General features: G+C 59.7%; 59 protein-coding genes, 2 tRNA genes and 1 riboswitch (2 of these 62 running past the window's edge). Of the genes, 24 read left to right on the top strand and 37 right to left on the bottom strand.

Annotated elements, in window-relative coordinates; all coding sequences use genetic code 11:
• The 4 genes from AAEO81_RS04880 to AAEO81_RS04895 form a co-directional block, all read right to left on the bottom strand.
• Window positions 1-600 carry the start of an anti-phage dCTP deaminase gene (locus AAEO81_RS04880; protein ID WP_341962019.1) on the bottom strand. 1,158 nt of this gene lie to the left of the window's left edge, so only the first 600 of its 1,758 coding nucleotides appear in the window; the start codon lies at window positions 598-600; its stop codon lies beyond the left edge, outside the window.
• A 198-nt stretch (window positions 601-798) separates the two neighbouring features.
• Complete coding sequence (locus AAEO81_RS04885; RefSeq protein WP_341962020.1) at window positions 799-1,503, bottom strand: hypothetical protein; 705 nt, start codon at window positions 1,501-1,503, stop codon at window positions 799-801.
• Between the two features lie 71 nt (window positions 1,504-1,574).
• The gene (locus tag AAEO81_RS04890) at window positions 1,575-1,919 is read right to left on the bottom strand and encodes a bacteriocin (protein ID WP_341962022.1); all 345 of its coding nucleotides are present in this window, start codon (window positions 1,917-1,919) and stop codon (window positions 1,575-1,577) included.
• A gap of 134 nt (window positions 1,920-2,053) precedes the next feature.
• Window positions 2,054-2,130, bottom strand: a tRNA-Met gene (locus AAEO81_RS04895).
• 443 nt (window positions 2,131-2,573) lie between these two features.
• Between AAEO81_RS04895 and AAEO81_RS04900 the strand changes: the two genes are divergently transcribed.
• The 3 genes from AAEO81_RS04900 (at window position 2,574) to AAEO81_RS04910 (ending at window position 6,307) form a co-directional block, all read left to right on the top strand.
• Window positions 2,574-4,631, top strand: a complete 2,058-nt coding sequence (locus AAEO81_RS04900) for a methyl-accepting chemotaxis protein (RefSeq protein WP_166597272.1) — start codon at window positions 2,574-2,576, stop codon at window positions 4,629-4,631.
• Window positions 4,632-4,745: 114 nt separating this feature from the next.
• Window positions 4,746-5,402 (top strand): class I SAM-dependent methyltransferase, encoded by a 657-nt coding sequence (locus tag AAEO81_RS04905; RefSeq protein ID WP_341962025.1) that lies wholly within the window; start codon window positions 4,746-4,748, stop codon window positions 5,400-5,402.
• Window positions 5,403-5,686: 284 nt separating this feature from the next.
• Entirely contained in the window at window positions 5,687-6,307 is a 621-nt protein-coding gene (locus AAEO81_RS04910) for a methylenetetrahydrofolate reductase (RefSeq protein WP_341962027.1), read from the top strand.
• Window positions 6,308-6,316: 9 nt separating this feature from the next.
• Here AAEO81_RS04910 and AAEO81_RS04915 read toward each other — a convergent pair whose 3' ends face one another.
• Complete coding sequence (locus AAEO81_RS04915) at window positions 6,317-7,027, bottom strand: glutathione binding-like protein (RefSeq protein ID WP_341962029.1); 711 nt, start codon at window positions 7,025-7,027, stop codon at window positions 6,317-6,319.
• On the bottom strand, window positions 7,024-7,632 hold the full coding sequence (locus AAEO81_RS04920; protein ID WP_341962030.1) for a TetR/AcrR family transcriptional regulator: 609 nt from the start codon (window positions 7,630-7,632) through the stop codon (window positions 7,024-7,026). The genes AAEO81_RS04915 and AAEO81_RS04920 overlap by 4 nt, the downstream gene beginning before the upstream one ends.
• 158 nt (window positions 7,633-7,790) lie before the next feature.
• Between AAEO81_RS04920 and AAEO81_RS04925 the strand changes: the two genes are divergently transcribed.
• Complete coding sequence (locus AAEO81_RS04925; RefSeq protein WP_341962031.1) at window positions 7,791-8,492, top strand: glutathione S-transferase C-terminal domain-containing protein; 702 nt, start codon at window positions 7,791-7,793, stop codon at window positions 8,490-8,492.
• 89 nt (window positions 8,493-8,581) lie between these two features.
• Here the strand turns inward: AAEO81_RS04925 and ychF are convergent, their stop codons facing one another.
• From ychF to AAEO81_RS04965, 8 genes are all read right to left on the bottom strand, one after another.
• On the bottom strand, window positions 8,582-9,682 hold the full coding sequence (ychF, locus tag AAEO81_RS04930; protein ID WP_166597266.1) for a redox-regulated ATPase YchF: 1,101 nt from the start codon (window positions 9,680-9,682) through the stop codon (window positions 8,582-8,584).
• A gap of 20 nt (window positions 9,683-9,702) precedes the next feature.
• Entirely contained in the window at window positions 9,703-10,287 is a 585-nt protein-coding gene (pth, locus tag AAEO81_RS04935; protein ID WP_166597265.1) for an aminoacyl-tRNA hydrolase, read from the bottom strand.
• A gap of 75 nt (window positions 10,288-10,362) precedes the next feature.
• Entirely contained in the window at window positions 10,363-10,968 is a 606-nt protein-coding gene (locus AAEO81_RS04940; RefSeq protein ID WP_166597264.1) for a 50S ribosomal protein L25/general stress protein Ctc, read from the bottom strand.
• Window positions 10,969-11,107: 139 nt separating this feature from the next.
• Window positions 11,108-12,049, bottom strand: coding sequence for a ribose-phosphate pyrophosphokinase (locus AAEO81_RS04945; RefSeq protein WP_037018241.1), 942 nt, complete (start codon window positions 12,047-12,049; stop codon window positions 11,108-11,110).
• A gap of 47 nt (window positions 12,050-12,096) precedes the next feature.
• Window positions 12,097-12,171, bottom strand: a tRNA-Gln gene (locus AAEO81_RS04950).
• 35 nt (window positions 12,172-12,206) lie between these two features.
• The gene (gene ispE / locus AAEO81_RS04955) at window positions 12,207-13,058 is read right to left on the bottom strand and encodes a 4-(cytidine 5'-diphospho)-2-C-methyl-D-erythritol kinase (RefSeq protein ID WP_341962036.1); all 852 of its coding nucleotides are present in this window, start codon (window positions 13,056-13,058) and stop codon (window positions 12,207-12,209) included.
• A gap of 2 nt (window positions 13,059-13,060) precedes the next feature.
• Window positions 13,061-13,678, bottom strand: coding sequence for a lipoprotein insertase outer membrane protein LolB (lolB, locus tag AAEO81_RS04960; RefSeq protein ID WP_341962038.1), 618 nt, complete (start codon window positions 13,676-13,678; stop codon window positions 13,061-13,063).
• Window positions 13,679-13,681: 3 nt separating this feature from the next.
• Window positions 13,682-15,409, bottom strand: coding sequence for a tetratricopeptide repeat protein (locus AAEO81_RS04965; protein WP_166597261.1), 1,728 nt, complete (start codon window positions 15,407-15,409; stop codon window positions 13,682-13,684).
• Between the two features lie 257 nt (window positions 15,410-15,666).
• Here AAEO81_RS04965 and hemA point away from each other — a divergent pair, with 257 nt between their 5' ends.
• The 6 genes from hemA to AAEO81_RS04995 all read left to right on the top strand — a co-directional run bounded on the left by hemA (window position 15,667) and on the right by AAEO81_RS04995 (window position 21,051).
• On the top strand, window positions 15,667-16,944 hold the full coding sequence (gene hemA / locus AAEO81_RS04970) for a glutamyl-tRNA reductase (protein ID WP_166597260.1): 1,278 nt from the start codon (window positions 15,667-15,669) through the stop codon (window positions 16,942-16,944).
• Complete coding sequence (gene prfA / locus AAEO81_RS04975) at window positions 16,941-18,023, top strand: peptide chain release factor 1 (RefSeq protein ID WP_341962040.1); 1,083 nt, start codon at window positions 16,941-16,943, stop codon at window positions 18,021-18,023. The genes hemA and prfA overlap by 4 nt, the downstream gene beginning before the upstream one ends.
• Window positions 18,024-18,857, top strand: coding sequence for a peptide chain release factor N(5)-glutamine methyltransferase (prmC, locus tag AAEO81_RS04980; RefSeq protein ID WP_341962041.1), 834 nt, complete (start codon window positions 18,024-18,026; stop codon window positions 18,855-18,857).
• The gene (locus AAEO81_RS04985; protein WP_341962043.1) at window positions 18,851-19,606 is read left to right on the top strand and encodes a molybdopterin-synthase adenylyltransferase MoeB; all 756 of its coding nucleotides are present in this window, start codon (window positions 18,851-18,853) and stop codon (window positions 19,604-19,606) included. Before prmC ends, AAEO81_RS04985 begins: the two co-directional genes overlap by 7 nt.
• A gap of 11 nt (window positions 19,607-19,617) precedes the next feature.
• Entirely contained in the window at window positions 19,618-20,418 is an 801-nt protein-coding gene (gene murI / locus AAEO81_RS04990) for a glutamate racemase (RefSeq protein WP_341962044.1), read from the top strand.
• Window positions 20,419-20,532: 114 nt separating this feature from the next.
• Window positions 20,533-21,051 carry an acyloxyacyl hydrolase gene (locus AAEO81_RS04995; RefSeq protein ID WP_341962045.1) on the top strand — a complete coding sequence of 173 codons (519 nt, stop codon included), beginning with the start codon at window positions 20,533-20,535 and terminating at the stop codon, window positions 21,049-21,051.
• 120 nt (window positions 21,052-21,171) lie between these two features.
• On the opposite strand, the gene AAEO81_RS05000 is transcribed toward AAEO81_RS04995, so the two are convergent.
• From AAEO81_RS05000 to AAEO81_RS05055, 12 genes are all read right to left on the bottom strand, one after another.
• Complete coding sequence (locus AAEO81_RS05000; protein ID WP_341962047.1) at window positions 21,172-21,489, bottom strand: YkgJ family cysteine cluster protein; 318 nt, start codon at window positions 21,487-21,489, stop codon at window positions 21,172-21,174.
• 58 nt (window positions 21,490-21,547) lie between these two features.
• Window positions 21,548-22,063, bottom strand: coding sequence for a DUF2878 domain-containing protein (locus tag AAEO81_RS05005; protein WP_341962049.1), 516 nt, complete (start codon window positions 22,061-22,063; stop codon window positions 21,548-21,550).
• Window positions 22,056-23,318 (bottom strand): cyclopropane-fatty-acyl-phospholipid synthase family protein, encoded by a 1,263-nt coding sequence (locus AAEO81_RS05010; RefSeq protein ID WP_341962051.1) that lies wholly within the window; start codon window positions 23,316-23,318, stop codon window positions 22,056-22,058. The genes AAEO81_RS05005 and AAEO81_RS05010 overlap by 8 nt, the downstream gene beginning before the upstream one ends.
• Window positions 23,305-24,108, bottom strand: a complete 804-nt coding sequence (locus AAEO81_RS05015) for a DUF1365 domain-containing protein (RefSeq protein ID WP_341962052.1) — start codon at window positions 24,106-24,108, stop codon at window positions 23,305-23,307. Before AAEO81_RS05015 ends, AAEO81_RS05010 begins: the two co-directional genes overlap by 14 nt.
• Window positions 24,109-24,119: 11 nt before the next feature.
• Entirely contained in the window at window positions 24,120-25,367 is a 1,248-nt protein-coding gene (locus tag AAEO81_RS05020; RefSeq protein ID WP_341962053.1) for an FAD-dependent oxidoreductase, read from the bottom strand.
• Window positions 25,364-26,152 carry an SDR family NAD(P)-dependent oxidoreductase gene (locus tag AAEO81_RS05025; protein ID WP_341962054.1) on the bottom strand — a complete coding sequence of 263 codons (789 nt, stop codon included), beginning with the start codon at window positions 26,150-26,152 and terminating at the stop codon, window positions 25,364-25,366. Before AAEO81_RS05025 ends, AAEO81_RS05020 begins: the two co-directional genes overlap by 4 nt.
• On the bottom strand, window positions 26,149-26,574 hold the full coding sequence (locus AAEO81_RS05030; RefSeq protein ID WP_341962056.1) for a nuclear transport factor 2 family protein: 426 nt from the start codon (window positions 26,572-26,574) through the stop codon (window positions 26,149-26,151). The genes AAEO81_RS05025 and AAEO81_RS05030 overlap by 4 nt, the downstream gene beginning before the upstream one ends.
• Entirely contained in the window at window positions 26,567-28,012 is a 1,446-nt protein-coding gene (gene phrB / locus AAEO81_RS05035; protein ID WP_341962057.1) for a deoxyribodipyrimidine photo-lyase, read from the bottom strand. The genes AAEO81_RS05030 and phrB overlap by 8 nt, the downstream gene beginning before the upstream one ends.
• 12 nt (window positions 28,013-28,024) lie before the next feature.
• A complete protein-coding gene (locus AAEO81_RS05040) occupies window positions 28,025-28,954 on the bottom strand; it encodes a MerR family transcriptional regulator (RefSeq protein WP_341962058.1) in 930 nt (309 codons plus the stop codon).
• Window positions 28,955-28,957: 3 nt separating this feature from the next.
• Window positions 28,958-29,938 (bottom strand): DUF523 and DUF1722 domain-containing protein, encoded by a 981-nt coding sequence (locus AAEO81_RS05045; RefSeq protein WP_341962060.1) that lies wholly within the window; start codon window positions 29,936-29,938, stop codon window positions 28,958-28,960.
• A gap of 216 nt (window positions 29,939-30,154) precedes the next feature.
• Window positions 30,155-30,370 carry a TIGR02450 family Trp-rich protein gene (locus tag AAEO81_RS05050; protein ID WP_341962062.1) on the bottom strand — a complete coding sequence of 72 codons (216 nt, stop codon included), beginning with the start codon at window positions 30,368-30,370 and terminating at the stop codon, window positions 30,155-30,157.
• Window positions 30,367-31,353 (bottom strand): NAD(P)/FAD-dependent oxidoreductase, encoded by a 987-nt coding sequence (locus tag AAEO81_RS05055; protein WP_341962064.1) that lies wholly within the window; start codon window positions 31,351-31,353, stop codon window positions 30,367-30,369. The genes AAEO81_RS05050 and AAEO81_RS05055 overlap by 4 nt, the downstream gene beginning before the upstream one ends.
• Before the next feature lie 301 nt (window positions 31,354-31,654).
• On the opposite strand from AAEO81_RS05055, the gene AAEO81_RS05060 reads away from it, so the two are divergent.
• Entirely contained in the window at window positions 31,655-32,557 is a 903-nt protein-coding gene (locus AAEO81_RS05060; protein ID WP_341962066.1) for a TIGR01777 family oxidoreductase, read from the top strand.
• 14 nt (window positions 32,558-32,571) lie between these two features.
• The gene (gene hemH, locus AAEO81_RS05065) at window positions 32,572-33,597 is read left to right on the top strand and encodes a ferrochelatase (RefSeq protein ID WP_341962068.1); all 1,026 of its coding nucleotides are present in this window, start codon (window positions 32,572-32,574) and stop codon (window positions 33,595-33,597) included.
• A 166-nt stretch (window positions 33,598-33,763) separates the two neighbouring features.
• Here the strand turns inward: hemH and AAEO81_RS05070 are convergent, their stop codons facing one another.
• Both AAEO81_RS05070 and upp read right to left on the bottom strand, forming a co-directional pair.
• Window positions 33,764-35,044 (bottom strand): uracil-xanthine permease family protein, encoded by a 1,281-nt coding sequence (locus AAEO81_RS05070; RefSeq protein ID WP_341962069.1) that lies wholly within the window; start codon window positions 35,042-35,044, stop codon window positions 33,764-33,766.
• On the bottom strand, window positions 35,044-35,682 hold the full coding sequence (upp, locus tag AAEO81_RS05075; RefSeq protein ID WP_166597240.1) for a uracil phosphoribosyltransferase: 639 nt from the start codon (window positions 35,680-35,682) through the stop codon (window positions 35,044-35,046). The genes AAEO81_RS05070 and upp overlap by 1 nt, the downstream gene beginning before the upstream one ends.
• A gap of 371 nt (window positions 35,683-36,053) precedes the next feature.
• Between upp and AAEO81_RS05080 the strand changes: the two genes are divergently transcribed.
• The 3 genes from AAEO81_RS05080 (at window position 36,054) to AAEO81_RS05090 (ending at window position 37,635) form a co-directional block, all read left to right on the top strand.
• Window positions 36,054-36,611, top strand: coding sequence for a hypoxanthine-guanine phosphoribosyltransferase (locus AAEO81_RS05080; RefSeq protein ID WP_166597239.1), 558 nt, complete (start codon window positions 36,054-36,056; stop codon window positions 36,609-36,611).
• Between the two features lie 179 nt (window positions 36,612-36,790).
• Window positions 36,791-37,279 carry a hypothetical protein gene (locus AAEO81_RS05085; protein WP_341962071.1) on the top strand — a complete coding sequence of 163 codons (489 nt, stop codon included), beginning with the start codon at window positions 36,791-36,793 and terminating at the stop codon, window positions 37,277-37,279.
• Window positions 37,280-37,347: 68 nt separating this feature from the next.
• Window positions 37,348-37,635 carry a PA4642 family protein gene (locus AAEO81_RS05090; RefSeq protein WP_166597237.1) on the top strand — a complete coding sequence of 96 codons (288 nt, stop codon included), beginning with the start codon at window positions 37,348-37,350 and terminating at the stop codon, window positions 37,633-37,635.
• A 127-nt stretch (window positions 37,636-37,762) separates the two neighbouring features.
• Here the strand turns inward: AAEO81_RS05090 and mqo are convergent, their stop codons facing one another.
• Complete coding sequence (gene mqo / locus AAEO81_RS05095) at window positions 37,763-39,271, bottom strand: malate dehydrogenase (quinone) (protein ID WP_341962073.1); 1,509 nt, start codon at window positions 39,269-39,271, stop codon at window positions 37,763-37,765.
• A gap of 730 nt (window positions 39,272-40,001) precedes the next feature.
• The gene (locus AAEO81_RS05100) at window positions 40,002-40,235 is read right to left on the bottom strand and encodes a hypothetical protein (RefSeq protein WP_341962074.1); all 234 of its coding nucleotides are present in this window, start codon (window positions 40,233-40,235) and stop codon (window positions 40,002-40,004) included.
• A 227-nt stretch (window positions 40,236-40,462) separates the two neighbouring features.
• On the opposite strand from AAEO81_RS05100, the gene AAEO81_RS05105 reads away from it, so the two are divergent.
• The gene (locus AAEO81_RS05105) at window positions 40,463-41,044 is read left to right on the top strand and encodes a YajG family lipoprotein (RefSeq protein WP_166597233.1); all 582 of its coding nucleotides are present in this window, start codon (window positions 40,463-40,465) and stop codon (window positions 41,042-41,044) included.
• Window positions 41,045-41,183: 139 nt separating this feature from the next.
• Here the strand turns inward: AAEO81_RS05105 and AAEO81_RS05110 are convergent, their stop codons facing one another.
• Complete coding sequence (locus tag AAEO81_RS05110) at window positions 41,184-41,387, bottom strand: hypothetical protein (protein WP_341962076.1); 204 nt, start codon at window positions 41,385-41,387, stop codon at window positions 41,184-41,186.
• A 142-nt stretch (window positions 41,388-41,529) separates the two neighbouring features.
• Between AAEO81_RS05110 and AAEO81_RS05115 the strand changes: the two genes are divergently transcribed.
• Window positions 41,530-41,799, top strand: a complete 270-nt coding sequence (locus tag AAEO81_RS05115; RefSeq protein ID WP_341962078.1) for a hypothetical protein — start codon at window positions 41,530-41,532, stop codon at window positions 41,797-41,799.
• A 205-nt stretch (window positions 41,800-42,004) separates the two neighbouring features.
• Here the strand turns inward: AAEO81_RS05115 and AAEO81_RS05120 are convergent, their stop codons facing one another.
• Window positions 42,005-43,168 carry a 1-acyl-sn-glycerol-3-phosphate acyltransferase gene (locus AAEO81_RS05120; protein WP_341962079.1) on the bottom strand — a complete coding sequence of 388 codons (1,164 nt, stop codon included), beginning with the start codon at window positions 43,166-43,168 and terminating at the stop codon, window positions 42,005-42,007.
• 116 nt (window positions 43,169-43,284) lie between these two features.
• Between AAEO81_RS05120 and AAEO81_RS05125 the strand changes: the two genes are divergently transcribed.
• Genes AAEO81_RS05125 through AAEO81_RS05135 form a run of 3 tightly spaced genes read left to right on the top strand, consistent with a single transcriptional unit; the run spans window position 43,285 to window position 44,417 of the window.
• Window positions 43,285-43,476 carry a CPXCG motif-containing cysteine-rich protein gene (locus AAEO81_RS05125; protein ID WP_341962080.1) on the top strand — a complete coding sequence of 64 codons (192 nt, stop codon included), beginning with the start codon at window positions 43,285-43,287 and terminating at the stop codon, window positions 43,474-43,476.
• On the top strand, window positions 43,476-43,736 hold the full coding sequence (locus AAEO81_RS05130; RefSeq protein ID WP_166597228.1) for a DUF2007 domain-containing protein: 261 nt from the start codon (window positions 43,476-43,478) through the stop codon (window positions 43,734-43,736). The genes AAEO81_RS05125 and AAEO81_RS05130 overlap by 1 nt, the downstream gene beginning before the upstream one ends.
• A 51-nt stretch (window positions 43,737-43,787) precedes the next feature.
• Entirely contained in the window at window positions 43,788-44,417 is a 630-nt protein-coding gene (locus tag AAEO81_RS05135; RefSeq protein ID WP_341962081.1) for an SOS response-associated peptidase, read from the top strand.
• Window positions 44,418-44,581: 164 nt separating this feature from the next.
• Here the strand turns inward: AAEO81_RS05135 and AAEO81_RS05140 are convergent, their stop codons facing one another.
• The gene (locus tag AAEO81_RS05140) at window positions 44,582-46,723 is read right to left on the bottom strand and encodes a methyl-accepting chemotaxis protein (RefSeq protein ID WP_341962082.1); all 2,142 of its coding nucleotides are present in this window, start codon (window positions 46,721-46,723) and stop codon (window positions 44,582-44,584) included.
• Window positions 46,724-47,028: 305 nt separating this feature from the next.
• Between AAEO81_RS05140 and AAEO81_RS05145 the strand changes: the two genes are divergently transcribed.
• A complete protein-coding gene (locus tag AAEO81_RS05145; protein WP_341962083.1) occupies window positions 47,029-47,847 on the top strand; it encodes a M48 family metallopeptidase in 819 nt (272 codons plus the stop codon).
• A gap of 248 nt (window positions 47,848-48,095) precedes the next feature.
• On the opposite strand, the gene AAEO81_RS05150 is transcribed toward AAEO81_RS05145, so the two are convergent.
• The 3 genes from AAEO81_RS05150 to AAEO81_RS05160 all read right to left on the bottom strand — a co-directional run bounded on the left by AAEO81_RS05150 (window position 48,096) and on the right by AAEO81_RS05160 (window position 51,102).
• Window positions 48,096-48,680: a TMEM165/GDT1 family protein gene (locus AAEO81_RS05150; RefSeq protein ID WP_341962085.1), complete on the bottom strand. Its 585-nt coding sequence runs from the start codon at window positions 48,678-48,680 to the stop codon at window positions 48,096-48,098.
• A 24-nt stretch (window positions 48,681-48,704) separates the two neighbouring features.
• Window positions 48,705-48,891, bottom strand: a riboswitch (yybP-ykoY riboswitch).
• 39 nt (window positions 48,892-48,930) lie between these two features.
• A complete protein-coding gene (locus AAEO81_RS05155) occupies window positions 48,931-49,929 on the bottom strand; it encodes a class I SAM-dependent methyltransferase (protein WP_341962086.1) in 999 nt (332 codons plus the stop codon).
• A 207-nt stretch (window positions 49,930-50,136) separates the two neighbouring features.
• Window positions 50,137-51,102 (bottom strand): 2-hydroxyacid dehydrogenase, encoded by a 966-nt coding sequence (locus AAEO81_RS05160; RefSeq protein ID WP_341962088.1) that lies wholly within the window; start codon window positions 51,100-51,102, stop codon window positions 50,137-50,139.
• 90 nt (window positions 51,103-51,192) lie between these two features.
• Here AAEO81_RS05160 and AAEO81_RS05165 point away from each other — a divergent pair, with 90 nt between their 5' ends.
• Window positions 51,193-51,822, top strand: coding sequence for a LysE family transporter (locus AAEO81_RS05165; protein ID WP_166597221.1), 630 nt, complete (start codon window positions 51,193-51,195; stop codon window positions 51,820-51,822).
• A 130-nt stretch (window positions 51,823-51,952) separates the two neighbouring features.
• On the opposite strand, the gene AAEO81_RS05170 is transcribed toward AAEO81_RS05165, so the two are convergent.
• Window positions 51,953-52,720, bottom strand: a complete 768-nt coding sequence (locus AAEO81_RS05170) for a helix-turn-helix transcriptional regulator (protein ID WP_341962090.1) — start codon at window positions 52,718-52,720, stop codon at window positions 51,953-51,955.
• A 92-nt stretch (window positions 52,721-52,812) separates the two neighbouring features.
• Between AAEO81_RS05170 and AAEO81_RS05175 the strand changes: the two genes are divergently transcribed.
• Together AAEO81_RS05175 and AAEO81_RS05180 are read left to right on the top strand one after the other, a co-directional pair.
• A complete protein-coding gene (locus AAEO81_RS05175; RefSeq protein WP_341962092.1) occupies window positions 52,813-54,015 on the top strand; it encodes an MFS transporter in 1,203 nt (400 codons plus the stop codon).
• Window positions 54,016-54,157: 142 nt separating this feature from the next.
• A protein-coding gene (locus AAEO81_RS05180) for a fatty acid--CoA ligase (RefSeq protein WP_341962093.1) crosses the window boundary here: on the top strand, window positions 54,158-54,553 show its start. It continues 1,281 nt past the right edge of the window; the window shows 396 of its 1,677 coding nt (coding positions 1-396); its start codon is at window positions 54,158-54,160; its stop codon lies off the right edge, out of view.

Here is a 54,553-nt window from a genome sequence, read left to right on the forward strand (position 1 = left end):
TATTTTTGCGGCAGCACCCAAGGCCAGTACCGAGTGGTCTCCGGTCTTTTCGCGTAGCTCATTTCCTGCAGCCATGAACGCATATATTCTGTCGTACTCGCTCGGGAATTCGCTAAAGGTTGACAGTGTGGCAATTATGTCTGTCGAGATTTTTATCGGTTGTGATGAGTATTTGAAAAGTTTTAGCCGTTCGCTGATGATTCTAGAAACTTCATCAAGATCTGTTCCTATCGCTCCAACTAATCCGATTACAATCTCTGAGTCGGAATAAGAGTTGTCTAGGAAGTAAGTGTTTTCTGTGGTGTCGGTTTTCGCAAGTATTGCGACTGTTTCAGTTGGTTCGTAATGGTTGTCGGATTTTCCGGGATTAGAGATAGTATCGGTAGATGATAAAAGTTTTTCAACTAATGGCTTCAATAATTCTATGCTGGCAGATTTTCCTTGAAAATTTATATTTCCCGTTGAGGGGTACCAGTTTAAAATCGCACCATTGTTCGTTCGGAATTGATGTTGGTTTGGGTTTGTTTCCTTCCACTCCCCAGCTTCAATCAGTTCTTTTAACTTAATTTTTAATTCTATTAAATTTCCGTTGAACCGCATAACTCACCCTGAGCGGATATCTACCTGTACGCTAGAATCTAGCACAGCTAACCCGCGCCAGCGCAAACCCTATACGTTACTGGATTACACCTGAAAATACGGAGGCGGGTTTGATGCGGAGAACCCACATTAGGCATGGAAACGGCTGCTTGCAGACTGGGCAACCGCTTGCATGGGGGCACGATAACTCAGGACCTATTACTGCTGAACCGCGCTAAACCCTTCGAACGCCGTCTGCTGCTGAATCGCACTGACGATGTTCTTGCGCGTGGCAGGCTGCTCGTTGCCGTCTTTGTCGACGAACATTTCGCTCTGCAATTCGGCTTCGTCGCCTTCACCGACGAACGAGAAACCGAGGAACTCGAACGCTTCGCGGTCGGCGTTAGCCTTGGAGCGTGGGGTGCGCAGGGGCAGGGTGACGCTGGCGCCGTCCTTGCTGATGATGAACACTTCGGCTTCTTTTTTGACCCGCGCGGCCTTGCTCTTGCCGCCGCTCGGGTTGCTGACAGCCTGATGCGTCTGGTTCAGGACTTTCAGCGCCAGGCTGTAGACCAACTCTTGAAAGCTCGGGTCATCCTTGTAACTGGACAGAATCCGGCTGATCGGGAATTTCGTGCTCAGGTCTTCCAGAGCGGCCATGTCGGCGGCTTCAGCGTCTTTCAACTGTTTCAGCTGACCCATCAATTCGTAGGCCTGATCGTCATCGAAACGGTCGTGGGCCTGACGGATGGCGGCGCGCAATTCACGAATCTGATCGCTTTCCTTGGCGCTATGAAAGGCGTCGAGGACCATTTCGCTGATGGTTTTCGCCTGCGGCACATGCTGTGAAAGATTGATGGCGTCTTCGTAAGCCTGCTTGGAGGAGAGTGCAGGCGCTGCTACGTCGGTGTGGGAATCAGACATTGAACATCCATTGCTTCATTAACGGGGTTGATCGCGAAACGCGCATCCGGCGTTTCGCGAAGGAGGGTAAATTATTTACCGCCCAGAGCACCACCCGCTGCGCCACCCAAACCTGCGCCGATGGTCCCGCCCGTGCTGCCGCCCAACTTGTTGCCAATGACTGAACCGGCCGCGCCGCCCAGGCCGCCGCCGATGGCTGCGCGAGTCTTGTGGCCTTTTTTCGCGCCGACGGCACTGCCCGCCGCGCCTGCCAGACCCGCACCGACGACCGCGCCATTGCTGCCGCCCATCTTTTGACCGACGACGTTCCCCAGCGCACCGCCCAGACCGCCACCAATCGCGGTGTTGGTGCTGCCTGCCATCGCGGCTTGGGAAATCAGAAGACCTAGAACCAGTGCAGGAAGTGTGAAGCGCATGAATTCGACCTCGGAAGAGACAGGGTGATGGGCTGATTGGACCAGAGATGTCTGGAACGACAGGGCCATGAGCAGCACGTGTCGGACACCCAGAAACAACAAAGCCCGCACGAGGCGGGCTTTGTTGAGGTACTTGGTGGCTACACAGGGACTTGAACCCCGGACCCCAGCATTATGAATGCTATGCTCTAACCAACTGAGCTATGTAGCCAAGTGGCGCGCATTATTCGCTCAGATTGAAGATGTGTCAAGCGTCTCTCCAAAAAATTTATGCGTGTGATCAAGCGGTTAGGGTTTTCAGTCCGAATCCTCTGCGCATAACGCTCAGCGGCCGTCACCGGGTGACATCTTTACAGCGCAGCTTGTGTGTTTTTGCCCCACTTTTGTGCATGTGAAGTGCACTGTCTTTGTTCGTGCGCCCATTTAGATGGCGTCTTGCTATCGGTCCGTTTCTTGCTTATGCCTGACCTATGGCTAGCCCCGCTGCGGGGCGTTGGCGCATTGATTTGACACCGCCAATCGATCCCCGGCATAGGGGACGGGCGGTTGTCGTTTTTGAAACAAAGACATGGCATTTTGCCGGTAAGAATGTGAGGCAGCAGCTGTAGTGGTCACAAGCCGCGACAGCGGGTTGTCCGTGAGGAGTCGTCGGACATGCAAAGTCTTTTGTCGCCAGGAATCCGCCTGCTCGGACGTTTCGGGTTTGCACGCAAGTTTCAGGTGCTTTTCTTCCTGTTCATGCTGCCGCTGGCTGGCAGCTTATGGATGATTGGACAGGATTACCGCAGCAAACTGGCGGTCATTTCCGGCGAGCAATCCGGGGTGCGTCAATTGCTGGCGCTGGATGCACTGGATGCGCAACTGACGTCTCAGCGCAATCTCGCCGCCCGCTGGAAGGCGGCCGACATCCTCCACGATCCAACCCCGGCAGCCAAAGCCGCCATGGCGGCGCTGGATGCGGGCAACCCGGTCCTGATGCAAACGCTTGCCAAAGTGGGCGATGAGCTCAATGCACGTAAGGCTGGCCCGGACACGCTGGCGCGCTTTCAGGCGTTGCAGGCGCTGGTGAAGGGGATGGATTCCGAATCTCTGCGGACCATCGGCTGGTGGCCGGACGGTTATGACCGCTTCACTTCCGCGTTGACAGGGTTGCAGAGCCTGCGTGAGCAGATCGCCATGGACAACGGCCTGATTCTTGATCCATGGCTCGAAACCTACCTGCTGATGCAAGTCTCCACGCAACAGGCGCCTGATTTGATCGAGCGTATCGGTCGCATGGCCAGTATCGGTCAGTCCTCCATCGCGTCGGGTCAGTTCACCCTGCAAAGCCGTTTGCAGATGCGCGATCTACGCGGGCGCATCACCGATGCTCGCGACCAACTGGTCAAGGCCGCTGCGTCGCTCCAGGCGAAAGCTTACCCCGGCATGGAGCCGTGGACCCGGGCCTACAACGACAGCCTCCAGCGCCTCGACACCGAGCTGAAAGTGCTCGATGACGGCGTCTTCGGCGGGAGCATCAAGCTCGACACCGCAGGGTTCGAGCGCAGTGTTGATAGTGTCCTCGAAGCCCTCTCGACGTTGCGCAATCAGTCGTTGAACGCCCTCGACAGTCGTCTGGATTACTACCACGACCGGGCGATCAAGCAGTTCATCCCGGTCGCGGCAATCTTCAGTGTCCTGGCGCTGGCCGCGTTGTATCTGTTCATGTGTTTGCAGGCGTCGATTCGTCGCAGCGCCAAAGGCATCACCACCCTGGCGGAGTCTCTGCGTGACGGCAACCTGTGTGTCGAAGTCGCTGTTGAGGGCCGTGACGAGCTCGCGGCCATTAGCACGGCGTTGAACGTGGCGGTGGTGCAGCTGCGCTCTAGCCTGCTGGGCGTCAACCACGAAACGCAGCAGTTGGGGTCGGCGGTGGTCACGCTCAACTCACAGGCGGGCAGCACGTTGAACGAAGTCGAAGATCAACAACAACAGATCAGCCAGATCGCCGCTGCCGCCACTCAACTCGCGGCGACTTCTCTGGGTGTCGCCAAGAGCTGTGAGGAAGCGTCTGGCAGTGCTCAGCAGACTCGCCGCATTGCCGAAGACAGCAGCCGTGACAGCGTGCGCACCACCGCCAGCATCCAGCAACTCAATCAGCGCCTGACCGATACCGCCAACGCGCTGGGCAAAGTCAGTGAGCAAGGTCAGCAAATTCAGTCAGTGGTCGACACCATTCGCGGCATCGCCGAACAGACCAACCTGCTGGCACTGAATGCTGCCATCGAAGCGGCCCGGGCGGGCGAGCAGGGCCGTGGTTTTGCGGTCGTCGCCGATGAAGTGCGCAGCCTGTCGCAACGCACGCAGGCCTCCACCGCGCAGATCGCCGGGACGGTCGACAGTCTGCGCGCCACGGTGAGCCAGGCGGTGAGTCTGATGGAAGCCGCCTGTGGCCAGGCGATTACCGACGCGCAATCGGTCACCGGTCTTGGCGAGCGTCTGGGCGAGATTGCCAGTGCGGTGCAGATCGTCACCGACACGCTGGCGCAGATCGCCACCGCCGTGGAGGAGCAAGCTGCCACGGCCGATGAAGTCAGCGGCAATATCCAGCAGGTGGACCAGGCCGCCGGGCGTCTGCTCGATGGCGCGCGGGCGGTGAATCACGCCGCTGACACCCTGAGCAAAGGCAGTCGGGCGTTGAGCGATAACACGTCGAGGTTTCAGTTGGGATGACCCGTCCAGTGTCCGGCCGACGCGACACGGCGAGGCTGAAATACAAAAAGTCTTGACGATGGGGGTGAGTCATCGGTTTTATCGCCGCTGACTCATTCATTCAAGGCTCCCCTCATGACTGACAGTAGTGCCGCCGGCGCAGCGGTGTATTCGCCGCTGACGTTGGCTCTGTATGACGCATGGGTGCTCGGAATTTCCAATCGCTATGCATGGCGTTGTCCGACCCAAACTGTGTTGCTGCCGTTCTTTCGCGCCAACGTGCGCCCGCGTCATTTGGACATCGGTGTGGGCACGGGCTACTACCTGGCAAAGACGCAACTCTCCTCGCAAACCCAGATCACCCTGCTCGACCTTAACCCCAGCAGCCTTGAAGCCGCCAAACGGCGCATCGCTCGACCGGGGACGCGCACGATCCAGCACGACGTCTTCAAGCCCATCCCGGGCGACGAGCGTTTCGATTCGATTTCCCTTTTCTACTTGCTGCATTGTCTGCCGGGGCCGCTGGATGCCAAGGCGGCGATCTTCGGCCACCTCAAGCACAATTTGCAGCCGGACGGCGTGCTGTTCGGCGCGACGATTCTGGGGGATGAGGCCGGGCACAATGCCTTTGGCCGCAAGCTCATGGCCGTCTACAACAAAAAGGGCATTTTTGGTAATCGGCACGACACCGAAGCTGGGTTCGAGGGCCGTCTGCGCGAACACTTCCGTGACGTGACCCTCAAGCGTGAAGGATGTGTATTGCTGTTTCGCGCAGCGCAACCGATTGTCTGAGCCATTCAATGGTGATGTCTCAAGAGCACAATAAAAAAATGAATGCTGTTACGATTCCGTCGATCCGGACCACCCTATTTCAGGGCTTTTCACTGGAGACGACCGCTAAAGACGCTGTGCAGATGAGCCGGGCCATGGCGGCTCTACCCCCTGGAACACCCGTCAATATCGCTTTCTTAGGGAGCGAGAATTTCGAGCAACGGCTGGCCGCTGTTCAGGCGTTGACCGCAGGCCGTGTCAGCCCAAGACCGATCATTTCTTCTCGACGAATTACATCGCATTCCGTGCTTCAGTCATTTCTGGAGCAGGCGATGGCCAGTGCGCCGTTAACGGGGATATTTCTGGTGGGGGGTGATCCGCAGGTGCCGCAAGGGCCGTTCAGTGACTCGCTGGAGCTGATTGGCAGCGGGCTCCTGGACGGGCTCGACGTGCAGACGGTCGGCGTGCCTGGCTATCCGGAAGGCCACCCGCATATCCGGGATGAGGTCTTGTGGGATTACCTGACGCGGAAAATCGCTGCGCTGCGCGAGAGAGGCTTCGACGTCGAAATCACCACCCAGCTGTCATTCGACAGCGAAGCAGTCGTCACGTGGATCGAAAAAGTCCGACAGGCTGGTCTGAATGTTCCGATTCGCGTCGGCATTCCCAGCCCATCGTCGCTGACTGGCATCTTGCGGTTCGCCAAACAATGCCGGGTCGGAACGTCAGCCCAGTTGCTCCAGCGCTATGGCTGGCACGTCACATCGCTGTTGGGCACCGAAGGGCCTGAACGCTTTCTGACTGAACTGATGCAAGCGCTGGAGCAGCGAAATCTCGGAGAGGTTCGCTTGCACTTGTATCCACTGGGCGATGTGCCCAAGGCCGTCGAATGGCTGCAAACGTTTGAGCGTCAGGCCTTGGGCTGAGCGACGCTGTCAGTCAGGTTTCGGCGCGTTCGTGGCAGTCTGGCCGAACAGAATCTTCTTGCCCTCTTCGGTGACGGAGGCGCGGTTTTTCGACAGGGCCTCCCCCTGTGCGTAGGCGCGAGCCGTGGCGGGGCGTGCCTGAATCGTCTGGAACCAGCGTTTCAGGTTCGGGGAATCATCCAGATTCTGTTGCTGGCGCTGCCATGGCACCACCCACGGGTATGCCGCCATGTCCGCGATGGAATACGCTTCCCCGCCAATGAACGCCCGGCCTTCGAGACGGCGGTTCAAAACGCCATACAAGCGGTTGGTCTCATTGACGTAACGGGTGATCGCATAGGGCAGCTTTTCCGGGGCATACACACCAAAGTGATGATTCTGACCCGCCATGGGCCCCAGCCCGCCCATCTGCCACATCAGCCATTCGGTGACGGTTTTCTTGCCGCGCACATCGGTAGGCAGGAATCGTCCGGTCTTTTCTGCCAGGTACAGCAGAATGGCGCCCGATTCGAAAACCGTAATCGGCTCGCCACCGTCGGCAGGGGCCGTGTCGATGATCGCGGGCATCCGGTTGTTCGGCGAGAACGCCAGAAAGTCGGGTTTGAACTGATCCCCGGCGCTGATATCGACGGGATGAATGCGGTATTCCAGCCCGACCTCTTCGAGAAATAGAGTGATTTTGTGACCGTTGGGGGTTGGCCAGTAGTAAAGCTCGATCATCGCTGAGATTCCGTGGCAAACGAGGGAAGGGGAGTTGCGTGTGTGTGGGATGTGTCTGCGTCGAGCAAAGCAAGCACGGGCCTTACGACGCTTTCCAGCAAGGGGCGCTGTGGCCGGGCGCGGGCCAGGACGCGGATGCCGAGCAATACGGCGAGCAACAGACCGCTGACATCCATAGCCGAAAGCGACCGGGAAATACTGCCGTCAGCCTGGCCCGCTGCCACGCAACGGTAGAAAAAAGCCTCGGCCCGCGTCAGGAAGTCATCGATGATTTCCTGTGCATCAGGCGCGTCTGGTACGGCTTCAAGGGCCGAGTTCACCATCATGCAGCCGCGGTGATGAACATCACTCATCGAGCGGTCGATGATTTCGACGAAGAAGGTTTCAATCGCCAGGCGCGGAGCAAGCGTGTTTTCCAGCCGCACCACCCGTTCACCAAAACTGCTTTCCAGGTAGTGCGCCAATGCCCTGCGGTAAAGGCCGCGTTTGTCACCGAATGCGTTGTAGACGCTGGCGCCGGTGATCCCCATGCATTCGATCAGGTCACGCATGGACGTCGCTTCGAAACCCTTTGTCCAAAAGCACTGGATCGCGGCGTCGAGCACAGCCTGTTCATCGAATTCTCTTGGTCTTGCCATCGCTGGTGTCCTCTCAGGCGCAAACGCAGGCGTTGCGCCTTGCTCCGTAGTTCGCCTAATCTAAAACAGTCGTTCTAAAACTAAAACCTGTTTTTTCCCACCTCGACTTTTCAGAGATGACCGCCATGATTCGTTTCTATTTTCACCCGACCCCCAATCCAGCCAAAGTTGCGTTGTTCCTGGAGGAGTCAGGTCTGGCCTATGAGGTGGTGCCGGTGGACACCAGCAAGGGCGAGCAGCATCTGCCCGAATTTCGCGCCGTAAACCCCAATGGCAAAGTCCCGGCGATCATCGACACCGACGGCCTGGGCGGCAAAGAAGTGCGCGTGTTCGATTCCAGCGCGATTCTGCTGTACCTGGGCGAAAAGACGGGTCAGTTCATGGGCGCTCCTGAAGACAAGCCCGAACTGCTGTCCTGGCTGTTCTTCATCGCGTCGGGCTTGGGGCCGTTTTCCGGGCAGGCGGTGCACTTTCAATACGCAGCCCCCGAGGGCAACGACTACGCCATAAATCGCTATCGCCGAGAAATAGAGCGTCACTACGAAGTGCTTGATACGCACCTGGCAGAGCGCGAATACATCGTCGGCAACGATTACACCCTCGCCGACATTTCCACGTGGGGTTGGCTGATCAGGGCGCCTCGTGTGATGAAAGGCTCGGAAGATGCGCTCGCTGATTTCCCGCATCTCAAACGCTGGTTCCAGCGCATCGACGCCCGCCCTGCTGCCCAGCGCGCGCGGAATGTGGGGAAAGAGTTGGCGTTCAAGAAAGACATGGACGAACAAGCGAAGCGCGCGCTGTTTCCGTCGAATTATCCGAAGGCGTGATGGGCGGGTAGAGACGTAAGGAAACGAGCAACAAAAAGCCCCCAGGCGGGGGCTTTCAAAGGCGTGCTAATCGGGCAGGAAGCCTCGGATCAAACGTTGAACCGGAAGTGCAGCACGTCGCCGTCCTTGACGATGTAGTCTTTGCCTTCCAGACGCCATTTGCCCGCTTCCTTGGCACCGGCTTCGCCCTTGTACTGGATGAAGTCGTTGTAGGCGACGCACTCGGCGCGGATGAAGCCTTTTTCGAAGTCGGTGTGGATCACGCCAGCAGCCTGTGGCGCGGTGGCGCCGACGCGGACGGTCCAAGCGCGGACTTCTTCGACACCGGCGGTGAAGTAGGTCTGCAAGTGCAGCATCTCGTAGCCCGCGCGGATCACGCGGTTCAGGCCAGGCTCTTCGAGGCCCAGGGCTTCAAGGAACATGTCCTTCTCTTCGCCGTCGTCCAGCTCGGCGATCTCAGCTTCGATCTTGTTGCAGACCGGCACCAGCATCGCGCCTTCTTCTTCGGCGATGGCGCGAACCACGTCCAGGTGCGGGTTGTTTTCGAAACCGTCTTCCGCGACGTTGGCGATGTACATGACCGGTTTGGTGGTCAGCAGATGGAAGCCTTTGATCACGGCTTTCTCATCGGCACCCATGTTCTTCATCAGGCTGCGCGCAGGCTTGCCTTCGGTGAAGTGGGCGATGAGTTGTTCCAGCAGGCCTTTTTGGACGACTGCGTCTTTGTCGCCGCCCTTGGCATTGCGGGTAACTTTCTGCAGCTGTTTTTCGCAACTGTCGAGGTCGGCGAAGATCAGTTCAAGGTCGATGATTTCGATGTCGCGTTTCGGGTCGACGCTGTTGGAGACGTGAATCACGTTTTCGTCTTCAAAGCAGCGGACCACGTGGGCGATGGCGTCGGTTTCGCGAATGTTGGCGAGGAACTTGTTGCCCAGGCCTTCACCTTTTGACGCGCCTGCGACGAGGCCCGCGATGTCAACGAACTCCATCGTGGTCGGCAGGATGCGCTTCGGGTTGACGATGTCGGCCAGCGCCTGAAGACGTGGATCGGGCATGGGCACGATGCCGCTGTTCGGCTCGATGGTGCAGAAGGGAAAGTTCTCCGCCGCAATACCGGATTTGGTCAGGGCGTTGAACAGGGTGGACTTGCCGACGTTGGGCAGGCCGACGATGCCGCAGTTGAATCCCATGGTGTTTCCCCTCAGTGATGTCAGGCCTTCTGGCTGTGCAGGACACGCATCGCTTTGGCGAAGTCGCCTGCGAGGACATCCGGCAGCGCGCCGAGGGCAAAGTCGATACTGGCGTCCAGTTTTTCCTGTTCGGCGCGTGGTGCACGACCCAGTACGAAGTTGGAGACCAGGCTGGCATCGCCGGGGTGGCCGATGCCAAGCCGCAGGCGATAAAAGCCGTTTTGATTGCCGAGCTGCGCGATGATGTCGCGCAGGCCGTTATGCCCGCCGTGTCCGCCGCCCAGTTTGAGTTTGGCGACGCCCGGAGGCAGGTCGAGTTCGTCGTGGGCCACCAGTATGGCCTGCGGAGGAATCCGGAAGAAACCCGCCAGCGCTGCGACAGACTGGCCGCTGCGGTTCATGTACGTGGTGGGAATCAGCAGACGAACGTCTTGGCCTTGATGGCTGAATTTAGCCGTCAGACCGAAATACTTGCGGTCAGCCGTCAGATTGACGCGCTGTGCGCTGGCGATACGTTCAACGAAAAGAGCCCCTGCGTTATGCCGGGTCTGTTCGTATTCGGGGCCGGGGTTTCCCAGGCCGACGATCAGTTGGATGGCGGTCACGTCAGGGGCTCTTCCTTGGGTCGAGTGTGATGGTGCCGGGCACCATCACGGGTTCAACCGGCTAGCGAGTAATGATTACTCTGCTTCGCCTTCTGCGGTGCCTTCTTCTTCCTGGACGACGCGTGGAGCGTGGACGTTTGCGATGTCCAGGTCCTTGCCGTGTGCCAGAGCGACGAATTCAACACCTTTAGGTGCTTTAACGTCGGACAGGTGAACGTTGTCGCCGATTTCCAGCGCGCCCAGGTCAACTTCGATGAACTCAGGCAGATCTTTAGGCAGGCAGGACACTTCCAGTTCAGTGGTAGTGTGCGAGATTTCGCCGCCTTTCTTGATCGGAGCTTCTTCGTTGATGAAGTGCACCGGTACGGTTGCGGTCAGTTTCTGGCCAGCAACAACACGGATGAAGTCAGCGTGCATGATGAATTGCTTGGCAGGGTGACGTTGCATCGCTTTAACGATCACGTTCTGCTTGGCGCCATCAACGTTCAGTTCGATAACGTGGCTGAAAGCCGCTTCGTTTTCGAACAGTTTGGCGATTTCCTTGGCCACGATGGTCACGGATTCAGCAGCTTTGTTACCACCGTAAACAACGGCAGGGATGCTGGCGGCGTGACGCAGGCGGCGGCTCGCACCTTTCCCCAGGTCAGTACGCGCTTGGGCGTTCAGAGTAAAGTCAGTCATTTTGTATCTCCAAAATAGCCATCATCGAGCGGCGTTTGCGACCAGCGCCAACTCGATATGGGCAAAAAAGCCCCGCCCCAACAGTCACTGTTGGGGCGGGGCGCTTTTCGTCAACGGAGGTTTCGAGAGGGCAGGGCCCTTAACGGAACATCGCGCTGATCGATTCTTCGTTGCTGATGCGACGCATCGCTTCAGCGACTACCGGTGCGATATCCAGCTGACGGATACGGTCACAGGCTTGTGCTGCAGCGGACAACGGGATGGTGTTCGTGACCACCAGTTCGTCCAGCACGGAATTTTCGATGTTTTCAATCGCACGACCCGACAGCACAGGGTGTGTGCAGTAGGCAAAGACCTTGGCAGCGCCATGTTCTTTAAGGGCCTTTGCCGCGTGGCACAGGGTGCCGGCGGTATCGACCATGTCGTCGACCAGAATACAGGTACGACCTTCGACGTCACCGATGATGTGCATCACTTCAGAGTGATTGGCTTTCTCGCGGCGTTTGTCGATGATCCCGAGATCAACGCCCAGGGACTTGGCTACGGCACGTGCACGCACGACGCCACCGATGTCCGGGGAAACGATCATCAGGTTTTCGAAACGCTGGTCTTCGATGTCATCCACCAGAACCGGGGAGCCGTAGATGTTATCCACGGGAATATCGAAGAAGCCCTGAATCTGGTCAGCGTGCAGGTCAACAGTCAGCACACGGTCGATACCGACGACGGTGAGCATGTCCGCAACCACTTTGGCGCTGATGGCCACGCGAGCGGAACGCGGGCGGCGATCCTGACGGGCATAACCAAAGTAAGGGATAACAGCGGTGATACGAGTAGCCGAGGAACGGCGGAAGGCATCAGCCATCACGACGAGCTCCATCAGGTTATCGTTGGTCGGCGCGCAGGTCGGCTGAATAATGAAGACGTCTTTACCGCGAACGTTTTCATTGATCTCAGCGGTGATCTCGCCGTCGGAGAATTTACCGACAGAGATGTCACCGAGAGGGATATGCAGCTGACGTACGACACGCCGAGCCAGATCGGGGTTGGCGTTCCCCGTAAAGACCATCATCTTGGACACGCGCAGTACCTGGAGGCTTAGGGTATGCCTGGATGACTATAGGAAAATGGCAGGGGCGGCTGGATTCGAACCAACGCATGGCAGGATCAAAACCTGCTGCCTTACCGCTTGGCGACGCCCCTGTATCTGTTGCACGAGTGCCTGGCACTCGGTTCTCTTAGAGCAGTGTCTGTAACGTTCGGTGCAACATCGAGATGTTGCTGCCTTTTGCCACAAACCCTGTAAGGGTCTCTGTAAGAAGGGCCGAGACTTTATCAGCTTCAGCTTTGCTTGGGAAGGCCCCAAACACACAACTTCCAGTTCCGGTTAACTTTGCTTCGGTAAATTTACCTAGCAAATTCAATGCGTTACGCACTTCTGGATAGCGCCTTGCTACAACCGGTAAGCAGTCATTTCGACTGTTTCCCTTGGGAACGGGGCGCACTTTAATGGGCGGCGTGTCACGTGTCAACAGTGGATCTGAAAAAATTTCTGCTGTACTTACAGAGACTTGCGGCACCAGCACGACATACCAAGGTTCTTCGGGGTCTTCAGGGGTCAGGATTTCGCCCACGCCTTCGGCAAACGCGGCGTGTCCGCGCACGAAAACCGGGACGTCAGCCCCGAGCTTGAGCCCCAGCGCTGCCAGGCGATCTTCATCCCAACCCAGATGCCAAAGGTGATTGAGCCCGAGCAATGTCGTCGCCGCATCCGAACTCCCACCGCCAATACCGCCGCCCATGGGCAACACTTTCTTGATCCAGATATCAGCGCCAAGTGGCGAGCCCGATTGCTCTTTCAGTGCGCGGGCGGCTTTGACAATCAGATTGCTATCGTGGGGGACGTCAGGGAATTCCGTTTGCAGGCGAACTTCGCCGTCTTCGCGCAGTGCGAAACTCAACTCATCGCCGTAATCCAGAAACTGAAACAGCGTTTGCAGTTCGTGATAGCCGTCCGGGCGACGGCCTAAAATGTGCAGCATCAGGTTCAGCTTGGCAGGCGCGGGGAGTGTCAATGGTTGCGGGGACATGATCATTGCCCCAGTTTGCGCGGTTGCCAGTCCTTGATGACCAGCGTGACGTCGAGATCCTGGCCGTGCAGTTTCATCCGCTCAGGCAGCCAGTAGCCGTTCTGTTCGGTGTAGCTCAGGTATTCGATTTTCCAGCCGTCCTGATCCAGATTGGACAGGCGACTGTCGCCGTCCAGGGTCAGGCTGCTTTTGCTGTCGGGTGCAGGAAGACCGCGAACCCACCAGACCAGATGCGAAACGGGCAGCTTCCAGCCCAGTTGGTCTTTGAGCAGCGTTTCGGGGTCCGGGGCGTCGTAACGGCCCTGATTGGCGACTTCCAGCGACACGGCGCCAGGGCGACCGGTCAATCGAGCGGCACCACGACCAAGAGGGCCGGAGAGGCGAATGTCGTAGTAATCCTGACGTTGCAACCAGTAGAGGGTCCCGCTGCCAGAGTCTTTCGGAGCGCGAATCCCCACTTTGCCGTTGACTTCCCAGCCGTCGAGGCTCGCGAGCTGTTGCTTGTTGGCTTGCCATTTGTTGGCGTCGCCGGGGCCCTGCACAGCTTCACGGGAGGTGATGCCGGCGCAACCGGCGAGCAGGACGATGAGGCTGAATGCAAGTACGTGGCGCAGTGACATAAATCAGAGGTTCTCGGAGCCGGTCAGGCGTTTGAGGGTGCTGCGCAGGACCGGGCTGTCAGGTTGTTGTTCGAGGGCCTTGCCCCAGACTTTACGGGCTTCGCGCTGTTGGCCTTTGGCCCAGAGCACTTCGCCCAGGTGCGCGGCGACTTCGTGATCGGGGTAGCGCTCCAGCGCCTCACGCAGCAGGCGCTCGGCTTCGTCGAGGTTGCCGAGGCGATAATTGACCCAGCCCAGACTGTCGAGGACCGCCGGATCATCCGGGTTCAACTGGTGCGCACGCTCGATCAATTCTTTCGCTTCGGCGTAGCGCGTGGTGCGGTCGGACAGCGTGTAGCCCAAGGCGTTAAGGGCCATGGCGTTGTCCGGTTCACGCTTGAGGATCGCCCGCAGATCGGTTTCCATCTGCTTCAGATCGTTACGCTTCTCGGCCAGCATGGCGCGGGTATAAAGCAGGTTCAGGTCGTCCGGGTACTGTTTGAGTGCCTGAGTCAGCACCTGCCAGCCACGATCGCTCTGATTGTTATTGGTCAGGGTTTCGGCTTCGATCAGGTACAGCTGAATGATGTAGTCGGGCTGGTCGGCACGGGCCTGGGCCAGTCGTTTCGAGGCTTCGGCGGTACTGCCGTTGCTCATCAGAATGTCCGCCTGGCGCAGTTGGGCGGGCAGGTAATCGTTGCCCGGACCCACTTGTGCGTATTCGGCAAGAGCGTTTTGGGGATCGTTGCGCTCTTCATAAATACGACCAAGGTTCACATGCGCGGCATCGACGTGGCTGCCACGGGCGACCAGGTCCTCCAGATAGCCCTGCGCTTCATCCCACGCCTTGTTTTCCAGACACACCAGCGCCAGCGAATAACGCAACTCGTCGTCGTCCGGGTATTGCTGTACGAGGCTGGAGAACTGCACCTTGGCGTCTTCCATGCGGTTCTGTTCAACCAGCATGCGGGCGTAGGTCAGGCGCAGGCGCTTGTCGTCCGGGTATTTCTTGATGCTTTTTTCCAGCAGCGGCATCGCTTCCTTGCCACGGTTCATGCTTTGCAGCAGACGGGCACGGAGGAGGATCGGCGCGACTTCGCCTTCGCCGGGCGGGTTGTCTTCGAGCAGTTTGAGCGAGGCGGCGCTGTCACCTTCCTGTTGCAGCAACAGGGCCTTACCGAAAATCAGTTGACCATTTTTCGGGTATTTGGCCAGCAGGCGATCAAAGCTGTTGAGCAAGCCCTTGCGCGTATTGGAGTCGGTTTCCGCTGCCGACAGCGCGAGGAAGTCGAAATGGGTATCACCCTGGCCTTGAAGCACCTTCTCCATATACCGCATGGAGTCGTCGTAGCGTCCGGCGCGGGCCAGTTGAATGGCGGCGGCGCGTTGTGCTTCAAGGTTGTCCGGGTCATTTCTGGCCCAGATCATCGAGGTGTCCAGTGCCGCCTGATCAGCGCCCAGGTATTCGGCAATGCGGAATGCCCGCTCCGAAATGCCGGGGTCTTGGGTCTGGATCGCCTGGGTCACGTAGTTATCCAGCGCAATGTCGAAGCGATTGCGTTGTCCGGCCAGTTCGGCGGTCAGCAGGCTGACGACCGTGTCCTGGGTAAACGATCCGTAAACCTGAGGCTTGGCCTCAGGAGCGGGCGTCGCTTCTTTCGTCGCAGCAGCAGGCTGTGGCGAAACGGAGGCCGTAGACTGGCAGCCACCAAGAACGACAAGGGCAAGGAACAACGCGGAGGATTTATTCATATAGGAGAGAGGGCGGCTTACCTGCGGTTTGAAAGCATCATGACACAAGGCAGGGAGCAAACCCACAGCCCACTTGAAAACCAGAACCCGCTATTTACAGCCCGCGCTTGGACAATTTGTCGCAGGGGCATCGCCGTAAAGCGAATCTCTATAGGGACAATAGACTGTCCCGGACGTTCTGAATGTATTGCGGTGGTTGTTCTGAATCTATTGAAGTAGGACAATTGCCGGCTTCACGTCACCATCAGCGACCTTGAATGGCCTTTCTTGCTCTGGGTATCAACCATAAGACTGCATCAGTGGATGTCCGCGAGCGCGTGGCATTTACGCCTGAGCAGCTGGTTGAAGCATTGCAGCAACTGTGTCGCCTGACCCAGAGCCGCGAAGCCGCCATCCTGTCGACCTGTAATCGCAGCGAGCTTTATATAGAGCAGGACCAGCTCACCGCTGACGTCGTGCTGCGCTGGCTGGCCGATTATCACCACCTCAATGTCGACGAACTCCGCGCCAGCGCTTACGTGCACGAGGAAGACGCCGCCGTGCGCCACATGATGCGCGTGGCTTCGGGGCTGGATTCGCTGGTGCTGGGCGAGCCGCAGATTCTCGGGCAGATGAAATCCGCCTACGCCGTGGCTCGCGAGGCCGGAACCATCGGTCCATTACTGGGGCGACTGTTTCAAGCGACCTTCAGCGCGGCCAAACAGGTGCGCACCGACACGGCCATTGGCGAAAACCCGGTGTCCGTCGCGTTTGCTGCCGTCAGCCTGGCCAAACAGATTTTCAGCGACCTGCAACGCAGCCAGGCCTTGCTGATCGGTGCGGGGGAGACCATCACGCTGGTCGCCCGACACCTGCACGATCTGGGGGTCAAGCGTATCGTGGTCGCCAACCGGACGCTGGAGCGCGCGAGCATTCTGGCGGAAGAGTTCGGCGCTCACGCGGTCCTGTTGGCTGATATCCCTGCCGAGCTGGTCAACAGCGACATCGTCATCAGTTCCACTGCCAGCCAGTTGCCAATTCTGGGCAAGGGCGCGGTGGAAAGTGCGCTGAAACTGCGCAAGCACAAGCCGATTTTCATGGTCGACATCGCCGTTCCCCGCGACATCGAGCCGGAAGTAGGCGAGCTGGACGACGTTTACCTGTATACCGTGGATGACTTGCACGAAGTCGTCGCGGAGAACCTCAAGAGTCGTCAGGGTGCAGCCCAGGCGGCAGAGGAACTGGTCAGCGTCGGCGTCGAAGATTTCATGTCGCGTCTGCGCGAACTGGCGGCGGTCGATGTGCTGAGGGCCTACCGTCAGCAAAGCGAACGCCTGCGAGACGAAGAACTGCAGAAGGCGCAACGCATGCTCGCCAACGGCAGCAACGCGGAAGAGGTACTGATGGCGCTGGCACGTGGCCTGACCAACAAACTGATGCATGCGCCAAGCGTGCAACTCAAGAAGCTGTCCGCCGAAGGCCGCGTCGATGCGCTGGCCATGGCCCAGGAACTCTTTGCCCTCAATGAGGGCTCCACGGATAAACCCCCGCAATGAAAGCTTCACTGCTCAATAAGCTGGATGTGCTCAGCGACCGATTCGAAGAATTGACCGCGCTGCTGGGCGACGCCGAAGTCATTTCCGATCAGACCAGATTCCGTGCCTATTCCCGTGAATACGCGGAAGTCGAGCCGGTGATCCAGGTCTATACGCAGCTGCGAAAAGTGCAGAGCGACCTCGAAGGCGCCCAGGCGCTGCTCAAGGACAGCGACCCGGACATGCGTGAAATGGCGGTCGAAGAAGTGCGCGAAGCCAAGGAACAACTGGGGGTGCTGGAGGGCGAACTGCAAAAAATGCTGCTGCCCAAAGACCCCAACGACGGCCGCAACGTCTTTCTTGAAATCCGCGCGGGCACCGGGGGTGACGAGGCAGCGATTTTCTCGGGCGACTTGTTCCGCATGTATTCGCGTTACGCCGAGCGCCGGGGATGGCGGGTGGAAATCCTTTCCGAAAACGAAGGCGAGCATGGTGGCTTCAAAGAAGTCATCGCCCGGGTCGAAGGCGACAATGTCTACGGCAAACTGAAGTTCGAGTCGGGTGCGCACCGCGTGCAACGAGTGCCCGAGACCGAATCTCAGGGACGCATTCACACGTCGGCCTGCACGGTCGCGGTGTTGCCTGAGCCGGATGAGAAGCAGGCGATCGAGATCAATCCGGCGGATTTGCGCGTGGATACGTTCCGCTCATCGGGCGCCGGCGGTCAGCACGTCAACACCACCGACTCGGCGATTCGTATCACGCACTTGCCAACCGGCACCGTCGTCGAGTGCCAGGAAGAGCGTTCCCAGCACAAGAACCGCGCCCGGGCCATGTCCTGGTTAGCGGCCAAACTCAACGATCAGCAAACGGCTGCGGCCGCCAACGCTATCGCCAGCGAGCGCAAATTGCTGGTGGGTTCGGGCGACCGTTCGGAGCGGATTCGTACGTATAACTTTCCACAGGGGCGGGTGACGGATCATCGTGTGAACCTGACCTTGTATTCGCTGGATGAAGTTTTGGCCGGCGGGGTCGATGCAGTGATAGAACCGTTGCTTGCCGAGTATCAGGCAGACCAACTTGCGGCACTGGGTGAGTAAATGACCATCATCGCCAGCTTGTTAAGAAACGCTGAACTGCCGGATTCTCCGACAGCCCGTCTGGATGCCGAACTGCTGTTGGCGGCTGCCTTGGGCAAGCCGCGCAGCTTTTTGCACACCTGGCCGGAGCGTATTGTCAGCACCGAAGCCGCCCAAGCGTTCGACGGCTATCTGCAGCGTCGTCGCACGGGGGAGCCGGTGGCGTACATTTTGGGGCAACAGGGTTTCTGGAACATCGACCTTGAAGTCGCGACGCACACGCTGATTCCCCGACCGGAAACCGAAATGCTGGTGGAAACCGCATTGGAGTTGCTGCCGGGCGCGATTCCCCATCGCTTGCTCGACCTTGGAACGGGCACGGGGGCTATCGCGCTGTCGCTGGCCAAGGACCGTCCGCAGTGGAACGTCACGGCGGTGGATCGGGTGAACGAGGCGGTGGAGCTTGCCGAGCGCAACCGACAGCGTTTGCACCTGGATAACGCCAGTGTCCTGCGCAGCCACTGGTTCAGCGCTGTCGAGGGCCAGCGGTTCGACCTGATCCTCAGCAACCCACCTTATATAGCGTCCAACGATCCTCACTTGGTAGAAGGCGACGTGCGTTTCGAGCCGAGTAGCGCTTTGGTCTCGGGCACCGATGGCCTCGACGATCTGCGTCTGATCGTGTCACAGGCGCCAGCCCATCTGGCAGCGAGTGGCTGGCTGTTGCTGGAACATGGCTACGATCAGGGCGCCGCAGTGCGCGATCTGCTCAACACCCATGGCTTCGAACAGATCCAGACCCGCCGCGATCTGGGGGATCACGAACGCATCACTTTCGGGCGCGTGCCGTGCTGAGCGACGAAGAACTGCTGCGCTACAGTCGGCAGATTCTGCTGCAACAGGTCGACATCGACGGCCAGATGCGCCTCAAGCAGAGCCGTGCGCTGATCGTCGGCGTCGGCGGACTGGGTTCGCCGGTCGCGCTGTACCTGGCCGCTGCCGGGGTCGGGGAGTTGCACCTCGCGGACTTCGACACGGTCGATCTGACCAACCTGCAACGTCAGATCATTCACGACACCCAGAGCGTCGGGCAGGGCAAAGTCGATTCCGCGATGGCCCGGCTGACCGCGATCAACCCGGCCGTGAAGCTGGTGCCCCATCGTGTGGCGCTGGATGAAGATTCGCTGACTGCGGCGGTCGACGCCGTGGATCTGGTGCTCGACTGTTCCGACAATTTCACCACCCGCGAGGCCGTCAACGCGGCATGCGTCGCTGCGGCTAAACCGCTGGTGAGTGGTGCTGCGATTCGGCTGGAAGGGCAGCTCTCGGTGTTCGACCCGCGTCGCGCCGACAGCCCGTGCTATCACTGCCTGTATGGACACGGAAGTGAGAGCGAACTGACGTGCAGCGAAGCCGGTGTCATCGGTCCGCTGGTCGGGCTGGTGGGCAGCCTGCAAGCCCTTGAAGCGCTTAAACTGCTGGCCGGTTTTGGCGATCCGATGGTGGGGCGGTTGCTGTTGATCGACGCCTTGGGCACGCGATTCCGCGAACTGAAAGTCAAACGTGATCCGGGTTGCAGTGTCTGCGGTGCAGCCCATGGCTAGAACGGTCGAACATGGCTAGAGACAACGACGCGCCGGTGGGTGTGTTCGATTCCGGCGTCGGCGGGCTGTCGGTGCTGGGTGAAATTCATCAACTGCTGCCTAATGAATCCCTGCTGTACGTTGCCGACTGCGGGCATATCCCCTACGGCGAAAAAACCCCAGAGTTCATTCGCCAGCGTTGCGTCGATATCGCAGAATTTTTTCGCGAACAAGGCGCCAAGGCCTTGGTGATCGCCTGTAACACGGCCACTGTGGCAGGGGTCGCCGATCTGCGTCAGCGTTACCCGGATTGGCCCTTGGTCGGCATGGAGCCTGCGGTCAAACCCGCTGCGGCAGCGACTAAAAGCGGCGTAGTGGGCGTGCTGGCAACCACCGGGACCCTGCAAAGCGCGAAGTTCGCGGCATTGCTGGACCGTTTCGCAACGGACGTTCACGTGATTACCCAACCTTGTCCGGGGCTTGTCGAGCTGATCGAAACCGGTGACTTGGTCAGCCCGGTCATTCGCCAGTTATTGCAAGGTTACGTGGACCCACTGCTGGCGGCGGGTTGCGACACCATCATCCTCGGTTGCACCCACTACCCATTCCTCAAACCGCTGCTGCGCGAGATGATTCCGGCGTCGATCACCCTGATCGATACGGGCGCTGCAGTTGCCCGTCAACTCCAGCGGCTACTCATTCAGCGGGACCTTCTCGCCAGCGGAAGGCCTCTGCCAACGCAGTTCTGGACGAGCGGCAGTCCGGATAATTTCAGAAACATCCTACCGTTGCTATGGAAAAAATCTGACAGTGTGCGAAGCTTCATCTCGTGAAAAAAACGTGAAGAGCGCTGCGTTTTGGGTGAACTTTCACTCATTCGAAGATTTCTATAGCCAGTCTGTTGATACGAAAAATTTCTAACTGCATTCGAAAATAGGATGTTTCAGATGAAGCGACTGTTTTGTTTGGCTGCGATTGCGGCTGCGTTGTCGGGGCAAAGTGCGATTGCACAGGCTGATGGGGTTGAGTTCTCAGTGGGGCACACTGGCGAGTCGACCATGACCTATCGTCTGGGCGCGCAGTTTGATTGGGATAAAAGCTGGTGGCAGACCAGCGTCGGTCGTCTGACCGGTTACTGGAGTGGCGCCTATACCTATTGGGAAGGTGACAAGAACGCGAGCAACAACAGCCTGTCGTTCTCTCCGGTGTTCGTTTATGAGTTCGCTGGCGACAGCGTCAAACCCTATATCGAAGCCGGTATCGGTGGTGCTGTATTCCAGCGCACCGAAGTCGAAGGCAACAAAATGGGCAGCGCGTTCCAGTTCGAGGACCGCTTGGGCTTTGGCCTGCGCTTTGCCGGTGGACATGAAGTGGGCCTGCGTGCCACTCACTACTCCAATGGCGGCATGACCAGCGACAACGACGGGATCGAAAGCTACGCCATCCATTACACGATGCCGTTCTAAGCGAGCCTCTCTTCACATCTGTAGGAGCGCGCTTGCCCGCGATGGCGGTGTGTCAGTCAACACTTCTGGCACAGGCCGAATGCAATCGCGGGCAAGCGCGCTCCTACAGGTCTACGGTGATCACACGTACGCCGTCGCAATCCCTTCCCGCTCGGTGATGCACTCCGGCGAACCCATCTCGAATTCCCTGCAGATCAGCGGCCTTCGGTCGTAGATCGTGCACCGCATCGTGTCGCGATCCAGTGCCGCGCACCAGCCGTCATCCAGGCGCAGCATCACCTCACCGCCCCAATCGTCAGTGTCGATGAAGCGTTCGGGCACGCCCGTGTCGGTGATCAGCATCACTTCCAGCTGACAGCAGCAAGCGGCGCAGGTTGAGCACGTTACGGCAGGCTCGACAGGCGTGACGGGGAGTTGAAGCAGGGGGATGGCAGTCATGGGCCGCAGTGTAAAGCAGCGGCTAGTGCATCGGGGACTGGTCTGACGGACGCGGCTTTCAAGCGGACGCTTCGTGGCGGTGTGCTTGACGGAACCAAGCCGCCAGCCAATGCAGCAACGGAAAAACCACCGCCCAGATTGCGCCGATGATGAATGCACTCGGCCACACGCCTAATGGCAAATGAACATAGGTCAGGTGAGACCCCGCGATGTAGGACGCCGGGCCGCCGACCGCCCCCAGCACACTGCCCAGCCACCACGGCCGAGCCGTCCATGCCAGGCAGTGCCCCAAGGTTGTCGCGAGCAAGGGCCAGAGCAAGGCCAGCCACAATGGAATGACGCGACCGGCTTCGCCAAAATCGAACACCCCGACTTTGATCAACGCACTGTCGATCACGCAGCCCAGCGCGAACACCGTCATCAGCAATTTGCCCTCGGCCTGCCAAGAGCCGATCAGCCACAAATGGACCAGCAAAATCGCAAGCACGAGCAACAGCCACCCGCTGTTTCCACCCAGCACACAGGTGAACCAGCCGATCTGAAACAGCGCCGCGTTGGCCAGCTTTTTAAGCATCGAACCGTCCCAACAGCGGCGCCGTCATCGCACGGGGTTTGGCCAGCAGCAGTTGCGCGGTGCCAATGGTGCGCTCCAGAAAACCGCCCTCGCAGTAGCACAGGTAAAACTCCCACAAACGCAGGAAGTAATCGTCGTAGCCAAGCTCGGTCAGGTAGCCGGCCGCGTGGCGGAAGTTGTCGTGCCACATGCGCAAGGTCCGTGCGTAATGCAGCCCGAAATCTTCCATGTGCAGCAGGTTCATGTCGGTGTCTTTGCTGACGATGTCCAACATCCGGGTGACTGAAGGCAGCGCGCCGCCGGGGAAAATGTAACGCTGAATGAAATCCACACTGCGCATGGCCTGCACATAACGCTGTTCGCGGATGGTGATCGCCTGCAGCAGCATCAGGCCGTCGTCCTTGAGCAACCGCGTGCATTGCTTGAAATACGTCGGCAGAAAGCGATGGCCCACTGCTTCGATCATCTCGATGGACACCAGTTTGTCGAACTGGCCCGTCAGGTCGCGGTAGTCGCTGAGCATCAACGTGATCTGCTCGCCCAGGCCCAGTTCGGCGATGCGCTTTTCGGTGTACGCGAACTGCTCTTTCGAAAGGGTCGTGGTGGTGACCTTGCAGCCGTACTGCTGCGCAGCGTAAATCGCCATGCTGCCCCAGCCGGTGCCAATTTCCAGCAGATGATCGGAAGGCTTGAGCGCGAGTTTCTGACAGATGCGTTCCAGCTTGTTCAGCTGCGCCTGTTCCAGCGTGTCGTCGGGGCTGAGGAATTGCGCGGCCGAGTACATCATCGTCGGGTCGAGAAACTGCTCGAACAGGTCATTGCCCAGGTCGTAATGGGCGGCGATGTTTTTCTGTGAACCCTTGCGGGTGTTGCGGTTGAGCCAGTGCAGACCTTGCACGAATGGCCGACTCAGCCGCGCCAACCCGCCTTCCATTGCATCGAGGACGTCCAGATTGCTGACGAACACGCGGACCACGGCGGTCAGGTCTGGGGTGGTCCAGTAGCCATGAATGAACGCCTCGCCCGCGCCAATCGAGCCATTGCTGGCGACCAGCCCCCACGCAGCCGCGTCCTGCACGTGAATTTCACCTTGCAGCGCCGCGCCCGCCGCACCGAACACGTGGCGGTTGTCGTTTTCGTAGACCACCAACTGGCCGTAGCGCAGGTGCTCAAGCTGCCGCAGTACGCCGCGTCGCAGCAGGTTGGAGGTCAGGCTGTTGGCGCCGAACCCGGCAGATACGCTACTGCTTTTCATGACGTCGTTCCTTCTGTTGAGCGGCGGCAATGCGGTACGAGCCTTCGGCGGCCTGATGGGAAAAAATCGGTATGCGTTTGATGAAAAGCCGCAGCGCCTGCCAGTAAATGGCGAGGCAGGTCTTGGCCGTCATCCACGGAAAGCTCAGCAGATGACGATGCAAGGCCGAGCGGCTCATCGTTTGGCGTTGCAGGTTGAGCGTGGCGTCGAACATCTTTTCGTCGCCCTGCCAGTCGGCCATGTGCACGCCGAGGCGCTCATCGGGCTGGCTGAAGCTCATGCGGTATTCCAGATCCCGCGGCAGAAACGGCGAGACGTGAAACGCCTTGGCCACGGCGAAATGCTGATGGCCCTCGGCGGCACTGGCGGGCAGCACGTAGTGATAGCGCTCGCGCCACGGCGTGTTGGTGACTTCGCAGACAATCGCGGCCAACGTGCCGTCCAGTTCGAAGCAATAGAAGAAGCTCACCGGGTTGAACGACAGGCCCCAACTGCGCGCCTGGGTCAGCAGGCAGATGCGGCCCAGCGGCGCGCGACCCAGGGATTGGCGAATGATCTCGCGCACGGCGCCGGTCAGTGAAATGCCCCGGCGGGTGTATTCGCGCAGGTAATCATTGGGCCGAAACGAAAACGGCGCCAGACGCCCCACCCCGGCGAACGGAGACAGGCGCATCACAGCGTCCTGTTCATCGAGGTCGAGGTACAGCATGCCGATGCGGTAGGTGAACGCATGGGCCTTTGGCGCAAAACGCCGATGGGTGATCAGGCCGCTGTAAAGGGCGCTGTTCATCGGCAGGCTGCTCACAGTGATTCCCCGAAGGCGGACGCCACGCGCAACGCGCTGACGACACCGTCTTCATGAAAGCCGCTGGCCCAGTAGGCGCCGCAGTAATAAGTGTGTTGCGCGCCGAACAGCTCTTGCCACCGGGCTTGGGCGGCGATCCCTTTGAGGCTGTATTGCGGGTGGGCGTAGCGATAGCGGGCAAGGATTTTGCTCGGGTCAATGGCGGGGGTCTGGTTGAGGCTGACACAAAACGTGGTGTCGCTGTCGATACCTTGCAGGATGTTCATCGCGTAGGTGACGGCGGCTGATTGATCGCCCGCGCCGCCTAGCCGGTAATTCCAGCTGGCCCAGGCGAGCGGGCGTTTGGGCAGCAGGCGGGTGTCGGTGTGCAGCACCACGTCGTTGTCGGCGTAGGGCAGGGCGCCGAGAATGTCTCGCTCGTTGGCGCTGGGTTCGAACAGCATCGCCAGGGCCTGATCGCTATGACAGGCGAAAATCACCTTGTCAAAACGCTCGCTGCCGCTGGCGGTGTGCACCGTCACCCCGTCGCTGTCGCGTTCGACGCGGCTGACCGGGCATTGCAGGCGAATGCGTTCCCGGAACGAGGCCGTCAATGGCTCGATGTAGCGGCTTGAGCCCCCTTCGATCACGCACCATTGCGGCCGGTTGCTGACGGACAGCAAACCGTGATTCTTGAAGAAGCGCACGAAGAATTGCAGTGGAAACCCCAGCATGTCTTTCAACGACATCGACCAGATCGCCGCGCCCATGGGCACGATGTAATGGTCGGTGAAGCGCTGGCCATAGCCTTCGGATTTCAAGTAGGCGCCGAGGGTGGTGTCGGCGGCGATGCGCTGGCTTTGCAGGTCGGCGAACGCCTGTTTATTGAAGCGCAAAATGTCCCGCAGCATGCCCCAGAAGGTCGGCGACAGCAGGTTGCTGCGCTGGGCGAAGAGGCTGTTGAGGTTGTTGCCGTTGTACTCGGTCTGGCTGTGCGGATCGCACACCGAAAAGCTCATCTCGGTGGGTTTGAACGCCACGCCCAGCTTGCCGAGCAGCTTGATGAAGTTGGGGTAGGTCCAGTCGTTGAAGACGATGAAACCGGTATCGATCGCGTGGGTCTTGCCGTTCACCGTCACGTTAACCGTGTGCGTGTGCCCGCCGATCCAGCTGTCAGCCTCAAACACGGTAATGTCATGCACGCGGTTGAGCAGCCAGGCGCTGGTGAGGCCGGAAATGCCGCTGCCGATGATCGCGATCTTCATTGCGCGCCCTCGCGTTGGCCGGGAGCCGAACCAGAAGCGCGCACCATGCGTTTGCTCAGCGCCAGTTGCAGACGACCGGGCAGAATCGCCACGGCCTTGAGCGTGAGGATCAGCAGGAACGGGAAGGAAATCTCCAGAGGGCGCCGGGTTTTCTCCAGACGCTGCGCAATGAAGTGGGCGGCTTTTGGAGCAGACCAGCGCAACGGCATCGCGAAATCGTTCTTCGCAGTGAGCGGCGTATCGACGAAACCGGGGTTGATCAACGTGACGTCGATGTTTTCGTGGGCCAGGTCGATGCGCAGCGACTGAAACAGGTAGCGCGAACCGGCTTTCGACGCGCCATAGGCTTCCGAGCGGGTCAGCGGTAGAAACGCCACCGAACTGGCGACACCGACGAGGTGAGGGCGTTTGCCCAGGCGCAACAGGATCAGCGCCTCTTGAACGCAGTAAGAGGTGGCGATGAGGTTGGTCTTCACCACCCGCTCGACCAGCCGCGCGTCGAAATGGTGGGTGTCGACGTATTCACAGGTGCCCGCGTTGAGGATCGCGGTGTCTAGCGCACCCCAGACCTGAGCGATGCGTTCGCCAATCGCCGTCACCTGTTGCAGGTCGGTGACGTCGCCGGGTGCGAGCAGTACCTGATCGGGGAATCGCTGCTCCAGTGCCTCCAACGGCGCGACGCTGCGGGCGGTCAGCGCGACCTCGTGGCCTGCGTTCAGCAGCTCTTCGGCCAATGCCAGGCCAATCCCGCTGCTGGCGCCGGTCAACCAGATGCGGCGCTTCATGCGAGCCTCCTTTTGAGCCAGCCGATCATGCGGCCCATCACCGGCAGATGCTCATAGAGCAGGGCGCCTGCGTCGAAATAGTCGCGGTGTTGAAACACTTTGTTCTCCGCCCACAGCAGGTGCGAGCAACCTTGCACGGCAATCGGCTCGCCCTGGTTGAGGCGCGGATGGCGGTAGGTCATGGTCCAGCGCAAGTAGCCCTTGCCCTCGCGCACTTGGTCGAAAGCGTGAAACTCGAACGACACATCCCGAACGTTGGCGTATAGCTCGGCGAAATACCGGTGCAGCTCGGGCAGGCCGTGGACCTCGTGCAGCGGGTCGGCGAAGTCAATGTCCGCGCTGTACAGCTCGTCCAGCAGATGCAGATTGTCTTTGTCGAGTTCGGCGAAGCGCCGGGCGTAATCGCGCAGGAATTCACTCATGGTCTTGAGTCTCTGCTTGTCGATGGGGCAGGGATTTGAACGCCGTGAGCGCGCGCTCGCGGCTGGCCTTCAGGTTGACGATGGGCGAGGGGTAGCCTTCGACGCCAAACAGCCCGCCGAGGGACGACGGGTCATGAATGTCGCGCTTGTTCAGGTCTTTCAGCTCCGGCACCCAATACTTGATGAACAGGCCTTCCGGGTCAAATCGCTCGGACTGGTTCAGCGGATTGAAGATGCGGAAATACGGCGAGGAATCAGTGCCGGTGGACGAACTCCATTGCCAGCCGCCGTTGTTCGCCGCCAAGTCACCGTCGATCAAATGCTGCATGAAGAACCGCTCGCCTTCGCGCCAGTCGAGCAGCAGGTTCTTGGTCAGAAACATCGCCACGATCATGCGCAGGCGGTTGTGCATCCAGCCGGTGTGCACCAATTGCCGCATCGCTGCATCGACGATGGGAATCCCGGTGCGGCCTTGTTGCCAGGCTTCCAGCTCCTTGGGCGCGTGACGCCATTTCAAGGCTTCGGTTTCAGGCCGGAACGCGCGGTGGCGGGAGACACGCGGGAAGCCGACCAGCACGTGCTTGTAGAACTCGCGCCACAGCAGCTCGTTGATCCAGGTCACCGAGCCGACGTTGCCGGTCTCGAACTCGCCGTTGTTGCTGCGCAAGGCCGCATGCAGGCACTGACGGGGCGAGACCACGCCCGCCGCCAGGTACGCAGAGAGCTGGCTGGTGCCAGGCTTGGCGGGGAAGTCGCGCTCGTCGTTGTAGTAATGCACTTGGTCGTCGGTGAAGTGTTCGAGACGTTTGCGCGCTTCGTCTTCGCCGGCAGGCCAGAGCTTGCGAACCGCGTCGGAGGGCGTCGCGAAGCCTTTGACGTGATCAGGCACGGCATCGCTTTTTACATGCACGGGCGCCTGTTTGCTTGGCAGGCGTATCACCGACGGCATCGAATGGTGCAAGCGCTGGTAACAGATTTTGCGGAACTGGGTGTAGACCTTGAAGTAGCCGCCGGTCTTGGTCAGCACGCTCCCTGGCGGGAAGAACAGTTGGTCGAGGTGGCGGGTGAAGCCGATGCCGTGTTTATCCAGCGCCGCTTCGACGGCCTTGTCCCGGTTATCTTCGTTGACGCCGTATTCTTCGTTGACGTGCACATGCTCGACGTCGTGGGCCGTGCACAGGTCCAGCAGCGCTTTCGGCGCCTTGTCCCACGTGTTGGCGTGCACGATCAGCAGCGGCACATTGAGGGCGTTCAGTTCGTGCTTCAACGCCTCCAGATTGCGCAGCCAGAAATCGACTTTGTTCGGCGAATCGTCATGGCTCTGCCACTGCGTGGGACTGATCATGTACACAGCCAGCGTCGGCCCCTGCTTCATCGCAGCGCTCAAGGCGGTGTTGTCGTGTACGCGCAGGTCGGTGCGCAGCCAGATCAATTGCATGCTCTTGAATCCTTAAATGATGTCCAGACGTTGCAGTGCGGTCTGGGCGGTCAAGGGGTCTTCGGCCAGAGTAAGTCCGGCGACCTCACTGACAGATACGGATAACTCGGCCGAATGGATGCGCACGGTCGGGCCAATAATCAATTTCGGGCAGTCAATGGCGTTCAACAGGCGGGGGAGCTGGCTCAGGTTCAGCGGCTTGCTGGAATAGAACAGCACCGCGCGCGGCTTGAGGTGCTCGCACGCCAGGCCCAATTCCGCCGCGGGCACCGGCCAATCGAAGACCTCCACCGGGCAGTCGGCGCTGCTCACCAGCCAGGCCGTCAGCCACAGGTGCGGTTCGAGTGGCACATCGGACTGATTGATCAGCAACACAGGGGCGCCGTTGACTTGACGATTGTTGTGGTAAAGCCGTGCCCCGAATTTGCTCCGTAGCCAGGAATAGAAAAACACCCGTTCCAACTGCGCGCCGAACTGGCCTTGCCAGCGTTGTTCCAGCGTCGCCAGCAACGGCAGCAACAGTTGCTCGCAGAGGGTGCGCGGCGGGTAGAGCGACATGGCCTGATTAAGCGTGTCGTCCAGTCGCCGTTCCGACAGGGTCGTGATCGCTTGCAAGAGCGTCTGTCGGAGCTGATCCCAATCACTTTCAATGCTCGGCGGCGGTGCCTGCTGATCGTCGATCAACTGCTTGACCTGACTGACCGACACGCCGCGATTGAGCCAGGTGAGGATGGTCAGCACCCGGTCCACATGGGCCGTGCTGTAGAGACGGTGGCCCTTGGGCGTTCGATGGGGAACGATCAGGCCATAGCGGCGCTCCCAGGCGCGCAGGGTCACGGCGTTCACCCCGGTCAGCCGGGCCACTTCGCGGATCGGTAGCCAGCCTTCTTCCAAAGCATGGGCGTAGTCCTGCGTGTCATTCAGCGGTTCGGTTTCTTTCATGGTTTAAATCGCGTTGCGCAGGCTGAGGTTCTCCGGATGCGGTTGCAGGTACACCTGCAGCGCGATGTACGGGTCCGGGTGTTGGCGAAAGTGGTGTTTGAGCAGCGTCAGCGGCACCACCAGCGGCACGATGCCCTGGTGGTACTGGTTGATAACGGCCTGGATTTCCTGCTTGTCGGCGGCACTGATGGTCTCGCGCAGGTACCCGCAAATGTGCTGCAGCACGTTGGTGTGGGTACGGCGCGTGGCTGGTTTTTTCAGGGCCGCCATCAGTTCGCTGAAGTAGCGCGGCGCGACGTCGTTGGGATCGCAGCGGCCCATGTTGCCCAGCAGGTTGCCTAACGCCTTGTATTGAATTGGGTCATTGGCCATCAGTTGGTATTTGTAGCGGGAATGAAATTCGGTGAGGGCGCGACGGGTAACGCCTTCTTTCAGCAACTGTTGCCAGGCGGCGTAGGCGTAGACGCGGGTGATGAAGTTCTCGCGCAGCACCGGGTCGTTCAGGCGGCCGTCTTCTTCCACGGGCAGATTGGGGTGTCGGGCGCAGAATGCCTGGGCGTAGATACCGCGACCTCCCGCATCGAACGGCGCACCGTTGTCGCGATAGACCTTGACCCGCTCCAGCCCACAGGACGGCGATTTCTGCATGAAGATGTAGCCGCAGATGTCGCTCATTTCCTCAGCCATGTGCGCGCCGTAATCGGCCAGTGGCTGGGTCACGTTCATGTCTTCGTGGACACTGCCCACGGCTTGCGGATGCTCCGGGTCGCCCACCAGCCGGATCGCCTCACGTGGGATGCCCATGCCGATGGCGACTTCAGGGCACGCGGGAACGAAATCGAAATACTCGTGCAGAGCCCGGGTCAGCAGGTGTGATTCTTTATGGCCGCCGTTGTACCGAACTTCTACGCCCATCAGGCAGGCGCTGACCCCCAATTTGGGTTTGGATTTCTGTTCCGGCGATTGATCGGCGGGTACGGACATAGACAAACCTCGATAAACTTTCTTGTACAGACTGACAGCGCTGTACAACTTCTGTTCATCATAGGTTTGAGGTTGTACAAGTCAAATGATTTGTACAGGTATTGCCGACTTGTAGGAGTGAGCTTGATCGCGATGCGTTATTTCAGGCGCTGCGATGCTGACTATGTCGACGCCTCGCGAGCAAGCTCACTCCTACAGAGAGGGAATGCTGCAAGGCTATTTCCAGCCCATCACCCAGCACTCGTCGTCCTGCAACGCTTGCCAGGCGAAACGCTCGCTGCGTTGGGTCAGCACCGCCTGCAACTCGATTTCCAGCACAGTGCCTTCTTCGTCGCGAAAGAGTTCGGTCACCAGAAAGTGTTTTTCGCGATGGCGAGGATGGGCTGCTGTCCATTTCGACAGCAGCAGTTTGCGTGGATTGAGGCGATTCACTTGAGGTGTTCGAGCAAACGGCGCGCAGCTTCTTGACCGCTGAGCCAGGCCCCTTCGACTCGCCCGGACAGGCACCAGTCGCCACACACATAAAGGCCCAGATCCGGATCGGACAGCGCGCCGACTTCACGTCCACCCGCCGGTCTGGCGTACAGCCAACGATGGGCGAGGGTGAATGCCGGGGCGGGCATCGCGCAGTTGATCAGCTCGGCGAACGCGCCGTGCAGATGATCGATGACCTGCTCGCGGGGCATGTCCAGATGCTGACGACTCCAGGCGCTGGTCGCATGCAAGACCCACGTGTCCATCGTGCTGTCGCGTCCAGGTTTGCTGCGGTTGCGGGCGAGCCAGTCGATGGGGCTGTCCTGCACGAAGCAGCCCTCCAAAGGGGTGTCCAGCGGTGTGTCGAACGCCAGTGCCACGGCCCAGGTCGGCTCCATTTTTACCCCGGCCACAACACTGGCCAGCTTTGGTGCAGCTGCCAGCAGCGCTGTCGCCTGAGGGGCGGGAATGGCGATGACCACCTGACTGAACGGCCCATGATTGCGGCCGTCAGCGTCGATCAGGTGCCAGTGCTCTTCGCCCCGGAAGACCTCGGTGATGCGGCAGGAGAACGTGACCGGCATGTCACTGAGCATCGCTCGTGTGATCGCGCTCATGCGCGGCGTGCCAACCCAGCGCACCTGCTCGTCCGGGGACAGGCTCAGCGCGCCATTCTGGAAGTTGTAGAGCTTGGGTTTCCATTCAGCGACGTGACCTTCGGCCTGCCACTGTTGAACCGCAGCGGCGAAGCGACGATCACGGGCCGTGAAATATTGCGCGCCCATGTCCAGGGCACCCGCATCGCTGCGCTTGCTGGACATGCGTCCGCCGCTGCCACGGCTCTTGTCGAAAAGGTGGATGCCATGCCCGGCAGCTTGCAATGCGCGGGCGGCAGAGAGTCCGGCGATACCGGTACCGATGATTGCGATGGGTACAGTCATAGGGGCCTCGTTACCTTGTCTGCACAGACTACGCCGACGTCAAAACCTGTACAATGCTGTTTTTCGGTATAACTTATCGTCCCTCGACGTTCAGGACGTTGATCGCCTCGCGATCCATCTTGAGTGTGATGTTCTTCAGTGTGACGCCTGCTCGGAATCGTTCAACTGCGCGAACGGATTAATCGAACGTACGGTTCAGAAGCCGTTCTCTATAGCGTGGCCTACTCTCCCTTCACAAGCGCGTTGTTTGTGAAGAAATAGACTACCGATTTGCGACGAACGCCACGCGAGGAAGACACTCATGCACATCTTGCTGACCGGCGGTACAGGCTTGATAGGCCGTCGCCTATGCCGACACTGGCTCGATCAAGGCCATCGACTGACAGTCTGGAGCCGCAAGCCCGACGATGTGCCGCGTCTTTGCGGTGCCGGCGTGCGCGGCATCGCTCATCCCGATGACCTTGGCAGCGAACCGGTCGATGCCGTCATCAATCTGGCCGGCGCCCCGATTGCCGACCGCCCCTGGACCCGCAAGCGCAAAATGCTGCTGTGGGACAGTCGCATCACCCTCACCGAACAACTCATCACCTGGCTTGAACGTCGCCAGCAAAAGCCCGGCGTATTGATCTCGGGATCAGCCGTGGGCTGGTACGGCGACGGTGGTGAGCGGGAGTTGGACGAAACTTCGCAACCCGTCAGCGAAGATTTCGCCAGCCGCCTGTGCATCGCCTGGGAAGAAACGGCCCAGCGCGCCGAGGCCTTTGGCATTCGCGTGGTGTTGCTGCGAACCGGTCTGGTGCTGGCCCGCGACGGCGGCATGATGCAGCGTCTGTTGCCGCCGTTCAAAATGGGCATGGGCGGACCGATCGGGAACGGACGCCAATGGATGCCGTGGGGCCATATCGACGACCAAATCGCCGCGATTGATTTTCTGTTGAACCGAGAGGACGCACAGGGCCCCTATAATGCCTGCGCGCCATCACCGGTTCGTAACCGTGATTTCGCCAAGACACTCGCCGGGATTCTGCACCGTCCTGCGTTCATGCCCATGCCGGCGATTGCGCTGCGGGTCCTGATGGGCGAACTGTCGATTCTGCTGTTGGGCGGCCAGCGCGCTCGCCCGAACCGGTTGCTGGAAGCCGGATTCACGTTCCGATTCACCGATCTGCACGCGGCCCTGGAAGACCTGTTGGGCCGCCACTGACATCAAGGTGTTGCATGACCGATCACGCGTTACTGCTGGTAAACCTGGGTTCGCCAGCCTCCACCGACGTTGCGGATGTTCGCCGCTACCTCAATCAGTTCCTGATGGACCCTTATGTTATCGATCTGCCGTGGCCGGTGCGCCGCTTGCTGGTGTCACTGATCCTGATCAAACGCCCGGAGCAATCGGCCCACGCCTATGCGTCGATCTGGTGGGACGAAGGCTCGCCCCTCGTTGTGTTGAGCAAGCGTCTGCAACAGGCGATGACGAAGGAATGGACCCACGGCCCGGTCGAGCTGGCGATGCGATACGGCGAGCCGTCGATTGAAACGGTATTGACCCGTCTGGCGGCGCAGGGCATCAAGAAGGTCACGCTGGCGCCGTTGTACCCGCAGTTTGCCGACAGTACGGTGACCACCGTCGTCGAAGAAGCCCGCCGTGTGATTCACGAGAAAAAGCTGAGTTTCGAGCTGGCGCTGCTGCCGCCTTTCTTCAACCAGCCCGAGTACCTCGACGCGCTGGTGCAGAGCGTCAGGCCACATCTGGAACAAGATTACGATCACCTTTTGCTAAGTTTTCACGGTTTGCCCGAGCGGCATATCAACAAACTCGACCCCACGGGGAGCCACTGCTTCAAGCACGGCAACTGCTGCGAAACGGCGTCACCCGACGTGCTGGCGGTCTGTTACCGGGCTCAGTGCATGCGCTCATCGGCCGAGTTCGCCAAGCTGATGGGCATCCCCGATGGCAAATGGTCGGTGTCGTTTCAGTCACGGCTCGGACGCGCCAAATGGATCGAACCCTACACCGAAGCGCACTTGGCCGAACTGGCGGGGCAGGGCGTGAAGAAGTTGCTGGTCATGTGCCCGGCGTTTGTGGCGGACTGCATCGAGACGCTGGAAGAGATCGGCGATCGCGGGGCGGAGCAGTTCAAGGAAGCGGGGGGAGAGGAGTTGGTGCTGATCCCGTGCCTGAATGACGACCCGAACTGGGCGAAGGCGTTGAATACGCTGTGCGAGCGTGCGCCTGCGATGGTTTGAGCTCGGCAGTTCTGTAGGAGCGTGGCTTGTCCCGCGACCGGCGGGGAACCCGCCGTAAAACCTGCCAACGCGTTATCCCTGTCATCCCGCAGACGCCGGGTTTACGACGACTACGTCGCCGGTCGCGGGACAAGCCACGCTCCTACAGTCATCACATGGGAAAAAACTACGGCAACTGATCATCCAGATGCTTGTTCTTCCAGCTGTCATTGCCCGGCAGGATCAGGTTCAGCAGGATCGCGGTCACTGCGCACAGCGCAATGCCTTTCATGCCGAAATCGTCAGGCCCGTTGCCAGTGCCGATCAGCACGCCGCCGATGCCGAACACCAACGTGACCGAGACAATCACCAGGTTGCGCGCTTCGGCCAGATCGACCTTGTGGCGAATCAGCGTGTTCATGCCCACCGCTGCAATGGAGCCGAACAGCAAGCACAAAATCCCGCCCATGACCGGCACCGGAATGCTCTGCAACAGCGCACCGAACTTGCCGATGAACGCCAGGGCAATGGCGAAGATCGCCGCCCAGGTCATGATTTTCGGGTTGTAGTTCTTGGTCAGCATCACCGCGCCGGTCACTTCGGCGTAGGTGGTGTTGGGCGGGCCACCAAAGGCGCCTGCGACTGTTGTCGCGATGCCGTCGCCAAGCAGCGTGCGGTGCAGGCCCGGCTTCTTCAGGTAGTCGCGACCGGTCACGCTGCCGACCGCGATCACGCCGCCGATGTGCTCGATGGCCGGGGCCAGCGCCACAGGGACGATGAACAGAATCGCCTGCCAGTTGAATTCCGGCGCTGTGAAGTGCGGGATGTCCAGCCAGGGCGCTGCAGCAATTTTCGCTATGTCGACCACGCCGAAATAGAACGACAGCGCAAAGCCCACCAACACGCCGGAAATGATCGGCACCAGACGGAAAATGCCTTTGCCGAACACGGCAACGATCAGGGTGGTCAGCAGCGCCGCCATCGAAATTGTGATGGCCGTGTGGTACGGAATCAGCTCCGCCGCGCCGTCACCCGTACGGCCCATGGCCATGTTGGCGGCAATGGGCGCCATCGCCAAGCCGATGGAAATGATCACCGGGCCAATCACCACCGGAGGCAGTAAACGGTCGATGAACCCCGTGCCTTTGATCTTCACGGCCAGGCCGAGGAAGGTGTAGACGAAGCCCGCCGCCATCACGCCGCCCATGGTCGCCGCCAGGCCGAATTGGCCTTTGGCGAGAATGATCGGGGTGATGAACGCGAAGCTGGAGGCCAGAAAAACCGGTACCTGACGGCCCGTCACCACTTGGAAGCACAATGTGCCCAAGCCTGCCGTGAATAGCGCGACGTTAGGATCGAGGCCGGTAATCAGCGGCATCAGTACCAGCGCACCGAACGCCACGAACAGCATCTGGGCCCCCGAGAGGATGGTGCGCCACAGTGGATCGTTGAACTCATCCTGTTTCATCAGGCGTCCTTTTGTTTGGTGCCGAAAATCTTGTCACCGGCGTCGCCCAGGCCCGGAATGATGTAGCCGTGTTCGTTCAGGCGCTGGTCGATGGACGCGGTGTAGATCTGCACGTCCGGGTGCGCTTTCTCGACGATGGCGATGCCTTCCGGCGCGGCCACGAGGACCATGGCGCGGATGTCGCGGCAACCGGCTTTTTTCAACAGGTCGATCGTGGCGACCATCGAGCCGCCGGTGGCCAGCATCGGGTCGATGATCAGCGCCAGACGCTGGTCGATTTCCGGTGCGAGCTTTTCCAGATACGTGTGGGCTTCAAGGGTTTCCTCGTTGCGCGCTACGCCCACGGCACTGACCTTGGCGCCCGGAATCAGGCTGAGCACGCCTTCGAGCATGCCAATGCCCGCGCGCAGGATCGGCACTACGGTAATCTTCTTGCCCGCGATCTTCTCGACCTGAACGGTGCCTGCCCAACCTTCAATATCGTAGCTTTCCAGTGGCAGGTCCTTGGTCGCTTCATAGGTCAGCAACGAGCCGACTTCCTGCGCCAGTTCACGAAAATTCTTGGTGCTGATATCGGCACGGCGCATGAGGCCGAGCTTGTGACGGATCAGCGGATGGCGGATCTCACGAATGGACATAAGGGGAAGGCTCCAGCGGGCGGGCAAAAAAAACGGCTTAGATTAATCTATTACGCTGTAACTTGTCTTACCGGTTAGGTTCGCGTTTCTTACATTAATGGGACGTAGGGTCTTCACGATAAAGTCGGCGAGCGAAGGCTATGTCGCAAAACAGGTGAGGAACGGCCGGGGTCGCGGTCGACTTTAGGGGCCTAAATGAGCATTCCGAGCCTGTTTTTAACGCGGCATGGGGCGCGTTACACCGAAGGTGTCCAGCCTGCAGCCACTTTTCGTGGAGACTCTGTGCAACGTTAGTCCAGAAAAACTTGCCCTGACCTGATCCGATGCGTACCTTTGCCCGCTTTTCCTTAAGCACCCCCCTGGAGAGCGTCATGTCCGCTGATCTCGATCATATCCGTCAAGTCATGCGCGAGGCTGACTGCCTGTACACGAACGACGAAGTCGAGGCGTCCATTGCCCGCGTCGGCGAGCAAATCAACAGCGTGTTGGCCGACCGCAACCCGGTCGTGTTCTGCGTGATGAACGGCGGTCTGATCTTCGCGGGCAAGCTGCTGACCCACCTGAACTTCCCGCTGGAAGCGTCTTACCTGCACGCCACCCGCTACCGCAATGAAACCAGCGGCGGCGAGCTGTTCTGGAAGGCCAAGCCTGAAGTCTCGTTCATCGACCGTGACGTGCTGATCATCGACGACATCCTTGACGAAGGTCACACCCTGGGCGCGATCATCGACTTCTGCAAACACGCGGGCGCCAGCGCTGTTCACACCGCTGTGCTGATCGACAAAGACCACAACCGCAAGGCGCGTCCTGACTTGAAAGCCGATTTCGTCGGCCTGCCGTGCATCGACCGCTACATCTTCGGTTATGGCATGGATTACAAAGGCTACTGGCGCAACGCTGCCGGGATCTATGCCGTAAAAGGAATGTAACAGACGCCCCGCTTGACCCTGGGAGCGAATTCATTCGCGAGACGGCCGACCAGGCGACAGATGTGCATCGCTTGTACCGACGAATCGCGAATGAATTCGCTCCCACAGGTTATGCAGTGTTCGGCAGAAGAACGATGCTCACATGCTAGAGTGCCTCCCACTTTTTCCGGGAGGCACCCATGACGTTCTCGTTTCGTAGTCAAGCTGCGTTGATGTTGTTGTTGTTGGCCCTGCCGCTCCCCGCTCTCGCCGAACCCATGCACGCCCAATACCTCCCGCCTGACGAACTGTCCGTGCGCGAAGGCGAGCCCGAGCAGCAGCAATTGCTGCAGATCACCGACTACACGATCGTTGTCGGCAGCCAGCGTCAATCGAATCAGCAGCCCATTCCTGTCACATCGCCCCTGAGTTTGCGCCTCAAAGGCAAACCCATGAACAAGGGCGCAACGATTTCGGAGGTGGTGATTCATTTCGACGGCGAAAGCAAAACCCTGAAAAAACCGGCCTATGACGAACCGAGCCGCACCCTGACCCTTTTCTACCCCGCCAGCCAATACCGCGTGCTGGTGGACCTGCTGCGCAACGAAAAGGTCTATTGCCAGTTCCTCAGCTACGCCAACGGCCACGTCTGGGCTGACTTGCACACCGGCAGCGTACGCGCGCGTTGAGCCAGTGGCCGGGCGAGGGGTAAACTGCCCGCCCGTGAAAATGTCCCGCAAGTCAGTTGGAGTCAGCAATGCGTAAAGATAAGAAGCAGGTGATTGGCGATGAAATCGGCGACGCCCAGATCAAGCTGTTCCTGGATTTTGAGCCGGTCGATGCCACGTCGCCATCGCTGCACAAGCTGATCAAAGGCTACCGCGGTCTGCGGGTCGATGATTTTGAGCGTTTTCTGGTGTTCTTCAAAGAAGCAGGCTACGACCTGGATGGCAAAGATGAGCACGGCAACGACTTCATTGCCTTGATCAAGGACCAACGCAACGCTCAGGACTACATTGACCTGATCGAAAAAGCCCGCGCCTGATTTCCTGCTCTATCGTGCCTGGCAACAGACACTTGCTCTAAATACGTGTTGGCCTGACGCAGAAACCAAAAGCCCCGCTGCGTGGGCGGGGCTTTTGGTTGTTCACAGATTCAGAAAGGGTTCTGAATCACGCGAAGCTTGTTGCTGCCGGACTGTTTGGAACCAGATCCAGACTCTCGTCGCTTTCGGCGCTCACACGCTGATACAGCTGCGCGTCAGTTTCCAGCGCTTTTTCCCGAGCCGGGAAGATTTCATTCAGTTTGGCAGCCCACTCGGTTTTGGTTTTTTCCGGGAAGCAGCGTTCGATCAGGTCGAGCATGATCGAAACGGTGACCGAGGCACCTGGCGAGGCACCCAGCAACGCCGCGAGGGTACCGTCTTTGGCCGAGACCAGTTCGGTGCCGAATTGCAGAACGCCGCCTTTCTTCGGGTCCTTCTTGATGATCTGCACCCGCTGACCGGCCACTTCCAGGCGCCAGTCTTCGGCTTTCGCTTCCGGGTAGAAGCGACGCAAGGCATCCAGACGCTGTTCCATCGATTGCCGCACTTCGCTGATCAGGTACTTGGTCAGGTCCATGTTGTCGCGGGCCACGGCCAGCATCGGCGCGATGTTGGCAGCGCGAATCGACAAGGGCAGGTCCATCAGCGAGCCGTGCTTGAGGAACTTGGTGGTGAAGCCGGCGTAAGGGCCGAACAGCAGGGAGGTCTTGCCGTCGACAACGCGGGTGTCCAGGTGCGGCACGGACATCGGTGGCGAACCCACCGCAGCCTGGCTGTACACCTTGGCCTGGTGGCGCTTGACCACTTCCGGGTTGTCGCAACGCAGCCATTGGCCGCTCACCGGGAAACCGCCGAAGCCTTTGCCTTCTTCGATGCCGGACATTTGCAGCAGCGGCAATGCCGCGCCGCCAGCGCCCAGGAACACGAACTTGGCGTCGATTTCGCGGGTGCCGCCGCTGTTGACGTCCTTGATGGTCACGCTCCAGCCGTTGCCTTTACGGCTCAGGCCGGTCACGCGCTTGCAGTATTTGACCTGCGCATCGGGCGCGCTCGACAAGTGCTTGAGCAGCTGGTTGGTCAGGTTGCCGAAGTTGACGTCGGTGCCGTGCATGACACGGGTCGCGGCAATTTTCTGATCGGCAGGACGGCCGGGCATCATCAGCGGCATCCACTCGGCCAGTTTCGCCTTGTCTTCGGTGTATTCCATCGAAGAGAACGCGTGGTGCTTGCTCAGCGCCTCGAAGCGTTTTTTCAGGTAGGTCACACCTTTTTCGCCCTCGACGTAGCTCAGGTGCGGAACCGGCGTGATGAACGAGCGCGAAGAACCGAAGGTGCCCTTGCGAGCCAGGTAGGCCCAGAACTGCTTCGAGACTTCAAACTGTGTGTTGATATGAATCGCTTTTTTGGTGTCGATGGAGCCGTCCGCCGCTTCCGGCGTGTAGTTCAGCTCGCACAGGCCTGCGTGGCCGGTACCGGCGTTGTTCCAGGGGTTGGAACTCTCGGCGGCACCGGAATCCATCAGCTCGACGACCTCGACTTTCAGGCTCGGGTCGAGCTCCTTTAGCAGTACGGCGAGGGTGGCACTCATGATGCCTGCCCCGACCAATACCACATCGACTGCTTCGTTCTGCGCCATTAACGCGTCTCCAAAAATCTGCTGCACCAAATTGACGGCATGAGATCCCGAGGTCAGTTGCCGGGGGCGGGCGGCGCGTTATCGCGCAATGCCTCGTACCACCCGACCGGGAGCGTCATGTCCGATTCTTCGCAATTTTTTGCATGTCAGCGCACGCCTTGAGAGGGCCTGGTTGATGCTTTTATGGAAAGCATGAACTCATTTTTCGGCCTGGACAGCCATTCGACCATCGTCAAGACATCCGGGGCATGCAACCAAATCCGTAGCGGACAGGCTTCAAGCTCCGGTTGTGGAGGCTGCGCGGCAGTCGGTCCTGTGCAAGGGGGCTGGGTCAGACGCTAATGGTGCATGTACAAACGCGTAACTATTCATTTGCTCGCCACACTCTTGTGAAGTTGTGAAAACCCGTTTTTTTCACGCTCTTTTGGAGACGCGAACCTCAAAAAGGGGCTGCGCGATGGCAGCTCCGACAGATCAGGTTCGGACCCAGTGTGGGCAATGGTGGGCAAGAAAGGTTCGAGTGCATCGACCATTTCACGCTCGCAAGGCGACATACCGGGCAGCACATGTCTGTGTGGAAGGCTCTCTGTGGGCGTTACGAAGGTGCTGATTTTGTGGATCAGCGGTGCTGCGAGGCCCGATCAGGAGACGTCCTTATAATCGGGGGGAGATTATAGCGATGAAACGCGCAGAATTGATCCAGAAAAAATGAGTTTTATTTGCCGTTCGGTCAGATGCTGAGCAAATGCCGGGCGGTAATCGCACGTGCGCGAGGCGTGACGCGAGCACTGGCAGGCAGTGGGTGATGCAGCCAGCTCAGTTTTGGTTGGTGTACTTCCACCCAGCCGTGCCCTTCCGGCGCAACCGCGCAGTGCTTGAACGAGAGGCAGACGCCAAGGTGGTCCAAGCGAGCGTAGTGGCGATAATGGCGGCGTCGCGAGAACAGAGACCAGAGAAAGTCCATTGCGAGGACTCCTTGTTTGGGTGGTTGTGAAAAGTATGTCGTGCGCCGATGACACGGCTGTGACGCTGGTGTTGCTCGATGATGTCTGTCATCGATGAGGCAGACCGGCGAACAGGAGGGTGGGAACCGCGACGATGGCACTTTGTCGTATCTTTACGCTAGTGAGCGACCTCCGGAGGTCGTTATACTGCGGCACAATTTGTGCCTTGGCCCATGGAGAGATGAGCATGTTGCGTCGTGTTTTGTTCGGTTTGCTTGCAGTCGGCAGTCTGACGCTGGTGGGGTGCGCCCACAGCCCGCAATCACTTAACCCGCAGCCGAAACTGAATGCCCAACTGGCGCCGGTCGGCCACGGCCAGCAAGTGACGGTCCGCGTGGTCGATGGTCGTCCTTCGCAGACCCTCGGAACCCGTGGCGGCCTGTACCCTGAAACCAGTTCGATCACCGTCAACGGCCAGCAATTGGTTCCGCAGCTGCAGGCCCAGGCCGAAGCAGCAGTGCGTTTGCTGGGCTTCACGCCGGTTCAGGGCGGCAATGGCCCTCAGTTGACTGTGACCTTGGCTGAACTGAAATACCAGTCGCCGAAAGAAGGTCTGTACGTGACTGAAGCCAACATCAGTGCGACGTTCCGTGCGGATGTGCAGAACAACGGTCGCAGCTACAACGGTCGTTACGCCGCTTCGCTGGATCAGCGTTTTGGCATGGCGCCGAATGAAGAGACCAACACCAAGCTGATCGGCGACGTCCTCAGCGACGCATTGACCCGCGTGTTCCAGGACCAGACCATCGGTCGCCAACTGGGTCAGTAACGCTTTCGGTTGATACGAAAAAGCCCCGGTATCGTGAGATGCCGGGGCTTTTTGTATGGGCCGGGAGGTGAGATCCGCACCCGCCCTCCCACAGGTTTCGGGTCGTTCGCCAGACGTGTATTTCAGGCGTGAGGCAATCTCACGCCGCCTGATAAAAATCCAGAAAGCTGAACCCGGTCACCAGGTCCACTTCAGGCAGGTCGTTATGCTGATGGCCGCCCAGTGCGCAATAGACCAGCCAGTGACGGTCCTGCACGTTGAACGCCAAGCCATCGATCAAGGCTTGTTGCTCGTCACTGGGGGCAATGAGGTAAAGGCGATCCTGGTTGTGGGCGTGCAGCATGACGGGCTCCGCGTCTGAATGGGGGCGTTCGAGGCGCTACACAGTGACCGGTTCAGGTGACGTTAAGGTGACAGGCGATACCGTATTCGGCAGATCCCACCGAACCCACGGCGCGCTATCGATCGCGTGCCATTGAGGCCCCATGTCGCTCATCCAGCACTCCCCCGGGATGGTCATCAATCTGTTCGCGCTGCTGGCGGCGGGCCCTGGTATCTGGCTGCTGTACACCACGCGCAGCCGTGAACAGCGAGAAACCGCGCACCTCAACAACCTGACCGAACAAGCCCCGATCGATGAGCCGATGCACCTGATGGACGTGCCAACGCTGCGCATGATTCGCCAGAGCTACCGGATCGGCGCCGGGTGCCTGGCGTTTGCGTTGGTGTTGTCGTGGGTGAGCACGAAGATTTAGCGGCTGATATTTGACCACCCTGACGCACGAAACCGTGTGGGAGCCGGCTTGCTGGCGAAAGCGCCGGGTCAGGCACCTCAATAGTCCTTGAAACACCGCTTTCGCCAGCAAGCCGGCTCCTACAAGTTTTGCATCGCCGGGGTGCCGTATGTCCGGGAATAAAAACGGCGCCTGATCAGGCGCCGTTTTTTTCATGGGACAGTCATCAGAGCGGCAATCCGGCCTTGACTCGATACTGATTGCGCACCGGGGTGGCGTATTGCAGCACCAGATAAGGCCGGTGCGTTTCAGGGCAGCCGTCCAGACGACGCTGCCATTCATCCTTCGCACGCTCCAGCTCATCCGCCGGAAACACCTCGGCGGCCGTCGGCACGTTCAGGCTCGGATCGGCATCGGCCCACTGCGCATACGCCAGGTAGTGCACCGGGAACAGGCGATAGCCGCCGAGGATCTGCTTGTCCATCTCAATCGCCAACTGCTTGGTGTCTTCGAACACTTCGGTGATCGGCGGCGCGAAGTTGACGTGCACGCGGCCTTTATAGCCTGTGATGCCCAAAGCAATGCTGACGTCGTCCTCGCCCGGCGCTTTCGTGTAGCTGCCGGTGGTGGCGCGGATGAACAGCTCGCGGGCCTTGGCGTGATCGCACGGGTCGTATTCGTAGCTGATGGACACTGGCGTCAGGTTCAACGACTGGATCACTTCGCCGAACGGCTCGTCCTTGCGGCTCATGTGGAACATCTTGAGGATCGCCGATTCAGTGCGGTCGTCGCCGTCCTTTGCGCGGCCTTCGGCCTGGGCGATCCAGATCGATGCGCAATCGTTGCGGATCGAGTGGTTGATGTACGCCGACAGCAACTGATATGCCGCCATTTTCTCGCGACGCCCGGCGATGGAGCGGTGCACGATGAAGCTCTTGTTCAAGCGCATCAGGTCGCTGACGAAAGGCTTTTGCAGCAGGTTGTCGCCAATGGCGATACGCGGGGTCGGCAAGCCTGCGTGGTACACGGCATAGTTGACGAAGGCCGGGTCCATCACGATATCGCGGTGGTTGGCGAGAAACAGATAGGCGATCCCGGACTTGAACTGCTCAACGCCGGTATAGGTCACACCATCGGTGGCGCGCTCGATCGTATGGTCAACGTAATGTTCGACCTTGTCCTGCAAAGCCGCGACCGAGTCGATGCCCGCGAACTGGCGACGCAGCTTGCGCGCGATGGCGGGCTGCAAGATCCAGCCGAGGGAGCCGGCCAGACGTGGAAAACGGAAATGCGTGAGAATCGCGAGGAACGCCTTGTCACCCAGCAGCCGATTGAGTACGGCTTTTACTTCGGTGTCGTCGTACGGTCGGATGGCATCAAATTCGCCCATCATGCTCTCTTGTTGGAAACGGCTAGGGTAATGGTAGGTCGGGCGAATACTGAAGAATGAAACCCGGCCTGCAAACGAGTCGGCGATTATACGCAAAACTGCTCTCGGAGACTGTGATGCACGAAATACAACCAGCAGCGCCTTACGAGTGCCCCTATTGCGGCGAGCCGGGAGAGACCCTTCTTGACCTCTCCGAGGGGGATCATCATTTCATAGAAGATTGTCACGTGTGCTGTCGCTCGATCGAATTTCATCTGGAAACCGATGGCGAGCAATGGGACCTGGAAGTCCGTGCCGAGAACGAATAATGCGCAAAATCTACGAGCCGGAAAACATGATGGAAGGGGAGTTGTTGCAGTCCATGCTCGCCAGTGAAGGCATCGAGTCCCATATCACCGGACGTCATTTATTGGGAGGGATCGGCGAATTGCCGGTGTTCGGTCTGTTGGGCCTCGCGGTGGACGATGAACAGGCCGAACGCGCGCGCCAGTTGATCACTGAGTACAATGGCGCCTTTCCGTTGTCGGGCGATGAGCCTGACAGCTACCCCGACGTGTTGTTGTGCTGAAACCGGCGCCGCGTCATTTGAATTGCTTTACAGACGAGTTGCCCTGAGCCCATGTGTGGACGTTATGCGCTGTTTCGTTGGACGCCCGCTTTTGCGGCCTTGCCCGGATTCCCGGCAGACCAGCAGGCGCAGTGGAACATTTCGCCTGCCGATTCGGTGCTGATGATGCGGGCAGCGCAAGGCGAGGAGGGCGGGCGTGAACTGGCGCGGGCACGCTGGGGGCTGACGCCGCCTTGGCTGACCGACATGTCGAAAACCCCTGCCCACGCACGGGCCGAAACCTTGGCCGAACAACCGATGTTTCGCCAGGCGTTTCGTGAGCGACGGTGTGTGCTGCCCGCCAACGGCTTTTACGAATGGCGTGGAACGGTGCGCAAGCGGCCTTTCTGGCTGACGCCGGGTGAAGGTTCGGCGCTGTTTTTTGCCGCGATCTGGGAAGCGTATCCGGTGGAGGGGCACGTGTACCTGAGTGTGGCGGTGGTGACGCAAGCGGCAATGAGTCAACGCAGGCCGCTGATTCTCGATGCCGAAGGGCAAGCCGCCTGGCTCGACCCCGAGGCCACGATGCCGACGTTGCAATCGCTGCTGGCCGCGCCGCAGATGCAACTGCGTGAGCGGCCATTGGCAAACCTGGTGAATGATCCGAAGCTCAACGCACCGGAGTGTTTGACCCCGCTCTGAATGTTGCGCTGACCCATAGAGCCCAGCCACAAGTCCTGTGGGAGCGAATTCATTCGCGAAGGGTCGGTACATCCGACACATCTCTGTTGCCTGACCCTTCTTCGCGAATGAATTCGCTCCTACAGTGAGTAATGCGGCGGGTCAGGCACGCCGCATTTTTTGCATCAAACCCTGAACTGATTGATCAACCGGCGCTGTTGCTCCGCCAGTTTGGTCAACTCGGCACTCGCCTGGCTCGATTCGTCCGCGCCGCCCGCCACTTCGTTCGCCACTTGACCAATGTTGATCACGTTGCGGTTGATGTCGTCGGCTACGGCGCTCTGTTCCTCGGCGGCACTGGCGATCTGGGTGTTCATGTCGTTGATCACCGACACGGCCTTGGTAATGCTTTCCAGCGCCTGTGCTGCTTCCGCCGCATGGCCCACGCTTTCGTCGGTCTTGGTCTGACTGTCTTCCATGACCTTGACCACTTGCCGCGTGCCGGTCTGCAGGGCCTGAATCATGCTCTGGATTTCTTCGGTGGCCTGTTGCGTCTTCTGCGCCAGATTGCGCACTTCATCGGCCACGACGGCGAAACCTCGGCCTTGCTCGCCCGCGCGGGCCGCTTCGATGGCCGCGTTCAGGGCGAGCAGATTGGTCTGCTCGGCAATCCCGCGAATGGCCGTCAGGATCGCGTTGATGTTCTCGCTGTCCTTGGCCAGCGTCTGCACCACGCCCACGGCGCGGCCGATTTCCACGGCCAGTTCGCTGATGGAGTTGGACGTGTTGTGGACGATGCGCATGCCTTGATTGGCGGCATCATCGGCATGGTTGGCGGCTTGTGCGGCCTGAGTGGCGTTGCGTGCGACGTCCTGAGCGGTGGCGGTCATTTCATGCACGGCAGTGGCGACGAGGTCGATCTCCGCCATCTGTTTATGCACGCCCTTGTTGGTGCGAATGGCGATATCAGCGGTGTGTTCGGACGAGTCGCTGACTTTCTGCACCGAGGTGACCACCTGGCTGATCATCACCTGCAACTTGCCCAGGAAGGTATTGAAGCCGGTAGCAATGGCACCGAGTTCGTCGGCACGGTCGCTGGTCAGGCGGCGGGTGAGGTCGCCTTCGCCCTTGGCGATGTCGTCGAGCATCACCACCATCTGTTTCAGCGGACGCGCAATCCCGCGACCCACAAACCAGACAATCAACAACCCCAGTGCGGCGATTAACAGGCCGACCATGGTCATGCCAAAAATGTCGGTTTCACGTTGGTGCGCCAAATCACTTTGCAGCTTTTGCAGGTCGGCCATGACGGCGTTGACGGGCATGCGAATCATCAGGGTCCAGCGCGCGTCGGTGTCGCCGATGCCGAATGGCATGTACAGCTCGATGTGGCCGTGTTCCTTGTCGATGTCGTAACGCACTTCGCCTTTGGTGATGGTGTTCAGGTTCGCGACTTCGTTGGCGTCGAGGATGTCGCTGGCCTTCTCGCCGAGCTTGCTGGTGTCCTGGGTGTAGGCGACCAGTCGACCATTGGTGGCGATCAGCGCCATGTCACCGGCGCCCTCGTAGAGCTTTTTATCAGCGCCATCGAGCATGTCCTGGATGAAGTTCACCGACAGGTCGGCGCCGACGATGCCCTGGAATTTGCCGTCCAGCATGATCGGCTCGATGAACGACGACAGCATGACCATTTTGTCGCCGACTTTATAAGGGGCCGGGTCGATCACGCAGGGTTTGCGGGTTTCTCGTGAGCACAGGTAGTACTCGCTGGAACGAATGCCCGTGGAGAGAATTTTGGTGTCTTCGAGGCTGGCGAGTTTTTCCAGGTTGAACGTGCCGTCCGGCTTGCGATACCACCAGGCCATGAAGCGGCCGTCCTTCGGATCGACGCCGGTGATAGGCGTCTCGGCGTACGCGGCATCGTTGTGATCCAGTACGTCTTTTTCCCAGCCAATGTAGGAACCGAGGATTTTCGGGTTCCGCACGACGGTTTCGTGCAGCACGTTGAGCAATTGCTCGCGGCTGACTTTCAGCAGCGGTTCGCCCTTGCTGTCTTTCATGCCCAGCGTGGCGTTCATGGTCGCGAGGCCGGCCGCGGTGTGCAGCGGCGCTTCCAGTTCGCGCTGGATTTCACTGGCCTGGGTGCGCGCAATCGCGGTCAGGCGCTGCTGGATAGCCTGTTCGAATTGAGCGGTGGTGCGCTTGTCCACCAGTTCCTGAGTTCGGGCCCCGGAAAACAAGGAATAAAGCACGAGGGCAGCCACGACGCTGAGCACGATGGCACCCGCCAGTGCCGCAACTGAAAACTGGATCGATTTGAACTTCATAGTGGCTCCGGACGTGGAATTACGCCTGAAGGAGATATCGCCTTGTCTCGCGCTTAATTGAGGCGAAACCGACGAAGTGGCCGCTTTTGAATCGCTGAGGTCGCAATTGGGTATGTCGCCTACAGCCCACGGTTTCTAAGGCCTTCGAACTTTTTGAAGCGCTGATGCCGGAACTAAGGGGAGTGTTTTATCTCTGTTACAAATGTGCGAAATTTTAACCGCTATTTATATGGCAATCGGCTGCTATATGGCACTCACCGGGCGTACGGCCTAGGATGAGCGCCTTGTTTCCAAGGAGATACAACATGCGTAAGGCCTTTACTCTCTGTTCCCTGAGCGCCGCGTTGCTGGTGGCAGGCTGTCAAGCCGTCAACACCACCCGCGGAGATTCGGTGGGCGTCGAGCGCAAGCAGTACATGTTCAGCATGTTGTCGACGGATCAGGTCAATCAGATGTACGCGCAGTCCTACCAGCAAACGGTCAGCGAGGCGTCGTCCAAGGGTGTGTTGGATAAGGACAGCGCCGAGGCCAATCGCGTCCAAGCCGTTGCCCAGCGGCTGATCGCTCAGGCGCCGAAGCTGCGTCCGGATGCCGCGCAGTGGCAGTGGGATGTGAACCTGATCAAGAGCGATGAGCTGAACGCCAACTGCGGCCCGGGCGGGAAGATCATCGTGTACAGCGGTTTGATCGATACGCTCAAACTCAGCGATGACGAATTGGCGGCGGTGATGGGGCATGAAATCGCCCATGCCTTGCGCGAGCACGGTCGTGAAGCGATGTCCAAGGCGTATGGCATCCAGATGGCCAAGACAGGCGCAGGCTCATTGCTCGGTCTGGGGCAGGACAGCCTGGCGCTGGCCGACACCGTGGTCAATTACAGCCTGACGTTGCCGAACAGCCGTGCCAATGAAAACGAAGCCGACCTGATCGGGTTGGAGCTGTCGGCCCGTGCCGGTTACAACCCCAATGCCGCGATCACCCTGTGGCAGAAGATGCAGGCTCAGGCGGGGGCGTCGCAGCCGGAGTTCATGAGCACTCACCCGGCTTCGTCCAATCGGATTGCCTCGTTGCAGGCGGCGATTCCGAAGGTGATGCCGCTCTACGAGCAAGCGCCGAAGGGGTGATCGGCTGAAGTGCGCCGCTTGATCTGAACTGGCCCCACCAAGGGGTTGGATGGGTGTCCAACTTCTTGGGGGCAGTTCAATCTGTGGGAGACGCCGGAGGCACGACGGCAGCGACTGCGTTGTGTCAGTCTCGATGAATTGTCTGGCACACCGCCTTCGCTGCCGTCGTACCTCCGGCGTCTCCCACAGGAAGGGTGCCGGGCCCGAGATCTCCAACAGACGCTGAGGGAGGAGTCGTGGGAGGGGGCTTACACCCAGCCGCTCACCTGCATCGCCTTGTACACCGCCACGATGGCGAGGATGAAGAACGCCCCCGCTGCCAGGCGACGGATCAAGGTGAGGGGCAGTTTTTCCGCCGCGAAGTTACCCGCCAGCACGACCGGTACGTTGGCCAGCAGCATGCCCAGCGTCGTGCCCAGAATCACCAGCCACAGGTAGGAATACTGCGCCGCGAGCATGACGGTCGCGATTTGCGTCTTGTCGCCGATTTCCGCGAGAAAGAACGCGATCAGCGTGGTCATGAACGGGCCGAATTTACGGGCAGTGTTCGCTTCATCGTCGTCCATTTTGTCTGGAACCAGCGTCCACAGCGCGGTGGCGGTGAAGCTCGCGGCGAGAATCCAGTGCAGCATCGCATCGGAGAAGAAACTGCCGAACCAGGCACCCACGGCACCGGCTGCGGCGTGGTTGGCGAGCGTGGCCGCAACAATGCCGGCGATGATTGGCCAGGGCTTGCGAAAGCGGGCTGCGAGGATAAGCGCGAGGAGTTGGGTCTTGTCACCGATTTCGGCCAGTGCGACGACCGCGGTGGGGACCAACAGGGATTCCAGCATCAGGGTTTTCCTAAGGGGCGGGTCAACACGGCTATGACACGTACAACCTCCCCGCCCCGGGTCAGGATGTTCGTGTCATAGGTCTTGTCAAACCACCGATCCGTCTGATGCGGATTCCGGGTCGCGCGCACCATGGTCTGAGGACCAAGTATGTTGATGCACGCCGGACGAGCATGGCGCTCGTGGGAGACTACTCCCCTAGGACGGAGCGGATTCTGCCTTCGAGAATCCGGTTCGGCAAGCGTTAATTTCAGGCACGTTTGGCGCGGTAAATCCGGAAGCCATTCCCCTCTGCCATGACGGCACATACGCCAAGATGCTGCTCGATGATCGGTTGGTAACGCAGGAAACTGTTGGCGACCAAGCGCAATTCGCCGCCTTTTTTCAGATGTTCGCGGGCTTTTCTCAGCAGGCTTTCAGTTGCAGCGTAATCAGTATGAACGCCGGTGTGGAAGGGCGGATTGGTCAGAATCACGTCCAGATGTTCCGGCGCGGCATCGATGCCGTCACCGGTAATGACCTCAGCTTCAAGACCGTTGGCGACGAGCGTCAAGCGGGTGCTGGCGGTCGCGAAGGCGTCGACATCGAGCATCGTCACTTTCATGTCGGGGTTGCGACGTTTGACCGCAGCACCCAAGACCCCCGCGCCGCAGCCGAAGTCGAGCAAATGGCCGGTGGGCAGGCGATCCAGATTGTCCAGCAACAGGGCAGAGCCGCGATCCAGACGGCCATGGCTGAACACGCCGGGCAGGCTGACGACTTTCAAAGGGCCGCCTAGGACTTCGATGTCGAAGTATTTGGCGAGGCTGTTCAATTCGATGGCGTGAGGGGCGTCCTCGACGGTGACCTGCCACAGCTGGCAATGACGAGCGCTATCGAGTTTGCGCGCACGGCCAAATGGGCTGAGCTGACGGGCCGCCGCTTCGATGCCTGCGCGCTTTTCGCCCACCAGGAACAGTTCGCGACCGGCCAGGCGCGAGGCGAGAGCGTTGAGCAGGTAATCGGTGAGGTCTTTGGCTTTCGGCAAGAACAGGACCGCTGCCTCTAAAGGCTCGGCGGGTGCTTCGGTCCCGAAATAGGTGCGACCGTTGAAGCGGGTGTCCAGCGCGGCGAAATCCCCGGCATGCCAGCTCCAGCCCCGGGCGTTCGGCAGCGTGCCTAGCAAGTCGTCGGCAGGCAGATTGGCAAGCAGCAACGAACCCTGAAAAAGCTCGGCCTGACGGAGTAACACTTCACTGCGCGGGTCCATCATCGGCTCCTGAAAAAAGAGCGGAGTTTAACAGGGGAAACGGCCAAACACCGATCTACTGTAGGAGCGTGGCTTGTCCCGCGATCGGCGGGGAACCCGTCGTAACACCTGGGAATGTGGTGTTCCTGCCACACCGCTGTCACCAAACTTACGACGACTTCGTCGCCGTTCGCGGGACAAGCCACGCTCCTACAGGTTGCGGGGCACTCAGCTGATCACCCGAATCGGCGCACCGGCATAGAACGCGCGGGCGTTTTCGTTGACTTGGCCGACGATGCGCTGGCGGGCTTCCTGGCTGCCCCAGGCGCTGTGCGGGGTGACGATCAGGCGTGGGATGTCGCCGGACAGCAGCGCGTTGCCGTTGACCGGTGGCTCGACAGTCAACACGTCGGTGGCCGCGCCGCCCAGATGGCCGTTGCGCAGGGCGTCGGCCAGCGCCTGTTCGTTGATCAATCCTCCACGCGCGGTGTTGACGATAAACGCCTTGGGTTTCATCAGGCTCAGTTCGTGGGCGTTGATCATGTCGCGGGTGTGTTCGTTGAGCGGGCAGTGCAGGGTCAGGGCGTCCACCTGCGGCAGCAATTCGTGCAACGGCACGCGATCCGGACGGGCAGGGCGGCCGGGAATCTGCCCCACGATCACGCGCATGCCAAACGCTTCCGCGAGTTTCGCCACCGCGCCGCCCAGTTCGCCATGGCCCAACAGGCCCAGCGTCTTGCCTTCCAGCTCCACGATGGGGAAGTCCAGCAGGCAGAACTGCTTCGACTTCTGCCACTGACCCTGTTGAATCGCTTGCTGATAGTCCGGCAGACGCGTGGCCATCGCCAGCAACAACATCAGGGCATGCTGCGCCACGGAGGGTGTGCCGTAACCCTGGCAGTTGCTGACCACGACGCCGTGTTTGCGCGCTGCGTCGAGGTCCACGTTGTTCACGCCCGTGGCCGTGACGAGTACCAGCTTGAGGTCAGGACACGCTGCGAACGTGGCGGCATCGATCATGATTTTGTTGGAAATCACTGCGTGCGCACCTTGCAGGCGTTCAATCACCTGATCAGCCGTCGTGCTGGAATGCAGGACCAGTTCACCAAAGGTTTCACGCCAAGGATTCAGGTCCAGATCGCCGAGATCCAGTGAGGTGTGATCCAGGAAAACTGCTCTGCGTTGACTCGACATCAGCTGTACCTTTTGTCCGTTGGATAGGAAGCGTAAGGTAGCGAACGTAACAGCGCATGTCATTGGCCAAAGCGCCTTGGAGACCCTTCGATGTACTGGACGGAATTTTTCACCGTAGCCCTCATTCACCTGCTCGCCGTGGCCAGCCCCGGCCCTGACTTTGCGGTGGTCGTGCGCGAAAGCGTGACCCACGGTCGCAAGGCGGGCACTTACACCGCCATGGGCGTGGGGACGGCGATTTTCCTGCACGTCGGCTATTCGCTGCTGGGCATCGGGCTGATCGTGTCGCAGTCCATCGTGCTGTTTAACGCGTTGAAGTGGGCCGCTGCGGCGTACCTGCTGTACATCGGCATCAAGGCCCTGCGCGCCAAACCGGCGAACGCATCGGACGCGCCGGTTGATCTTGCCAAGGGCGAGCGCACGGCGCGAGGCGCCTTTACCGCGGGTTTCGTCACCAACGGTTTGAACCCGAAAGCGACGCTGTTTTTTCTGTCGCTTTTCACCGTGGTGATCAACCCGCACACGCCGCTGCTGGTTCAGGCGGGTTATGGCGTTTATCTGGCCGTCGCGACCGGCGTCTGGTTTTGTCTGGTGGCGCGTCTGTTCAGCCAAGAGCGTGTTCGGGCCGGTTTCGCCCGCATGGGGCATTGGTTCGATCGGGCGATGGGCGGGGTGTTGGTCGCGCTGGGGCTGAAGCTCGCGTTGACCGAGATGCATTGATCTAAGTCGTTGTCATGCTGGATGCTTTTAATCTGTAGGAGTGAGCTTGCTCGCGATGGTGTCACGTCTGTCAGAGCAATCGGCACAGGCCCACCGCTATCGCGAGCAAGCTCACTCCTACAGGGAGTCTCTATCGCTTCAGCTGGCTCAACTGCCGCAACGCCCCCAGATACTCCCGGGGGCTTTCTCCCAGCAAACGACTGAACATGGCGCTAAACGCTCTCGCGCTGCCATACCCCAGATCATTCGCCACCCGCTGCACACTCTCGCCATCGAGCAGTCTCGGCAACGCTTCCATCAAGCGCACTTGCTGACGCCACGCGTTGAAACTCAGGTCCAATTCCTGTTTGAACAGCCGCGTCAGTGTGCGTGAGCTGGCGCCGACTTCCTGCGCCCAATCCTCCAGCGTGTTGCCGTGATCGGGGGCCTTGAGCACGGACACACAAATGCTGTGCAGACGCCGGTCGCGGGGCATCGGGATGTGCAGCGGAAGGTTTTTCAGCCCGGCGACTTCTTCCAGCATCAACTGCTGAATCAGCGGATTGGCCGCATGCTCGTCACCTTGAGTGGCCCGCACGATCAGCTCGCGCAACAGCGGCGTGACGGCCAGCACGCAGCACTGATTCAACCCCGGTGGGCAGTGTTCGCCCGCAATGAACAGCGAGCGCATCAACACCTCGCCGGACATGAACGTCTCGTGCTGCACCATCGGCGGAATCCACACCGCCCGCGTTGGCGGAATTACCCAGGCGCCGGTTTTGGTCACCAGCCGCATCATGCCGCTGACCGCATAGAGCAACTGCGCCTCGGCGTGAATGTGCCACGGGTGATAGCCGCCTTCGGGGTAGTCCGCAGGGTGAGCAGTCACGGGGCTGTGGCGGAGATGATTGATCAACATGGCGGGTTCGATGACTTTGTTGTCTGAAATGCGAATTGTCGCCAACTTAGCATGAGCATCCACCTTCACCGCAAGCCTCAGGATGCGCTGCCATGAGTCAATCCCAACGATCCAACTCACCCCGACGGGTGATCCATTTCATTAACGCCGCCCACGTCATCGATCACATGTTCATGCTGATTTTCCCGGCCGCCGTGCTGGGCATGACACAGGCCTTTGCGCTGGACTACGCCCAACTGATCGGCCTGTCGCTCGGCGGTTTCATTGCTTTCGGGGCTTGCTCGCTACCGGCGGGCTGGCTCGGTGATCGCTGGAGTCGGCGGCACATGATGCTGCTGTTCTTCTTCGGCATCGGCGCCGCTTCGATCATCACCGGGTTGAGCACCAGCACGACCATGCTGGCGGTCGGCATGACGCTGGTGGGCGTGTTCGCCGCCATCTATCACCCCGTCGGCACCGCCATGCTGGTGGCCTACGCGCAGAACCGTGGCCGCGAAATCGGTGTCAACGGCATGTGGGGCAACCTGGGCGTGGCGTTTTCCGCGCTGCTGACGGGCTTTCTCGTCGCGCAATTTGGCTGGCGCTCAGCCTTCATCCTGCCGGGCAGCGTGTCGATTCTGATCGGACTGGCGTTTGCCTGGCAGATCAAGGACGAGCCGATCCCGGTGCGGGCGCACACTGCGCCGAAAGGCAAATCCGGCCAGCGGATCTCCATGACGATGGTCTTCACTGTGCTGGCGATCGCCACGGCCACCGGCGGCGTGGTGTTCAACGCCACCACCATGACGTATCCGAAGCTGTTTCAGGATCGCTTGCACGACCTGTTCGCCTCGCCGCAAACCTTGGGTCTCATCGTCAGCTTGGCTTACGCCTTTGGGGCCATTGCGCAATTGACCATCGGCCGTTTCCTCGACCGGTTCAGCCTCAAATGGCCGTTCGTGATCCTGACCATCTGCCAGGCACCGTTTCTGTTCGCGCTGGCCTACGTCGACAGCTGGCCGGTGATGCTGCTGGGGGCGGGTTTCATGTTCGTGGTGTTTGGTCAGGTGACGGTTAACGATGCGATGGTCGCTAACTTCGTCGCGCCGCAATGGCAGTCGCGGGTATTCGCGTTGCGTTACTTCTTGTCCTTCGGTGCGAGCGCCACAGCGATTCCGCTGATTGCCTACGTAGAGCCACGTCAGGGGCTGGCGGGGCTGTATCTCATTCTTGCGGGCTTCGCGGCATTGACCTTCCTTGCGGCGGCCGTTTTCCCACGCACCCCGGCTGAAAACCCCTCGGCTCAGCTCGCTTAGGGCCGTTTCACCCTGTTAAATGGCGCAATGCCTGCATGGTCACTCGTCAATCGAATCATCCCTTTGGCTGATTTGGCTAGCGAGTGAAGGCTCTAGAGTGCATATTTTCAGCACCGCCCATGCATCTTGAAAAGGGATTCCTATGCTGCAGACTCGCGTGATTCCGCCAGCCGATGGCGCGTACCAGTACCCCCTGTTGATCAAAAGTCTGCTGATGTCGGGCAGTCGTTACGAGAAATCGCGGGAAATCGTTTACCGGGACCAATCACGCTATTCGTATCTGACCCTCAACGAGCGCATCTGCAGACTGGCCAATGTGCTGACCGAGGCGGGGGTGAAAGCGGGTGATACCGTGGCCGTCATGGATTGGGACAGCCATCGTTATCTGGAATGCATGTTTGCCATTCCCATGATTGGCGCCGTGATTCACACCATCAACGTGCGCCTCTCGCCGGATCAGATTCTGTTCACCATGAACCACGCCGAAGACAAGTTCGTGCTGGTCAACAGCGAGTTCGTCCCCCTCTATAACTGCTTC

It is taken from the genome of Pseudomonas sp. RC10 (assembly GCF_038397775.1).
Taxonomy (GTDB): Bacteria; Pseudomonadota; Gammaproteobacteria; order Pseudomonadales; family Pseudomonadaceae; genus Aquipseudomonas; species Aquipseudomonas bambusae.

Bases quoted from the DNA above. Each gene is read 5' to 3' on its own strand.
- AAEO81_RS04885 (WP_341962020.1), bottom strand. From the start codon at position 1,503: ATGTCTGATTCCCACACCGACGTAGCAGCGCCTGCACTCTCCTCCAAG.
- AAEO81_RS04890 (WP_341962022.1), bottom strand. From the start codon at position 1,919: ATGCGCTTCACACTTCCTGCACTGGTTCTAGGTCTTCTGATTTCCCAA.
- AAEO81_RS04900 (WP_166597272.1), top strand. From the start codon at position 2,574: ATGCAAAGTCTTTTGTCGCCAGGAATCCGCCTGCTCGGACGTTTCGGG.
- AAEO81_RS04905 (WP_341962025.1), top strand. From the start codon at position 4,746: ATGACTGACAGTAGTGCCGCCGGCGCAGCGGTGTATTCGCCGCTGACG.
- AAEO81_RS04915 (WP_341962029.1), bottom strand. From the start codon at position 7,027: ATGATCGAGCTTTACTACTGGCCAACCCCCAACGGTCACAAAATCACT.
- AAEO81_RS04925 (WP_341962031.1), top strand. From the start codon at position 7,791: ATGATTCGTTTCTATTTTCACCCGACCCCCAATCCAGCCAAAGTTGCG.
- ychF (WP_166597266.1), bottom strand. From the start codon at position 9,682: ATGGGATTCAACTGCGGCATCGTCGGCCTGCCCAACGTCGGCAAGTCC.
- AAEO81_RS04940 (WP_166597264.1), bottom strand. From the start codon at position 10,968: ATGACTGACTTTACTCTGAACGCCCAAGCGCGTACTGACCTGGGGAAA.
- ispE (WP_341962036.1), bottom strand. From the start codon at position 13,058: ATGTCCCCGCAACCATTGACACTCCCCGCGCCTGCCAAGCTGAACCTG.
- lolB (WP_341962038.1), bottom strand. From the start codon at position 13,678: ATGTCACTGCGCCACGTACTTGCATTCAGCCTCATCGTCCTGCTCGCC.
- AAEO81_RS04965 (WP_166597261.1), bottom strand. From the start codon at position 15,409: ATGAATAAATCCTCCGCGTTGTTCCTTGCCCTTGTCGTTCTTGGTGGC.
- hemA (WP_166597260.1), top strand. From the start codon at position 15,667: ATGGCCTTTCTTGCTCTGGGTATCAACCATAAGACTGCATCAGTGGAT.
- prfA (WP_341962040.1), top strand. From the start codon at position 16,941: ATGAAAGCTTCACTGCTCAATAAGCTGGATGTGCTCAGCGACCGATTC.
- prmC (WP_341962041.1), top strand. From the start codon at position 18,024: ATGACCATCATCGCCAGCTTGTTAAGAAACGCTGAACTGCCGGATTCT.
- murI (WP_341962044.1), top strand. From the start codon at position 19,618: ATGGCTAGAGACAACGACGCGCCGGTGGGTGTGTTCGATTCCGGCGTC.
- AAEO81_RS04995 (WP_341962045.1), top strand. From the start codon at position 20,533: ATGAAGCGACTGTTTTGTTTGGCTGCGATTGCGGCTGCGTTGTCGGGG.
- AAEO81_RS05000 (WP_341962047.1), bottom strand. From the start codon at position 21,489: ATGACTGCCATCCCCCTGCTTCAACTCCCCGTCACGCCTGTCGAGCCT.
- AAEO81_RS05005 (WP_341962049.1), bottom strand. From the start codon at position 22,063: ATGCTTAAAAAGCTGGCCAACGCGGCGCTGTTTCAGATCGGCTGGTTC.
- AAEO81_RS05010 (WP_341962051.1), bottom strand. From the start codon at position 23,318: ATGAAAAGCAGTAGCGTATCTGCCGGGTTCGGCGCCAACAGCCTGACC.
- AAEO81_RS05015 (WP_341962052.1), bottom strand. From the start codon at position 24,108: ATGAACAGCGCCCTTTACAGCGGCCTGATCACCCATCGGCGTTTTGCG.
- AAEO81_RS05020 (WP_341962053.1), bottom strand. From the start codon at position 25,367: ATGAAGATCGCGATCATCGGCAGCGGCATTTCCGGCCTCACCAGCGCC.
- AAEO81_RS05025 (WP_341962054.1), bottom strand. From the start codon at position 26,152: ATGAAGCGCCGCATCTGGTTGACCGGCGCCAGCAGCGGGATTGGCCTG.
- AAEO81_RS05030 (WP_341962056.1), bottom strand. From the start codon at position 26,574: ATGAGTGAATTCCTGCGCGATTACGCCCGGCGCTTCGCCGAACTCGAC.
- phrB (WP_341962057.1), bottom strand. From the start codon at position 28,012: ATGCAATTGATCTGGCTGCGCACCGACCTGCGCGTACACGACAACACC.
- AAEO81_RS05040 (WP_341962058.1), bottom strand. From the start codon at position 28,954: ATGAAAGAAACCGAACCGCTGAATGACACGCAGGACTACGCCCATGCT.
- AAEO81_RS05045 (WP_341962060.1), bottom strand. From the start codon at position 29,938: ATGTCCGTACCCGCCGATCAATCGCCGGAACAGAAATCCAAACCCAAA.
- AAEO81_RS05055 (WP_341962064.1), bottom strand. From the start codon at position 31,353: ATGACTGTACCCATCGCAATCATCGGTACCGGTATCGCCGGACTCTCT.
- AAEO81_RS05060 (WP_341962066.1), top strand. From the start codon at position 31,655: ATGCACATCTTGCTGACCGGCGGTACAGGCTTGATAGGCCGTCGCCTA.
- hemH (WP_341962068.1), top strand. From the start codon at position 32,572: ATGACCGATCACGCGTTACTGCTGGTAAACCTGGGTTCGCCAGCCTCC.
- AAEO81_RS05070 (WP_341962069.1), bottom strand. From the start codon at position 35,044: ATGAAACAGGATGAGTTCAACGATCCACTGTGGCGCACCATCCTCTCG.
- upp (WP_166597240.1), bottom strand. From the start codon at position 35,682: ATGTCCATTCGTGAGATCCGCCATCCGCTGATCCGTCACAAGCTCGGC.
- AAEO81_RS05080 (WP_166597239.1), top strand. From the start codon at position 36,054: ATGTCCGCTGATCTCGATCATATCCGTCAAGTCATGCGCGAGGCTGAC.
- AAEO81_RS05085 (WP_341962071.1), top strand. From the start codon at position 36,791: ATGACGTTCTCGTTTCGTAGTCAAGCTGCGTTGATGTTGTTGTTGTTG.
- AAEO81_RS05090 (WP_166597237.1), top strand. From the start codon at position 37,348: ATGCGTAAAGATAAGAAGCAGGTGATTGGCGATGAAATCGGCGACGCC.
- mqo (WP_341962073.1), bottom strand. From the start codon at position 39,271: ATGGCGCAGAACGAAGCAGTCGATGTGGTATTGGTCGGGGCAGGCATC.
- AAEO81_RS05100 (WP_341962074.1), bottom strand. From the start codon at position 40,235: ATGGACTTTCTCTGGTCTCTGTTCTCGCGACGCCGCCATTATCGCCAC.
- AAEO81_RS05105 (WP_166597233.1), top strand. From the start codon at position 40,463: ATGTTGCGTCGTGTTTTGTTCGGTTTGCTTGCAGTCGGCAGTCTGACG.
- AAEO81_RS05110 (WP_341962076.1), bottom strand. From the start codon at position 41,387: ATGCTGCACGCCCACAACCAGGATCGCCTTTACCTCATTGCCCCCAGT.
- AAEO81_RS05115 (WP_341962078.1), top strand. From the start codon at position 41,530: ATGTCGCTCATCCAGCACTCCCCCGGGATGGTCATCAATCTGTTCGCG.
- AAEO81_RS05120 (WP_341962079.1), bottom strand. From the start codon at position 43,168: ATGGGCGAATTTGATGCCATCCGACCGTACGACGACACCGAAGTAAAA.
- AAEO81_RS05125 (WP_341962080.1), top strand. From the start codon at position 43,285: ATGCACGAAATACAACCAGCAGCGCCTTACGAGTGCCCCTATTGCGGC.
- AAEO81_RS05130 (WP_166597228.1), top strand. From the start codon at position 43,476: ATGCGCAAAATCTACGAGCCGGAAAACATGATGGAAGGGGAGTTGTTG.
- AAEO81_RS05135 (WP_341962081.1), top strand. From the start codon at position 43,788: ATGTGTGGACGTTATGCGCTGTTTCGTTGGACGCCCGCTTTTGCGGCC.
- AAEO81_RS05140 (WP_341962082.1), bottom strand. From the start codon at position 46,723: ATGAAGTTCAAATCGATCCAGTTTTCAGTTGCGGCACTGGCGGGTGCC.
- AAEO81_RS05145 (WP_341962083.1), top strand. From the start codon at position 47,029: ATGCGTAAGGCCTTTACTCTCTGTTCCCTGAGCGCCGCGTTGCTGGTG.
- AAEO81_RS05150 (WP_341962085.1), bottom strand. From the start codon at position 48,680: ATGCTGGAATCCCTGTTGGTCCCCACCGCGGTCGTCGCACTGGCCGAA.
- AAEO81_RS05155 (WP_341962086.1), bottom strand. From the start codon at position 49,929: ATGGACCCGCGCAGTGAAGTGTTACTCCGTCAGGCCGAGCTTTTTCAG.
- AAEO81_RS05160 (WP_341962088.1), bottom strand. From the start codon at position 51,102: ATGTCGAGTCAACGCAGAGCAGTTTTCCTGGATCACACCTCACTGGAT.
- AAEO81_RS05165 (WP_166597221.1), top strand. From the start codon at position 51,193: ATGTACTGGACGGAATTTTTCACCGTAGCCCTCATTCACCTGCTCGCC.
- AAEO81_RS05170 (WP_341962090.1), bottom strand. From the start codon at position 52,720: ATGTTGATCAATCATCTCCGCCACAGCCCCGTGACTGCTCACCCTGCG.
- AAEO81_RS05175 (WP_341962092.1), top strand. From the start codon at position 52,813: ATGAGTCAATCCCAACGATCCAACTCACCCCGACGGGTGATCCATTTC.